Raw genomic sequence first — 57,671 nt, 5'->3', positions numbered from 1 at the left:
TCGCTTACGCGATTGAACAACCAGATGATGTGGATATTAATGAAATTGTTTTACGCCCGACCGTACAAGAATTTTGAGCGTTCAATAAATTCGTAAAATCATTAACTTAAATACTAAGCCCCGGAGCTAACAATGTCACAAGCTACAGAACAATCCCAATACACAAAAAAGTACAAGAGTATTCACGGTAAGCAAATGGCTTATATTGACGAAGGCCAAGGTGACCCGATCGTCTTTCTACATGGTAACCCAACGTCATCTTATCTATGGCGCAATATCATGCCCTTTATGAAAGATAAAGGAAGGCTCATCGCCCCTGATTTAATTGGCATGGGCGATTCTGAAAAACTCGATAACAGCAATGCAGATAGCTATACGTTTACTGAACAACGCAAGTATTTGTTTCGTTTATTAGAAGAACTTGGGGGTAAACAAAAATGTAACCTTAGTCATTCACGACTGGGGATCAGGCCTTGGTTTTCATTGGGCGCATCAACACCCAGATGCTGTTAAAGGTATTGCCTTTATGGAAGCGATCGTAGCACCTATTCCCAGCTGGGATGGATTTGCTGAAGGCGCCAGAGAATTGTTTCAGGCATTCCGTTCACCCGCCGGTGAAAAACTAATACTTGAAGGCAATGTATTCGTAGAGCAAGTACTACCAAACTCGATATTAAGGGATTTAACTGATGCTGAGATGTCTGAATACAAACGCCCTTACTTGAATGCGGGTGAAGACCGACGTCCAACCCTAACGTGGCCGCGCCAAATCCCGATAGCTGGAGAGCCTGAAGATGTGGTGAAAATTATTGGTGAATACAGCCAATGGCTAACACAAACAGAAATTCCAAAACTTTTTGTTAACGCAGAGCCCGGCGTAATGATCGCTGGTGAGGTGGAAGATTATGTTCGCTCATGGCCAAATATCACCGAAGTAACCGTGCCAGGTCTGCACTATGTTCAAGAAGACAGTCCTGAGTTGATAGGTGAAGCACTTGTTGATTGGCACTCGAAACTGGCTTAGGTGCTTATCGTTACCGCTTTTTTATCTAATAGCGAATGAGTGAATGCCGCGAGCCTGTGGTTTATGGCCTGCAACCAGCTCCAGCAATCTTTAACAAAGACAGTTCAAAATATAAAGCCTGAATATCACTATTCAGGCTTTCGTTTAAATGGTTAAAGCTGATGTAATAGATTTAAAACCTATGACATCATGTTGCCTATGCAAATATTAACTCATTGTTTTTATTAGGTTAGTAATAAGGTTATTAGTAGTAACACCCCACTTTGCTCCCTAAAAGCCAGCATGTAATCTAACTTATTGAATTTAAATGAAACCATCTTTTCATGTGTTCAAAATATAATGATCTTGCCGTGTATTTACCACGATTAAAGGTTACGTCAAATTGAAATACATAAACAGCCTATGCTACTGTCAGGTTACTACATCTAAACAAGGATTTATTTTGAGTAGCCAATCGTTATTTATTAATGCGCGACGGACTTCTGCGCAATCTATTTTCATTCTTACTTTGTTGTTGCTCGTTGGTATTCAAGCACCAGCTTACTCACAAGTGCTACATTCACAAAAATTAGTGGGTAATTGGGCACTTCCTAAAAGTAATCTGGGTATGATAGAGTTAACTTTATGGCACGATACAAGGTGGTCTCAAGATTTTCGCAGTGTAGGTGTGTTGCAGGGCGTGATATCGTTTGCTAAGCAACCGCAATGCAATACTAATGTGGCATTTCCTTTACGCCAAAACGATTTGTGGGTGGCAAGACAAGTAGGTGAAAAGAAAGACATTGATAGTCGCAATAGAGCTTTTAAGTTAATGATTCCAAAAAGTGTTGGAAGGTATAGGAAAAATGATGAGGATCATGCGCAAGCTAAAAAATGCAAAAGGATATGGGAATTTCTCCATTTAAAATCTTTTGTTGCTCCCGTTAAAATGACCGGCAATATGTCTATCATTATGGGATTTAAACTTGTAGAGCTCACTAGAGTGAAACCCAGTGATGCGCAAAATCAGATGATTAAAGAATATTCAGGCGGTAAACCCACTGCTGTTGAACTTGCCATTATACAAAAACCTCAGAATGTGACGGCCGATACTTTAACGAAAGTGCCAGCAACTTGCGCAATGTATTTTGGTGAGTTAGCCGATATCAAAGTTCAAATTAAAAAGGTATTCCCTTTTGATCTCTTGCATATAGAGTCTTCGCCGCAGCAAGATATTCTCGTAGGGACCAAAAGAGGAAGAAGTGGACGAGGGCCAACGGAATATCGTCAGCCTTTGCCATCTAATGTCAATATTAAGAATTTACAATATGACATCTATAAGTATGGCAATATCTATGAGCATCCAGACAAAACAGATTGTGAAACTATTAAAAATGCTTTTATGTTAACTAGCTTGATTAGTGATAAAAAAGTCGATTTATCGCAACTTGTTGTCAATTTACCCTCTCAAATTGATAAAGAACAAAAACTTAAGGATTTAACTCGCTTTTACTTAGTCGACTCAAGTGGCGTAGATCAAATTCCTTTCAACGGCACTGACTTTAAGCAATCAGTTGCCATTAGAGTGTATGGTAAAACTAACGCTTACAACCCTAGTGACAGAACACGATATACTATATGGGACAGCAAGCAACAAAAGTTGTTAATCAGAAATACCATGAAAAATACCGAAACCGGCAATATTACGCGTGATATTGAAGGTGGCGCGACAAATACTACTTTTAAGTTCAGTAAAAATACCAGCCAGCAACACTCTCACCCTGTATGGCAGTCTAGTCGGTACCAGGTAATTGATAAGTCGGGTAATACACAGCCTAATCAAGCCCTTTGTATTGAATGGGTCGCTGGTAAAAATGACGCCACTGAAAAGTGCTTACGTAAATCTCCCCTCGCTGCAAATAAAATGCGAATGATGTATTTAACACAAAGTGAAAAAGTCGCCATAGCGCTTTTTAACGAATTGGCGCCCCAGACAACCATAAATGCAAACCAATTAACTAAGCGCTGCGAAAACAAGGAACTATGTAATTTACCGGGTGGCGAGTATTTAGATGCAATGCTACGTACTGACACCGCCACGATAAGTAAATTAGATGCACAGTATTTAGGAAAACTTCAAACGTTCATGAATAACAACCCTCTTAAAGAGTTAGTTGAAGCTACAGGAGGAAAAATGAATATGAATATGAGTATGTCGAATGCCGCGATAAAAGAATATTTATTCAATTACCAGAATAACGATAGAGAGTGTATGGCTGGAACTTCAACTTATACTGCCCATGGAAGTTCTGACACGGTACTTGAAGTTGATAGTTTTGGAAATTCAAGAGTCATTGCAGAAGGTCGTAATTACACTGAGCACTTCAAAATTCCTAGCGATTTACTTGGTTTGTGTCAGGAAGTTTGTGAAGTCCGTGCTATGTCGCATGCCTCCTTTAATGAACATGAAGTGTTGCGCGGCGTGCGTAAAATGCAGGAAACCTTTAAATGTGATTCGGCACTCATTAAGCAATTTGAAAAAAGTATGGGGCAGCTCAGATCAATAAGGAACCAAGGACCAATACTACAAAGAAATACTGTATGATTTTGCGAATACTTACCCTGATTATAAACCTCAACATACAGCTTGATGATACATATTCAAACTGACTAAGAGGTGATTTTGTCATACAGCTTACCAATAAATTTGTAGATAGCTCACTGTTATGTCGAAAAATAAAATCTGTAAAGTGGGATACCCCACTTTACTCCTCTAAACGTTAACTAAAACTTAAACTTGTCCTTTTTCTATCAAGCATTCCACTATAGCGTGTTAAAATAAGGGCCACTAAAACAACAATAGCGCCGACCCAAGGTGTGTTCATTAAGCCATATTCAGCAACAATACTACCTCCTCCCCATGCGCCAATTGCAATACCAACATTAAAAGCAGCAATATTTAACCCTGATGCTACATCTATTGCATCTGGCGTGTGCGTTTCGGCTAACTTAACTACGTATACCTGTAAGCCGGGTACGTTTCCAAAAGCAAATGCCCCCCAAACCAAAATAGTAACCACAGCCGTAATTGGGTTGTAAGCGGTAAAGTTCAGCATAAATAATATGCCTGAAAGACCTGAAAAAATAATTGTTAAGGCTTTAATTGGACCATAATTATCAGCCATTTTACCGCCCCAGATATTGCCGACAGCAACTGACACACCATAAACTAAAAGTATCAAAGCAACAGAGCTTGAATCAAAACCACTCACTTCATTTAGAATCGAAGCTAAGTAAGTAAATGCGATGAAAGTTCCACCGTAACCAATGGCCGTAATTGCATAAACTAATAATAATCTAGGGTGAGTTAATACTTTTAACTGTGCTGTAATCTTAGTCGGCTTAGCTTGTTTTAAATTATTAGGCACTAATATCGCACTACCAATCATGGCTAATAAACCTAAAATAGCTACGGTTAAAAAAGTCGCTTCCCAACCAAACACTTGACCAATATAAGTCCCTAAAGGAACTCCTGTGACTAAAGCTACCGTTAACCCTGTAAACATAATGGCAATAGCACTTGCGCCTTTTTCTTTAGGTACTAAGCCTGTCGCAATGGTCGAACCTATTGAAAAGAAAACACCATGTGCTAACCCTGTTAGCATTCGGGCTATTATCAGCGCTTCAAAACTTGGTGCTTGCCAAGCCACTAAGTTGCCAATAACAAACAAGCCCATAACCGATAGCAACACATGTTTTCTGTTCCATCTACTGGTTAGCGCTGTTAACACAGGTGCGCCAATAGCTACACCTAAAGCATAAAGACTTACCAATAAACCCGCTGACGGTATTGATACATTAAGGTCTTGTGCCATTGTTGGCAATAATCCAACAATTACGAATTCTGTTGTTCCTATGGCAAAGGCGCTAAGCGCTAATGCTATCAATGCAAGTGCCATGATGATCTCCAAATAAGTTTATTTAATAGATATAGTGTAAGGCGTTAAATTAAAGCGCTTACTTTATTTGTTGATGCCATTATTAACTGATAAACTTTTGTGATAAATAGTACCATTTGCAAATTACTTTTGTAATAAATGAGGTTAATTTGAGTTTAAAAACAAGATCAGATGACTTAGAACTTTTATTAGCGGTTATTGAGTTTGGCGGATTTTCTGCTGCTGCCGATGCACTTAATATACAGGTTGCACGCATATCACGCTCTGTGGCTAAAATTGAAAAGGCGCTTAACACCACTATTCTAATTAGAACCACTAGGCGGGTAATGCTAACAGATGATGGTAGAAGGTTTATCGATTCGATAAGCATTGGTTTGCAACATATCAAAGATGCCGAATTAGATATTATTGCTACCGGTAAAATGCCCCAAGGAAAATTGCGTGTAGACGCCGCTAGCCCATTTATTTTTCATCAATTAGCTCCCCATATAAATGCATTTACTAAGGCTTATCCTGAAATAGAGATTGAGCTTAATTCGAACGAGGGTATTGTTGATTTAATTGAAAAACGCACTGATCTTGCAATAAGAATAGGAAAATTAGAAGATTCTACATTACACGCTAGCGCCTTAGGTAAAAGCCCTCTTTTTATTGTCGCATCACCTGAATATATCGCACAAAATGGTTTGCCAAAAACACCTAACGAGCTTAAAAATCATAGATTAATTGGTTTCTCAAATATTAAATCACTTAACCAATGGCCTATTAAAGGTTTGCATACCGTAAACCCGACGATAACAGCTAGTAACGGAGAAACTATTCGCCAGCTCGCTTTAGCTGGAAGTGGTATCACATGTTTATCTAGTTTTATGGTTAAAACAGATATGGAATCAGGACGACTCATCTCATTGCTTGAGTCTTACAGGCTAATGGGTACTGATCGTGAATTAGTAAATGCCGTTTACTATAAATCTTCTTCAGTTGCTGAAAGAGTTACTGCATTTATTGATTTTATTAGGCCAAGATTAAGATTGTAATAGTAGGTGTGTTTGTCTGGCAGTTGTCATTATTAAATGGTTGTTGAAAGGCACAATTAACTAAAAAGCCTGAATATCACTATACAGGCTTTTGTTTTACAGGTTAGAGCTAAGCTAATAGATTTAAAATCTACTACATCATGCTGCCCATTAATAAACTATCTCATTGTTTAATATTGCACTTTTTACATGGGCCAATCACTAACATCCCACATTATACTCTTAAGATTTAGCTATAACCCTAACCTCTTGAATTTTAGATAAATAGATGTGGAGATATCGAAAATCTATTGGCCAGTGCTTTAATGTGCTCAAGTGATAGTTTTCTTTTTTTGTTTAGGATCATCGACACCATGCTCTTTCCACCAATTTCATTTTTAAAGTCAGTCGTATTAAGTTTGTGTTGATCCATTAAAACTCTTAAAACAGAAAGGCCGCAATCTAAGGATTCAATTTGGGCATTAAATTCAGAAAATTCCGCTGACTCTTCCTCCCATTTTTCAATAGAAATAGAAAGAATTTCAATCAAGGGCTTTTGTTCATCATAATCTTCAATCAACTCATCCATTAATTCTAAAGCCGATTCATAATCTTGTTCATTACAAATATGTGTAATAAAGCTTGCACTTGAAAACAATGTTTTTGCCTGCTCTTTTAACATAGCTACATTCATCAATAAGTCCTCTATGAGTACTTTTTACAAATTTTATCGTAATCGGCATGAGAACATATATGTTTCACATACATCCGATTATCTTGAAATTCGATAAAAGCAATTAACCTTAAATTATTACCACCAATATCAATAACCCACCATTTATCTTTGTACTTAAAGTTATCTAATGTTCCAAAAACTTTTCTTAATTCTTCCGGCGTGTGATAAATCCCATTTTTTAAGACTTTAAACATGTCTTCAATAGCACTTGCATCGTTCGGATATTTACGCATAGCGTCATTAAATGGTTTTCTTGATATTAAGTGCATTTTCAAACCACTTCTGTTCACAATATGTAAACTATAACACCCCAATAAAAAGTTTACAAATAGTGAACCTTAAGTGTATCTCTAATTTGGAAATGACTTCTTCTATTAAACAGAAAAGCCCGAACATTGCTGTTCGGGCTTTTTAGAACTATTAGGTTCGGGTTACAAAAATAGAGTTAAAAATCTATTTTTACATCATACCGCCCATTCCACCCATACCACCCATGCCGCCCATATCAGGCATACCACCAGCAGCGCCAGCGTCTTTCACTGGTGCGTCTGTGATCATGGCTTCTGTTGTTAGCATTAAGCCAGCAACTGAGGCTGCAAATTGTAGTGCGCTACGTGTTACTTTCGTTGGGTCAAGTATACCCATTTCTAGCATATCGCCGTAAGTGCTGTTGCCAGCGTTGTATCCGTAGTTACCTGTACCGCCGTTACGTACTTCGTTTAATACAACTGAAGCTTCGTCGCCTGAGTTAGTCGCGATTTGACGTAAAGGAGCCGACATAGCACGAATTGCAACGTTAATACCATGCGTTTGATCTTCGTTGATACCTTCTAAGTCTTTAATAGCGTCTGCTGCGCGAACAAGAGCAACACCACCACCAGCAACTACACCTTCTTCAACCGCTGCACGAGTTGCATGTAATGCATCTTCTACACGGGCTTTTTTCTCTTTCATTTCAACTTCAGTAGCTGCACCAATTTTGATAACAGCAACGCCACCAGCTAATTTAGCTAAACGTTCTTGAAGTTTCTCTTTGTCGTAATCAGAAGAAGAGTCTTCAATTTGACCACGAATTTGCGCAACGCGAGACTGAATTTCAGCTTCTTCACCAATACCGTCAATAATTGTTGTGTTGTCTTTTGAGATAACAACACGTTTTGCTTGACCTAAATCTTCTAATGTTGCTTTTTCAAGCTCCATGCCAATTTCTTCAGAAATTACAGTACCAGCCGTTAATGTAGCAATGTCTTGTAACATAGCTTTACGACGGTCACCAAAACCAGGTGCTTTAACTGCAGCAACTTTCACGATACCGCGCATGTTGTTTACTACTAATGTTGCAAGCGCTTCGCCTTCAACATCTTCAGCAATAATTAATAGTGGCTTACCTGCTTTAGCAACACCTTCAAGTGTTGTTAGCAATTCGCGAATGTTTGATACTTTTTTGTCTACTAATAAAATGAATGGGTTTTCTAATTCAACCGCACCACTTTCTTGGTTGTTAATGAAGTATGGTGATAAGTAACCACGGTCAAACTGCATACCTTCAACAACGTCTAGCTCATCAGTTAATGCTTGGCCTTCTTCAACAGTAATAACACCTTCAGTGCCTACTTTTTCCATTGCTGTAGCAATGATTTTACCAACAGTTTCGTCAGAGTTAGCAGAGATAGTACCTACTTGTTCAATGGCTTTGTTGTCAGCACATTCTTGCGATAAACCTTTAAGTGCTTCAACGGCAGCAATAACAGCTTTGTCGATACCACGTTTAAGATCCATTGGGTTCATACCTGCAGCAATCGATTTTAAACCTTCGTTTACAATAGCTTGCGCTAATACAGTCGCCGTAGTTGTACCGTCACCAGCTTCATCATTGGCTTTAGAAGCAACTTCTTTCACCATTTGTGCGCCCATGTTTTCGAATTTATCTTCCAATTCGATTTCTTTCGCAACAGATACACCATCTTTAGTGATTGTTGGGCCGCCAAATGATTTATCTAACACTACGTTACGGCCTTTTGGACCTAATGTAACTTTTACTGCATCTGCTAGTACGTTAACGCCTTTAAGCATTTTTGCGCGGGCGTCGTTACCAAATAATACGTCTTTTGCTGCCATTTTCATGGTTCCTTATATTCTGTTTTGTACCGAACTTAATCCGTACAATAAAATGAGTAGAAAATTATTAATTATTCAACGATGGCTAAAATGTCAGACTCTGACAAAATTAGTACTTCTTCACCGTCAATTTTTTCAGTTTTCATGCCGTAACCTTCACTGAAGATTATTTGGTCGCCAACTTTTACATCTAATGGGCGCACATCGCCGTTTTCTAGCATACGACCTTTGCCTACAGCAACTACTTCACCACGTGTTGATTTTTCAGCCGCACTACCTGTTAATACGATACCGCCGGCAGACTTTGACTCTATTTCTTTACGTTTGATGATCACACGATCGTGTAATGGACGAATACTCATTTCTATCTCCTGAGATGTTCAATTTAATAATTAAATTTAGGGTTTTAATTTTGTTGTTTCAGAGATGGGGATTAAATAAAACTTCACAAGCCCATCGGGTTATATTTTTTAATCTTTACGCTCAAATTCACCATCTAACGTTTGTGCTTTGTGGGGTGGCTGAATATGCGCTTGAAACGGACTATCTTTCTGGTCAGCAACGTCTTCATGTTCATAAACGTTACCTTGGTCATTAAAGTGAAAACTTTGCTGTTGGGCACTGTTAGTGTTTATATGTGATTTAACACTGCCTGCAATAGTTTGTCGCACCGCGGGAATTAATAAACTCAAACCAAGAAAATCAGTAACAAAACCCGGTGTAACTAATAACACGCCGGCAACTAATAATACTAAGCCAGTAACAATTTCATCAGATGGCATTTGCCCTTGAGCCATTTTTGTTTGAACCGAATTTAAGGTTGCTATGCCTTGTTGTCGAACATACTTCGCCCCTACCCATGCAGTTAAAATAACAATGGCAATAGTTGGCCAAACACCTAGCACAGCTCCAACCTGCATTAAAACAGTGATTTCAATAATAGGAATAATAATAAAAAATATAAATAACAGGCGAAACATGAGCGCTCCTAAAAATCTTTAATGAAACTAATATGGGGGTTATCGGGTCTTTTTCAAGCAAGTAAGCTTTTTAACTGTTTTCATTGGGTTTGTATCCTTTATACTCACACCTTACTCAATGAAAAATATTAGCGTAAACTAATAAAATTAAAGTTGTTCGGTTATGCAACTTTCTTGACGTTATCACTTTGAACATCCAGCAAGGTGGTTATCTTTATGTAAACTGGATCAACGAGTTTTAAAATAACGGTTATGAAAAAAGTAGTTACTGTTCTTTGGTTAATCCTTACAAGCTTTTCTTTTGCTATGTCGCCCATTGCAAATGCTCAGGAATCTATTTTTAGCTCTCCTGCCTCACTTTTCAGCAATGATGATGAATTTTTAAAAATTGATAAGGCGTTTATTTTTGATTTTCATCAACAAAAAAACAAGCTGCAAGTTAGCTTTAATATTGCTGAAGGTTATTACTTGTATCGTCATCAGTTCAAGTTTACCACCGAAAACGCCACCATTATTCCGGTTATATTGCCTGAAGGTGAGCATCATGAAGATGAGTTTTTTGGTGTGCAACAGATATTCACCGGCCAACTAGACTTTACTATTGATATTACTGAAGCTAAAAGCGATGCAAATATTACCATTCGTTATCAGGGCTGTGCTGATAAAGGCTTATGTTATCCACCAACAAAGAAAACGCTTGATTTAAGTGAGGTTGAATTAACAACTGCTTTTACAAACTCTACCACTAGCGCAGAAAATATTTTGTCGGCACTTAACAGCCCAAACGCCGAAACGGTTAATGCGTTAGCAGGTAATTCAGTTGATAGTTCAGCTGATAGCAGCGAGCAACATCAATTAGTCGACATGTTAAAAAGTGACAGTGTTTGGCTAACACTCGTGGCATTTTTTATTGGGGGGTTACTGTTATCTTTTACCCCTTGTGTTTTCCCTATGTATCCGATTTTAACCGGCATTATTGTCGGCCAAGGTAACAAGCTTTCAACAAAACGCGCTTTCGCTTTATCTTTTGCATATGTGCAAGGCATGGCAGTTACTTATACTTTACTCGGTATTGTTGTCGCCATTGCTGGTGCGCAATTTCAAGCGATGTTTCAGCACCCGATTGTACTTATCGTGTTAAGTGTATTGTTTATATTTTTGGCACTTTCTATGTTCGGACTATTTAATTTAGCATTGCCAAGTAGTTGGCAAAATAAGTTAAACCAATTAAGCAGCAATCAAAAAGGTGGATCTTATTTTGGTGTACTTGTTATGGGGGCTATTTCAGGCTTGGTTGCCTCACCTTGCACGACAGCGCCGCTAACAGGTGCTTTGTTATATATTTCTCAATCAGGCGATATATTACTGGGCGCATCAGCGCTTTATGCGTTGAGTTTAGGTATGGGATTACCTCTGCTTGTATTAGGAAGCTCGGGCGGCAAACTGTTACCTAAAGCAGGTAATTGGATGACTGTAATTAAAAACATCTTTGGCTTACTACTACTCGCCGTACCAATATTTTTACTTGAACGTTTTTTACCTGTAATTATTATCAACGTATTGTGGACGGTACTTATTTTAGCAACCGCAGGTTATTTTTATACGGTTAATCAAGATACGAAAAAAACCTTTGGCTTTGGTCTGCGCAGTATTTTAATCTTTTTAATCTTCTTTATTGGAGCAAACAAAGCCTATCAACTAGCTTATCCAACAACAAATATAGCTATGTCACAGCAAGCTCACCTTATTGAATTTGAGCATGTTAAAAACTTAGCTGAAATGAATCAAGCAATTGCAAAAGCCAATGCACAAGGGAAAACCGTAATGGTTGACCTGTATGCAGACTGGTGTGTGGCTTGTAAAGAGTTTGAAGAATATACTTTTTTTGAAAGTAATGTGCAAAAAGCACTTTCTAACTCAGTGTTATTACAAGTTGATTTAACCGATACGGGCTCAAAAGATAGTATAGAGTTGATGTCTACCTTTGATGTTTTTGGCTTACCATCAATTTTATTCTTTGACTTAAACGCTAACGAATTACCGCAACGTAGGGTGACAGGGTTTATGGCTGCCGAAGAGTTTGCTGCTCATGTAAATAAAACCTTTGCATTTTAATTAACAAACTTAAGCGTTAAGTCTTCACTTGTAAGGTAATACTTTATAAAACCCCCAAATAAAAGCGCCAATTGGCGCTTTTATTTTAAATAGCAGAATCTGGCAAACTAGCTTAACTACTAGCTTGTACTTACATTAACTCGCCAATTACCATCAATAATTTCTCGATTAATAAATTCGATTAAGTCTGCTTCAGGTATAGGTTTTGAAAAGTAATAACCTTGAATAAGATCACAGTCATTTTCTGTTAAGGTGCGTAACTGAGCTTGTGTTTCTACGCCTTCAGCAATAACGGTTAAACCTAAGTTTTTTACCATAGCAATTGTTGACATAATAATTTGAAAATCAGCATGGTTTTCTAACATGCCAACGATAAAGCTTCTATCTATTTTAATCACGTCAACAGGCATACGTTTTAAATAAGTTAATGATGAATAGCCCGTACCGAAATCGTCAATAGCAAAACTAAAACCGATGCTTCTAAGCGCATCCATGGTCACAATAGCTTTATCAATATCTTTCACCAAGGTATGTTCAGTCAGTTCAAGTTCAAAGTTTTCTGCATTTAATTTAAATTCTTCGAGTAAATCTTCTAGGAAGCGATGTAAATTTACATCAGCGAATTGGGCTGCAGACAAATTGATAGCAATAATGATATCGCCAAGCCCTGCCGCTCGCATTTCATCATAAAGTTCAAAACAGCGTCGAATAACCCAATAACCTAGATCGATCATATGCTCTGAGTTTTCTAACAATGGAATGAAATCGTCAGGTGATACCATTCCACGCTCAGGGTGTTTCCAGCGCAACAAGGCTTCAAAACCATGTACTTTGTTAGTTTTGGCTGCTAATTGAGGCTGCAAACTTAAACTAAATTGCCCTTTCGCTAGTGCTTGTTTAACTTCCCCTTCCATCATCACGCGATGAGCGACACGTTGGAACATATCTCCATGATAAATAAAGTAACGATCTCCACCATATTCTTTGGCTTCGTACATAGCAATATCGGCATGGCTTACAAGCTCACTCGCTTTTATATCGAGCCCTTCAGTCATGGCAATCCCAATACTACAAGTTACATAAAACATTGCCGAGTTTACTTTTATTGGTGCTTGAAAGCTTTTCAAAATTGCTTTAGCTAACTCTTCTGCCACTTCATTAGAGGTGTTTTCATTTAATAAAACAACAAACTCATCACCACCAAACCGACAAGACATACCAATATTTGATACACTGAGGTTTATTCTGTTGGCCGCTTCAACCAATAACTTATCGCCTTCGCCATGACCATGACTATCGTTCACTTTCTTAAAGTCATCTAAATCAAGAAATAAAATCCCGACATTAACATTATTACTGCTTTTGTTATTTAATTGTTTGCGTAATTGAAAATTCAGCATATTTCGATTAGGTAAGCCTGTTAACAGGTCATACATAGCAATATTCTCTAATTCCTTAGTTTTTTGTGTTACTTCAATATTTAACTGTTCTAATTCATAGCTTAAATCGGTTGTGGCATTAATTAATACATCAATTTCATCAGGAAAAACTTTTGATTGAGTTATTTGAACAGCCCGAAATTGGTCAAATTTTTTGCGTGCAAGTAATGGCAGTATATCTGACAGTATTAATAGTCTTTTAGTAAAAGGCCCAGCCACAAAATTTACTAATAGCGCTAGAATAATAAAAATGGTTAGCGTAGATAATATAAACTGCATGCGATAAGTCTGATATTTATCTGTAAAAGAGCTGACATTATCAACTTGTGCCATATAGAAATCTTGCGACGGTGAAGACGCTAATTCCAACATATTAATTAAATAGCTATTTTGTTGATACTCAACTTGCAAACCTGATTCTTTTACTGTCGCTAACAAGTCAGAGGGTTCATTTAATCTAAATAGTGCGTACATGAGATTTGTAGCCGACGAGGTTATAATATTGGCTTGCGCTAAAGTTACATCTTGTGACTTATTAAAAGCAACGATGGCAACTTGGTTTTCAAGCGCTTGATTAATCGCATACACAACATCTACCAAAGATATGGCCATAGTAACAATTGCCATATCTCCTTTAGCATTCAATATAGGAATCGACACTAACTGTTGGCATTGCTCTACACAACTTAAGTAATGAACTGGCGCATAAGTTTCTTGAACGTTCTTGACGCTATGCATAACTTGTTGAGTATATGGAGCAGATTGATAGATAGGTTGTAATTCAGCTGACATTAACCATATATTTTCAACGTTGTGGTTAATTTGTAGAGCATCAAACTGCTGCTCTAGCGCTTGAGCTGCACGGTCAAAGTTATTTTGATTTTTAAGCTGAATAAGATCAGTGAAAGATTCTAACCAACTTCGTATTTGCTCTCTAACAAGTTTACTTTGTGTTTCAAACTGAACATGACCTTGGCGTAATTTATTACTTTGATATTGAGAAAACTCTTGATCTAACCTAGCAACTGATAATACAGAAATAGATAAGCTCAGTAATAATAAAGCACTAACAACGAGTGCGAATAGCTTAACACTTACACTTACAAAGCTCATTTTCATCACTAAAACCAATACATAAGTTGAATAGCCCAAACCTGCCAGTTTTTGCTATTGTTGGCGATAGGATCAGGTTGGACAATGGGCGATAACCTCGCTGTGCCTTCTACCCAATGATATTCAGCATTTACTCGAAAATTATTTGTAAAATCGTAAGACATCCCAAGCATTAAATCATTGTGAAAGGCAAAGTAAGATGGAACTAACCCGCCAGAAACTTGCGCTAACTTACTCCCATTTTTATCATCTTTATTGCTATAGTACCTTTCAGTTCTAAGCTGAACAGATAAGTCGTTATCTACTTGATACCTAGCCTGTAAGTAATAACCTTGACCTATTTGATCTCGGTGAAAACCAGGAAAATAAAACCCTTGTGTTACAAGTCTTTCTTGAATAATTTCTGCACTTAATTGCCAGAACTCCCCTTCATAAAGAGCATTGGCGGTATAAAATTGTAAAGTAAAATCACTATTAACGTATGCATCCATCTGTGCAGAGTGGTAGCTAAACGAAGCATCATTAGCAGACAGACCAAACTGCCAAGCCGAAAAACTCGGACGCCAATAAATGCTTAATTGCGCATCTAAATCATGTTTCAGTTGGCCTTGCGCTTGCTTTCCTGCAATTATGTCGACCTGCTTACCTGAAATAGGACTTTTCCCTCGACTAAAGTTAAGATCAAACTCACCTAATTCGTCATTATTATATTTCACTTTAACTGCTGCGCCATCACCACCGACAGCTAGATCACGCAAACCATCAAAATAAGTCACTTGAGAAATAATAATAGAAGGTCGCGCGAAAGGAATATCGCGAGCGCTCGAATAGAGCCAATGATTATTCTTTACTCGTCCAAAATAAAAGCTTGTTTGCCAATTTTCGTTATGTGCAGCATCCCATTCTAGAAGTAAGTAATCAATTCTTGAACCTGCTGCATATCTATTACCACCATTTAAATAAACCGCCTGTCCAGCAAGGCGAAAGTCGTCATTGAGTTGATATGAAGCGTTAATACCCACTTCTGTTAATTCTAATGAAATATTCTCACTCTCGTTAACGAAGTTACTATGATCTACATCAATAATTCCTTGTGCCACAAAGCCATGAACCTGCAAAGGTTCAACGTTAACCTCAGCAGCATTAAGGCCGACTGAAAAACATAAACTACAAGCTGAAATAAAGATGGATTGATTAAAATGAGCTGTTTTAATCCTCAACTTTAATGATGTTAACATTCTTGACCTCCGATATATTTTCCACGTAACCAATAGCACCTTTAGTGGTTTTAACAGCTTCGATAAGCGCTTGCTGTGTATCCACTTCGATAGGCGCTACACCATAGCCAGAAAAGGTTAGCTTGTGCCATATTCGATCAAGCTGGTAAGGGAATAAACGTAACTGCTCTCTACAAAATTGTTGATGAAGGGGGTTTTTACTTGCTAAAACGTAAACGACTATAGGAATACCATTATGCCAATGTGCTTGCCTCATTGAATAAATGCGACGCAACTGGGCAACCGACAATGAAGTGGTATCAGCCGTTAAGTTTGAAATAATATTTATTGCACTCACTTTGGAACTAAACAACAAAGTAATGACAATAATATAACTAAATATGGTTTTAATATTTTCTTCCTTGTGATCAACAGGAGAGAACACGACAACATTTAACTCACAGTTTCCAGAGCAGTACCGAGTTAAATCAATGAATTAATTAAATTTCCTATTGCGTTTATTTTAGTAAATTTATTACAACTTACCTAATATTTATAACTTTTTTTTAGCTCATAAGTCATTAGACCAGTATTTTGCTGCTATATTCTGCGAAAACACTATAATAATCGTCAAATGAGTTTAATTTTGGTTTTAGACCAATTTTAATACAATCTCAAGATAAAATATGACATGATGCTATCATTACTCAACAATAAAGGTGTTTTTGCCGAAGATGACTACAAAGTTTAACATTTTAGTCCTGAATGGTCCTAACTTAAATATGTTAGGTAAGCGTGAACCTGCTATTTATGGTTCGTTATCTCTTGCTGAAATTATGGCAAGCTTAACTGACATTGCAAATGAGAAAAATGTGAGCTTAAGTCATAAACAGTCAAATGCTGAACATACGTTGCTTGATGAGATACATGCCAGTTTTGAAAAAGTAGATTTTATTATTATAAACCCCGCAGCATTCACTCACACAAGTGTGGCGCTAAGAGATGCATTATTATCAGTAAACATACCGTTTATTGAAGTGCATTTATCAAATGTACATGCTCGTGAGGCTTTTAGACAACATTCATATTTGTCAGATATTGCTGTAGGCGTAATTAGCGGTTTAGGTGCTAAGGGTTATGAATATGCTTTAGCAGCAGCAACAGATTTTTTGGAAAAAAATAAATAGCAGCTATAAGTGCCTTAATGCACTTGAGTTTTCACACATAATTTTAATGACGATCAAAAAAGGTATTCAAATGGATATTCGTAAAATAAAAAAATTAATAGAACTAGTTGAAGAGTCGGGCATCAACGAGCTAGAAATCTCTGAAGGCGAAGAGTCAGTACGTATTAGTCGTGGTGGCACAGTTATGCAAGCTGCGCCTATGATGCAAGCCGCTCCGGTAGCTCAAGCTCCTGTAGCTGCAGCTGCAGCTGCAGCACCAACTGCCTCTGCAGAAGCTGCGGCTCCGGTAGTAACAGGCCACGTTGTGCGCTCTCCAATGGTTGGTACTTTTTATTCTGCAGGATCGCCTGACGCTCCAGCGTTTGTAGAAGTAGGTCAACATGTTAACGCTGGTGATACTTTATGTATTCTAGAAGCGATGAAAATGATGAACCAAATCGAAGCCGATAAATCAGGTGTTATCAAGCAAATTTTAGCAGTAAACGAAGACGCTATTGAATTTGATCAACCGCTATTCATCATTGAATAAGCCCAACCATTAAGGGTATTTTCATGTTAGATAAAGTTGTTATCGCCAATCGCGGCGAAATTGCCTTAAGAATATTACGCGCTTGTAAAGAGCTTGGTATTAAAACGGTTGCTGTGCATTCAACAGCTGATAAAGGCCTTAAACACGTGCTATTAGCTGACGAAACCATTTGTATTGGTAAGCCTTCAGCAATGGATAGTTACTTAAACATTCCTGCTATTATTACTGCTGCCGAAGTTACTGACGCTGTAGCTATTCACCCAGGCTATGGCTTCCTTGCAGAAAATGCAGATTTTGCTGAGCAAGTTGAAAAATCTGGTTTTGCATTCATTGGCCCTAAGGCAGAAAGTATTCGCTTAATGGGTGATAAAGTTTCTGCCATTAAAGCAATGAAAGCTGCAGGTGTTCCTTGTGTACCAGGTTCTGATGGTCCTTTGACTTCAGATGATGAAGCTAATTTAGCCCATGGTCGACGCATTGGTTATCCGGTTATTATCAAAGCCTCTGGTGGTGGTGGTGGTCGTGGTATGCGTGTAGTTCGCAGCGAAGAAGAGTTAATTGAAGCAATTCAGTTAACAAAATCTGAAGCTCGTTCTACTTTCAATAATGATATGGTTTACATGGAGAAATTCCTTGAAAACCCACGTCACGTTGAAATTCAAATAATGGCTGATGGCCAAGGTGGAGCAATTCACTTAGGCGAACGTGATTGTTCAATGCAACGTCGTCACCAAAAAGTAGTTGAAGAAGCACCAGCACCAGGTATTACACCTGAAATGCGTGCAAAAATTGGCGAGCGTTGTTGTAATGCTTGTATCAAAATTAACTACCGTGGTGCGGGAACGTTCGAATTTCTATACGAGAATGGCGAGTTCTACTTCATTGAAATGAATACGCGTATTCAAGTAGAGCACCCAGTTACAGAAATGGTTACCGGTGTTGACTTAATTAAAGAGCAACTGCGTGTTGCAGCTGGCCAACCTTTGTCATATACGCAAGACGATATAAAAGTATCGGGCCACTCAATTGAATGTCGAATTAACGCAGAAGATCCGCGTTCTTTTATTCCATCGCCGGGTAAAATCACGCGTTTTCATTCGCCAGGTGGTTTAGGTGTTCGTTGGGACTCGCATATTTATGCTGATTATTCAGTACCGCCACATTACGACTCTATGATCGGTAAATTGATCACTTGGGGTGATAATCGTGATGTCGCTATTGCTCGTATGCGTAACGCATTGAGCGAGTTGGTTATTGACGGCATTAGAACTAACATCGCTTTACATCAAGATATTTTAAGCGATCAAGGCTTCATCAATGGTGGTGCCAATATCCACTATCTTGAGAAGAAGCTTTCTGAATACGAATAAAAATTTAGTTTTTTATTTTACAAAAAGCTCTGCGTGCAGGGCTTTTTTTATTTATAATCATTCCAAATCTGTACTCAAACGAAAAAGTAATGACTGAATTATTCGAAAAACCTACCCCACCTGCTGACGACGATTGTTGTGGCGGCGGAGCATGTAACCCTTGTGTTTGGGACCATTATTACGCCGAGCGAAAGAAGTGGCGCTTACAACAAGTTGAATTAAAGGCGGCAGAAAAAAGCAATAATTTACACTCGAAAACCTAAATGTGAAAACTTAAATGTGAAAACTTAAGTACTAAAGCGTAAAGAAGACAGCTTAAATACCACTATTTTGAATGTTCATTTCAATTGTTATTTAACCTGAACTCTGGATAAGCAGCACTTGCTCAATGCTCCCTTTTAAGCCATTTTCTGCGTTAAAACGTCGATAAATAGCGCGCTATTCATAAACGTTTTGCCTTGGAAATGGCATAAAATGAAGCATTGATGATATCTATTCGTGATGTTCACCTGGCTATAGCATTCACTTTATTACCTAAGCTTTTGGTTCACTTGAGTTTCAAGCACTCATTATCCAGAGTTCAGGTTATTTAAGATAATCTTCGACTTAATGTCTGTATTTCTCTTAAAATATTAGCTTAAACCTTGTTATTTTTATTGTTATTCAGCAAGGCCTGTTAAGTTGTTTGAGTGTAACTTTAGACTATGGCTTTATTTCTCTTATTTTGAAGTAACTGACATATCAAGACCAAATAAACTGGCACCACCATTAATAATACAAAAGGTAAAGTGCTACCATCGTAAAACAGCGCTAAAATTGGCCCCGCTAATGCGCCAATACCAAAGCGCAAAGTACCATTTACCGCAGTAGCAGTACCAGCATGTTCGGCAAATTCTTGTAAAACCAGTGCATCAGCATTAACCGAAATCATCGATAAACTTGCCATTAACGGTAAAACAGACAAAACGTAATACATTAACGATAACGAAAAAACATAGGCGATTAATAAGCTAGTAGCAGCTAACACTGATAGAGCAACACCACTGTAAAGCATTTTCCTCGAGCCCATTCTGCTCACTAGTCGCGTATTGATAAAGTGTGCGATCATTAAACCAAAAACATTAAGCCCAAATAACCAACTAAACTCGAACTCAGACACCTCAAACACCGTTAAATATACAAAGGGAATAGCGGTTATATAACTAAAAAATGCTAATGATATTAATACGATACTTAGCAGATCAAATCGTGCAGCACGATGACTAAAAACAATTTTATAACGTTTAGCAATGCTATAATTCACGCTTGATTTAAGGCTTTTAACATCAGGTAAATAGAAATAACTGCAAATAAAAATTAACGTTGCATAAGTTGCTAAGGCATAAAAAATCATTTGCCAACTATCGATCAGCAATAAACTGCCAATACTTGGTGCAATCATAGGTGCCAACATCATGATCATACTAACATAAGACAAACCTTTGGCTGTATCTTTACCGTAAAGTTGTCGAATAATACCTGGTACAACTACAGTCGCAGCGCTACTGATAAAGGCTTGCATAAAGCGTAATGCAATAAATTGTTCAATATTTTGTGCGAAGGTTAACGCTAAGGTCGTCAAAATAAAACCAAGCAAGCCTATCATTACTAATCGCCTGCGTGAGTATTTATCTGCCATAGGGCCAAATACAAGTAAGCCAACAGCGTAACCGAGTAAATAAACGCTAAGACTGTTTTGAACTAATGGCATTTTTGTTGAAAAATATTCAGCAATTTCTGGCATACCAGGAAGATACATATCGATAGCCAAAGGAGAAACAGCAATAATAGCGGCAAGTAAGGGTAAAATTAAACCTAATGAAATTTTTGTGCTGTGTTCGGTCACGGCTGGTTTTTCCTCTTATATTTCAGTTTCAGGATATTCATGAACGAGTTTGCCAAGTGCTTGCACTGCATGTTCAATTTTATCACTCCACTGCACACCATAACTAATACGCATATAGTTATTATATTTGCCTGAGGGCGAAAAAATTTCGCCGGGTGCAAAATTAACACCTTGTGAAATGGCTTGGTTAAATAACTGGCGGGTATCAACATGAGAACGACACCTAACCCATAACACACTGCCGCCTTTAGGTTTTGAAATACACACCTGCTCTGGAAAGTGCTGAGCAATTAATGCGCGCATACGTTCGCAGTTATATCGCAAGGTTTTCCTGAGTACATGCAAGTGTCGGTCGTATTCCCCTGTCATTAAATAATCACTGATTGTCCACTGTTGTAGCATTGACGTTGAACACGATTGCGCTCGCTTTATACGCTTAGCTTTTTCTTCAAACTTACCCGGTAATAACCAACCAACTCGATAGCCCGGCGCAGCCGTTTTTGAGAAAGATGAACAGGTTAACACTAAGCCTTTTTCTGAATATAACTGTGCAGGTACAGGTCGATGCTCAGTAAAGTATAAGTCGCTATAAACTTCATCTTCTATTAACGCGATATTATTGCTTTCCAGTAGCCTTACCATGGTTTGTCGCTGGTTATTGGTCATCATTGACCCTAGTGGATTACTAATGGCCGTTGAAAATAAACAGGCTTTAATTGAGTGTTGCTTAATTACCTTAGCGAGTTCAGTTACACAAACACCTTCTTCTGTACAGGTATAAACTTCTAATGCTTTCATACCAAGACTTTCTATCAGCTCAATTAGTCCAAAAAAACAAGGTGATTCAACGGCAATAACATCTCCACGCTCAGCCACGCATTGCAAAGCGATACATAGCGCTTCTTGTGCACCATTAGTAATAATTAAATCTTCATGATTAACCGATACACCCTGTTCTTGATAACGAAAAGCTAAATTTAAACGTAATTTAGGATCACCGTTAATTGGCCCATAACTAACTGCTTTTTCAGAAACCTTACTCAGTACAGAGCGCATTAATCTCGCCAGCGTTTTATCTGGTGGGTGTGCATTAACCGGATTTGAAATACCTAAAGCGACCGAGTCTGGCATATGTACAGCATCATAAACTTGCTCGATTAAGCTTCGACATGATATTTCTGTAGGTTCACCACCTGCCCACTTAGCGCGCATAGGCATTAAAGTTCGTGCTTGCTTAGCCTGTAAATAGTATCCAGATTGCGGGCGTGCATAAATACTTCCTTGGCGTTCAAGCTCAAGGTATGCCTGTTTAACGGTAGGTACGCTTATATCAAATTGTTGGCTCAGTTTACGTAAGCTAGGTAACTTATCTCCTGGGCGAATAGCACCCGTTTTTTCCTGTTGCTCAACGAATTCGATAACCTGCTGATATAAAAAGTCGGAAGAAGATTTGTCAATTAGTCGCATAACTGTATAGGTTTCATTTTCATTTTTCTGTACATGTTATTACAACAACAAAAAGGTAAAATGTCTACGCTTTGCTAATTATTAGTTATTTATAAAACAAATAGCTATTTTCGTCTTACTTAGTTTTTTCACTAAAACTTTGCAGCTAATAATGCTGAGGAATTACAAATGAACAACACATTTTTATACCTAATCACCGTGTTGATATGGGGCTCAACTTGGATCGCTATTAATTACCAACTTGGCAATGTAGCACCCGAAGCTTCTATCGTTTATCGTTTTGCACTGGCTGCGATTATTTTGTTTTCTTACTGTAAAGTTAAAGGCCTAACTGTAAATTTTTCATTTCGTAATCATCTGCAATTTTTCTTTTTTGGATTAACGCTATTCAGCTTTAATTATTATTTGCTCTACTCAGCACAACAGCATATTAACTCAGCACTAACGTGTATCGCTTTTTCTATGATCATGTTTTTTAATGTTTTCAATGCACGTATTTGGTATGGCACTAAAATAACTCATCGAGTATACCTTGGTGGCGCGCTCGGCTTATTTGGTATAATTACGCTCTTTTGGCCACAAATAAGTGATACACAATTAGGTGCAGAAACCTTACTAGGTTTGGGGCTTTGTATAACAGGGACTGTAGTTGCCTCTACTGGCAACATGATTTCGATGCGAAATCAAAAGCAAAACTTACCACTTCTACCGGCTATGGCTTGGGGCATGGCTTACGGAGCAATTTCTATGGCAGTAATTTTTATCTTACAAGGTAAAAGTTTCAGCTTTGACTATACCTTCTCGTATATCATTTCATTACTCTACTTAGCTATTTTTGGCTCAGTAATCGCCTTTGCTAGTTATTTAACCTTACTCAATCGTATTGGCGCGCATAAAGCGTCATATGCATCAGTTATGTTCCCCGCGGTTGCCGTGATTATTTCAACAATTGTAGAAAATTTCGCTTGGACAACCTATACCATGGTTGGTTTGCTATTCATCTTAGTGGGTAACCTAGTAGTGCTAATGCGATTAAAAAAACCATTAGTAAATATTGAGCAGATCAATGATAAGCAATACAAAACTGAAGATAGCGCAGCAGATCATAAAGAAACTGAACAATTAGCTATTCACGATACGCCATTAAAGACACAACGTTTATAACGTTTGGGCTACTAAGTGTAGGCTACTTAGTTTTGGTTACTCGGCTTTAACTAAGTCTTAACTTAGCTTTAACGATTAAATTTTTGTGCGCGGTTAACTTCACAGTATTTACTATTTGCACAGCGGCACAGAATACCTTCCTATTCTGTGCCGTTTTTTTATTGCCTTAAAGTCAATCAAAGGTAGTAATTTATAAATATTTTCTGGTACGCTATTAACAAAATAATTACAATTTCAGTCTCTATGAACCGCATAATAATATTGATATCGCTGTATATCAGCTTTGCTGCTTTTGCAGAAAAAACACCACTCGAAGTCTATGGTAAATTACCTGCTGCAACTCAAATGAGACTATCTCCAGACGGTAACTTTATTGCATTTATACGCCATCATGAAGGTGCAACTTATATAGGTGTAACTGACCGACTGAGGAAAACTACAAATTTTATTACTTACACAGACAATGAAAAATTTAAAATTGATTGGTTTCGTTGGGCGAATAACGAAATGTTACTTATTAGTGCACATTATCCAGTTCATCGTATGCATCGAAAGTATACAGAAGCACGTTTATATAAAATAAAGATTGATGGCTCAGAAAAAATGCGCCAAGTCAGCATTCCTAAAAACGGAGAACGATTCGCGCAATACCAAAACGCCATAATAGATATTTTACCTAATGATCCTAATCATATTTTAATGGAAATTGATTATAAAAATGGTAATTTTCCCGATGTATATAAAATTAATTTAGAGAGAAAAAACTCAAGATCACGACTCGTGCGTGGCAGGAATGACATAACTCATTGGATGACGGATCAACAACATAGGGTCAGATTAGGTTTTGGTATTGATGAAACACGTATTTTTTACTCTCTCTTTGATCTAAAAAGTAAAAAATGGCGAAGAATATGGGATTATGAGATTTTTGATGCGCCAGACATTACCCCCCTGGGCTTTGGTTTAAACCCTGATGAACTCTATATAAGAGCAGATCATCAAGGCCGCTATGCCATATTTACCGTTGATCTTAGCCAAGTTGATTTACCCCGCACTCTAGTTTATGCGGATAAAGACTACGACATTGAAGGTGCTTTAATATACTCACGTTTGAGTAACGATGTGGTCGGTGTTTATCATGGCGAGTCTGAAGATAATAAAATTTACTTCACCCCTGATTATGAAAAATTTCAACAAGCATTAAATCAGGCATTTCCAAATTCAAGCACACACATTACTAGCTTCAGTGAAAATGAGCGCCAATATATATTGCACACATCTAGTCTGGAGTCTGCGGGTAGATACTATTTTGGTGATCGAAACTCTGGAAAGCTAAAACCACTTATCTATCAATACCCTCAGTTAAACCACACCAACCTAAGAGGAAAAACTAAAAAAACCTACCAAGCCAGCGATGGCTTAACAATAGAAGCTTATTTGACATTACCAGAGCACTTAGCCGAAAAAAATCGCCCTGCTATTATTATTCCTCACGGAGGTCCCATGAGCCGAACTTATGGAAATTTCGATTGGTTTTCTGAATTTTTTGCTAGTCGTGGCTATCTAGTATTAGAGCCTAATTTTAGGGGATCTTCTGGTTATGGATTCAAATTTGAAACTGCCGCTATACAAAGTTGGGGTGGTGCGATGCAAACTGACTTAGCTGACGCTGCACTCTGGTTAAATAAGAACTATCAAGTTGACAAAAATAATATTTGCATAGTTGGCGCTAGCTACGGTGGTTATGCTGCGCTAATGGCAGCGGCTACACAACAAAGTATTTTTAAATGTGCTGTCAGCTTTGCAGGCGTATCTGACTTAGAATATTTGGTTAGAAAATCACGAAACTTTACCAATAATAAAGTAGTAGAAAAACAAATTGGTGATGATGCTGACGTGCTCGAAAAAAATTCCCCCATTAACTTTGCCAAGAGCATAAATATTCCTGTCATGCTCATTCATGGTGATCTTGATACAGTAGTGCCGGTAGAGCACAGTCAGAAAATGTATCAAGCGTTAACGCAGCAAAATAAAGAAGTGGAGTATATTGAACTTGAGAATGGTAATCACTATTTGAGTATTGAAAAAAACAGATTAAATACCTTAAGGTCGATAGAAAGTTTTCTAGAGAAACATTTACTTAACTAATAAATGCTATTAGCAGCAAAACGTATTTAGTGTTGCTGCTAATACTAGAGATTTGAAGGTTATTTTTTTACTAAAAAGACAGCCAACTTAATATTTACAGGTGTACAGGTTTACAACAGCACTTAAGCATTAGCCTGCAGCATTTTACCTGCAACTTCTTTTACTAATTTTGCGGCTAATTGGCTGGTCATATTGTCGATATCTTTATTTGGATTAAATTCAACAATATCAGCGCCGACTAGTGGCATATTAATTTGATGGATCAAGTTAATGACTTCACGAGTTGTTAAACCGCCTGGCTCTCTGTGTGATACGCCAGGTGCGAATGCGGGGTCAATACCGTCAATATCTAAAGATAAATATACGGGGTGATCAAACACCAAAGGTTCAGCTAGTGGCCAGTTTCTCATTTCTAAAGACTCAACATTAAACTTTTTTATTTGCTCATTTTGATGCAAATTTAAGGTTCGAATACCTACTTGTACTAAACGATCGCATAAACCGTCTTCCATCACACGAGCAAAAGGGCAAGCGTTAGAGTAGCGATTACCTTTGAAAGAGTCATATAAGTCTGAATGAGCATCTATATGTAAAATCGATAATTTATCGAAAAATTTTCGATAACTTTTTAATATTGGATAACTAATACTATGATCGCCACCTAAGGTTAACAATCGAGTATTTTGAGTCAATAATTCATCACAGCGTTGTTCAATATTGTCGATAAAATCACTTGCAGTTGCAATGTTAACGTCGCCCGCATCAAGCCAAAATGCTGACTCTCGCAGGTTAACGCCTAACTCTGTCGCGCCATTAAGTGAACCATTATTAAGTACTTCACGAATTTTTTCGGGCGCGAGTGCTGGGCCGCGTTCAAAAGAAGAATTATCATCAAATGGTATACCGAGCAGCGCAACATTAAAGTTTGAATGGTTTGTCATATTTTCACCTTGGAAAAGCTTTTGAGCTAACACAAAATGTAGCTTAGGCTGAGGCATTTTCTATTTTTCATTTGAAAATGCCTCTATCGCTGTACAACGGTTAACGATTAGCCTGTATAGGTAACTAATTCATAATTAGTAAGTCAATAATTAATAGCCACCTATCGGCGAACCTGGTGGCAAGGTTATTTTTGACGCCGGCGTAAACGACTTATCATGCGCTAAACTATAATTTATTTGTTGTGTTAATAACAAAAAGTGAGCTTTGTAGCCTTTATATTTTCGCGTACTGCGTTTATCAGATAGCCACTGGCTAAGGTTTGTTAATGTTAAATACACTTCAGCTCGAACTTCTGGCACTACATTTGTATTGTGCCAAAGTGCTAATAAATGCTCAATAAACTGCTGATTTACACGTTGTTGCACTAAAAGCTCGGTTGAGGTTTTAGGTGCTGACATCACAGTACTTTTTGCTAACTTATCCAAGACAAAGCCAACAGATGGAATATCTTCATCAAGCATGGTTTGTTGTTGCAAGCGCGCTAATCGTTCAGCGTTAAGTAATAGCGAAAGCGTATGTTTGGCACTTGCTTGAGCTGCACTAATGGCATCAAACGTTAAGCCTGTTTGGCTAATAAAGCTTTCTCTATTTCGGCTATAACCGTATGCTTTTGGCGGAATTAATGCCGTTATTCTCGCGGGTAAGGTTAATGTTTTTGTTGAAATGGTAGCTATTAATGCGTCAAGAGCAGCAAGTTGCGCCTTACCCGAAACCATTTTTTGTTGATTAGTAAATTGCTCGCTACGTAATTGATAACCGTAATCGACACCCGCGATAAGCTTCGCTGCCGCTTGTACTTGAAAGCGGTGAAAATTATAAATAGGCACCAACACTTGCTCAAGTTCAGACATAGGCGTGTTTATTTTTATACTATTTAAACCAAAATTAGCAAGTGCTTGCGCTCTTATTTCGAGTACCCGTGTTAACTCTGCTGCTGCATCTTCACCGTTATCCCACAAGTGCCCTGTTGCATGAGCGCTTGATTGTGATCTTGCATCTGGGTCTGAAACATATTGCAAACCACTTTGTTGAGTTTTAGTCACCAATTCAGCCAAAAATGAAGTTTCTTTTGAGGGTGCTACGTCGGCATAACCATAAGCAACCACATATTTATCCCACTCTCCAATATCTGTTGCGTAAGCATCGTCTAAACTAATAATGCCATTATCAAGGGTGATTAACGGGTGCGGATAATCCATTACTGAGGCACGATCATTTACACTCGCGGCAAAATTATGTGCTATCCCCAAAGTATGTCCAACTTCATGGGCTGATAATTGACGAATACGTGCTAAAGCCATTTCTTTCATGGCAGAAGTATCAGTATCAATATCCTTAAACGGAGATGTTAATCCTAAGGCAATTAAGTAATCTTGGCGAACACGCAAAGACCCCAAAGTTACATGACCTTTGATAATTTCGCCGGTGCGAGGATCAATAACCGAAGCACCATAAGACCAACCGCGCGTAGCTCTGTGTACCCATTGAATAACATTGTATCGAACATCCATCGGGTCGGCGTCACTAGGTAGCATCTTCACTTGAAACGCATTTTTATAACCAATAGCAGAAAAGGCCTGATCCCACCAACGAGCACCATCTAACAAGGCACTTTTTACTGGCTCTGGTACGCCAGCATCTAAATAATAAATAATGGGCTCTACAGGTTCACTCACCTTAGCAAGCGGGTTTTTCTTGCTTAAGCGATGACGTGGAATAATGCGCTTAATCAAAGGTTCATCAATTGCGCTAGCATAATCGGCATAAGCATGTTGCCAAAAGCCGCTGTAAGGGTGAAATTCGCGGGTTTTATAATTATCGTCAGGTAGCTTAATCAACGAATGGTGCAAGTTCACGGTAACGGCAGATGCATCGGGAGTTACTGAACGCAAATACTCACCAGCTTTACTGCCCTTATAGGTTAGTGTTGCTTCTAACTCAGTGTTATTTGGAAAAGCTTTTGTGCGTTTTTTATAAACACCGCTTCGAGAAGAGTCAATCGCATAACTCCCCTGCTTAGTACGTTGTAATTGTGCTGATAAATTATGTATATCTGATAATAAAAAAGGCGTGTAATCAATTAGCGTTTTACTGTTATCTGCATTGGAGTAACTTACGTCAAAACCCCAAATAATTGAGCTTGCAAATGCTTCATCAACAGCTTGTTGTTCTAGCTGCTTGTTTGTATTGGCTCGAAAATAGGTATTGAGTTGTCGCAGAAAAACTTTATTGCCCACGCGCTCAAAACGCACTAATCTCGTTTCGCCAAGTTGTCCGCGGTCTAAGCCAATATCATTGGAGCCAATGCCATGTGGCAAGGCACTCTGAAATAAAAACTCTTGTTCAAACTGCTCAATTTCCAAGTATACCTTAGCTGTTTCATCGTCGAGATAAAAAGAAAAGTACCCTTGTTGCGCTTGTTTACCTTTAACAAATTCAGCGTAACTGGTTTTAGCTTCAGCCTGAGCATGTGCTAAAAAACCGCCAAATGTAATAATCACCAACAGCTTAATGAAAAACTTCATTTTTTATCCTTGTTTTGAGTCAAACTAAGTGCGTTAGATAAACCAAGCCCTGAGCTAAAATTAAAATGATAAGAGGTACTAAATAGCGGCCTATTATTGTTATAATTGCCAAACACCCACTTGATTAATTATCAGGTAAATTATGGTTAAGTGGATATTAAATAGCACTTTCGATGCTTTGATAATACAGCAAAATGTCGAAAATTAAATACAATATGCTCTGCCATAAGAGTATGACTCTAAAGTAATTAGGTAACCCTATGCAACGATTAGCTCCCACCTTACGTGAAGATAAAGTTCCAGCAGATTTAATTTCATTGATAGAAACCATTTTAGCGGCCACAAAAGAGATCTCTTTCCTTGTTAGTCAGTCTCACTTAAGTGATGTTATGGGCTCAACCGTTGATGAAAATATTCAAGGTGAGGTACAGAAAAAACTGGATGTCGTTGCCAACGACTTATTTAAAGATATTTTATTAGAGTCCGGCTTAGTTAAAGCGATATCGTCAGAAGAAGAAGATACCTCTGTCGCTGGCGAAACAAACGGTAAATTTATTGTTTCATTTGATCCACTAGATGGCAGTTCAAATATCGATATTAACTCTTTAATTGGCACTATCTTCTCTATTCATGAAGCGCCTGTTGATATGGCTGCAAGTGATCCTGATATGTTTAAACAATCAGGTATTAAACAAATTTGTGCAGGCTATGTACTTTATGGTCCGGCAACCATGTTGGTAATGACCACAGGTAAAGGCACGCACTTTTATGTTTTAGATAGAACGCACGGCGGATTTTCTCTGGTCGAGCGTAATGTGCAGGTGCCACAAGATACGCAAGAGTTTGCGATTAATATGTCTAACCAACGCTTTTGGCAAGCGCCTATGCAAAATTATATCAACGATTTAGTTGCAGGTGATACCGGGCCACGCGGTAAAAACTTCAACATGCGCTGGATTGCCGCTATGGTTGGCGATATTCATCGTGTATTAACACGAGGCGGTTTATTTACTTACCCTGCCGATAATAAAAATCCAGAAAAACCTTTTAAATTACGTTTAATGTATGAAGCCAACCCAATGAGCTTCTTAATTGAACAAGCCGGTGGCTTAGCTATGACCAGCCAAGGTCGCATTATGGATATACAGCCGACAGATATTCACCAACGAGTTGAAGTTATTATGGGCTCGAAAAATGAAGTGCAAGCCTGTTTAGCCTACTACCAATAAAGTTTAAGCTACCTGATAGTTATAAGCGCAAAATAAACCTTAAAACACCTGAATCCATCAGGTGTTTTTATTTATATTTATTATACCCTTACCCTAAACTAGTCAAAACAATTTGTTACAACACTAAACTACAGTTTTCTATTGTTAATTCTAAAAAAGAGTCTATTGTTATTTATAGTAGTACTTCAAAGTTATGAATAAACCTTCACAAGGACGATGGAATAATGAGTCATATCACCAATGTAGAACGTACCTTTACCGAACAAGAGCAACTAGTTTCCACAACCGATTTAAACGGTATTATTACCTATGCTAACCCTGAATTTTGTGAAGTTGCTGGTTACAGCCTTGAAGAATTAATCGGCCAACATCATAACGTTGTTCGTCATCCTGATATGCCAAAGGCTGCATTTAAAGATTTATGGGAAAAATTAAAACGGGGAGACTCATGGCGTGGCATGGTTAAAAACCGTTGTAAAAATGGTGACTATTACTGGGTAGACGCTTATGTAACTCCTTTACTCAATAAAGGAAAAATTACTGGCTATCAATCAGTTCGTGCTTTTCCAACGGTTCAGCAAAAAAAAGAAGCTCAATCACTTTACGACACGCTAAACAGTAATAATTCTATTGTAGACTTGCATGCTAACATTCCACTTAAACGGCTTGCTGCACTTATTTGTGTGGTCGCAGCAATAGCAACAAACTTGCTGATCTCTGGCAGCTTAACCTCATCGCTTATACTGCTAGCTTGTATCGCATTAATTGTCGTTATATTTTCCGAAGAATTAATAAAAATACCGGGGCATTTAAGTAAAACAAAAGCAATGTTTGATAGCCCTTCACGCCATGTCTATTTAGGCAAAGGCATTCTTAATATAATTAACTATCCTGCAGAGCTATATAAAGCCAAAATAAAGACCGTATTAGGCCGCAGTAATGACTCAGGCAGAAGATTAGCCAAGCTCGCAGATGAACTTGCTCAAACATCAAATGAAATGCTCGGCGGTATCAAAGAAGAAAATGAATATATTAACCAGTTTTCTTCAGACATAGCGCAAATGAGTAAAACCATAAACGAAGTGAGCGAAAGCACATCATTAACAAATGATAAAGTTGCACAAGTTAAAGTTGATTGCCTACAAAATATAGCCACTATTGAAAGTTCTGAAACAAAGATAGACCAACTAGCTACTGACGTTGAGAATGCTGCAAATAACGCCACAGAATTGGTGGCAGACGTTGATAAAATATCAACAGTAATGAGTGAAATTCAAGGTATTGCCGATCAAACAAACTTACTGGCATTAAATGCAGCAATAGAAGCAGCAAGAGCCGGAGAGCAAGGTAGAGGTTTCGCCGTAGTTGCTGATGAAGTAAGAACTTTAGCCAGTAGAACACAAAGTGCCACAGAACAAATTCAATTATCAGTAACTGAGTTACAACGTACGTTAAAGGCTTGGAATCAAGTCATGTTGTCAAATAAAACCAATGCTGATGAATGCTCTATTGAATCAAAAACCATAAAAAATGCCATGCAAGATATTATTGATAATATTCAGAATGTTAATGATATGACGGCACAAATTGCCATAGCATCTGAACATCAATTAACGGTTGCTGAACAAATTACTCATGGTATTCACAACATTGACAGTATATCTCAGCGCAATACCCTGCTAGCCGAAGCCGTGTCTAGCAAAAGCATAGAAGTTAATAAAAATGCCGATGCTATTGAAGAACTTAGCACTAACTTCAGTTAATATCGCCATCACTACCAAGGTACTTATTAATAAAAAATGGCTTCCTGTGTAGCCATTTTTTATTGCTCATCAAAAATATAGCATACTTGGTAATTCTTCAGCGTAGCACCCTGCTTTCAAAGATATTAAACACCTCCCTTTTAAAATAATAAAACTGATTAATATTTTTTATTTATCCTTAAAAACTTGACTTAAATCAAAAAGAGCTTACAATTTTCACAAATTACTGAAAATTCAGAAAATACAAAAAAATGAAAATTACTGCAATGACACAATCGTTAGTTTTGCATTTTGGCGAAATGGGCTCACGATGGGGATTAAACAGAACATTAGGCCAAATGTACGCTGTAATTGTACTGACAGAAGCACCACTTAATGCTGACCAAATTAGTGAAGCGTTACAAATATCACGTTCGAATGTCAGTATGGGCTTAAAAGAGCTTAAATCATGGAACCTGATCAAATTGCAGCACATTCCAGGCGACCGAAAAGAATACTTTTCAGCACCAAGCGATATTTGGGAGATAGCTCGAACATTAGTTGTTGAACGCAGAAAGCGCGAACTAGATCCAACTCTTTCAACGTTGCGTGATGCACTGATGGAGCAACCGAGTAACGAGTCTGATGAATATACTCAAATGCGTGTAAAACAAATGCATGACTTAATGGAAATGGTCACACTTTGGACAAATGAAATGCAAGGTATGTCGTCAGAGAAACTCGCCACTTTACTAAAAATGGGTGAAGGTATTAGTAAAATCTTAGATGTAAAAGACAAACTATTACTCAGGTAATTTTCAGCACAACACCTAGCGATTATTTCGCGTTTAAGAGCTTTTCTTTACTTAAAAAATTTAACTTACACTATTTATTATCACGCTAACTATATAGCTTAACCTAATGGAGTACATCAAGTGTTAGATGCATCTGTAATTGCTAATGACACAAGTTTCATGCTTTCTCGCATCCAATTTGCTGCCAATATTAGTTTTCATATTTTATTTCCTACCATCAATATTGCACTATGCTGGGTATTGTTGTTTTTCAAAATCCGTTTTAATCAAACTCAAGACGATAGTTGGTTACGTGTATATCGATTTTGGGTCAGAATATTTGCCTTAACCTTTGGTATTGGTGTGGTTAGCGGTATTACCATGTCATTCCAGTTTGGTACCAATTGGCCGGGATACATGGAAACCGTCGGCAATATCGCAGGTCCTTTGCTTGGCTATGAAGTAATGACAGCCTTCTTTTTAGAAGCGTCTTTTCTTTCCATTATGCTTTTTGGTATGGACCGAGTGTCTAATCGTGTTCACACCATAGCTACGGTATTAGTTTCTTTTGGTACTACGTTATCAGCATTTTGGATTTTATCGCTAAACTCTTGGATGCATACCCCCGCAGGATTCGAGATGATTGATGGCGTGGCGCATGTAACAAGCTGGCTTGAAGTAATATTTAACCCTTCTATGCCTTATCGTTTTATGCATATGCTGCTCGCTTCAGGGCTAACAACAGCATTTCTAATTTCTGGTATTTCAGCTTACAGGCTGATTAAAGGCGATAATAAAAAGTCGGTTAAACAAGCGCTAAATTTTTCCGTGGTTTTGGCCGCTGTTTTAATTCCAATACAAATTTTTGTTGGTGATTTACACGGCTTAAATACTTTTAAAAATCAACCGGCAAAAATTGCCGCGATGGAAGGTGTTTGGGATACAGAAACCCATGTTCCCTTATTATTGTTTGCTTTGCCAGATGAAGAAACTCGAGAGAATCACTTTGAAGTTAAAGTGCCTAATATGGCGAGTATTATTCTAACTCATGATTCTGCAGGCGAAATACAGGGCTTGAATAGCTTTGTAGATAAACATCCTCCTGTTGCGCCGGTATTTTTCAGCTTCAGAATAATGATAGGTGTTGGCGTATTAATGCTGCTATTTTCTTGGTTCGCTACTTACCAATATGTTATTAAAAAACGCTACCCCACTTGGCTATTAAAGGCAGGTGTTGCCATGACATTTTCTGGCTGGTTCGCCACACTTGCCGGCTGGTATGTCACTGAAATTGGTCGACAACCTTATTTAGTTACTGGGGTATTAAGCACAAAAGACGCGGTAACCACTACGCCACCCGAAAATATCGTGATGTCTTTAACTTTATATTTGGTGATCTATAGCTTTTTATTGATTGCCTATATTCGCACTTTATTTGTTATGGCAAACCGAGCTGTAATATTAGAGCAATCAAATGCAACATTAACCGAGTCAGGTTCTTCTATTGAGCCGCAAGTTCCCTTAACTGAAGAAGGAGCGAAATAATGACAGCTACACCAATAGATTGGCTACCCATCGTTTTTGTCGGCTTAATGGGCCTTTCGTTTTTAATTTACGCGATACTTGACGGTTATGATTTGGGCGTGGGGGTTTTATTACCCTTAGATAACCAAGAACAACGCGATACCATGATCTATTCAATTGGGCCATTTTGGGATGCTAACGAAACTTGGTTAGTTATGGCTATTGGCTTATTGCTAATTGCTTTCCCAAAAGCACACTCTATTATTTTTCAGGCCTTGTATTTACCTACAGCTTTAATGTTAGCGGGATTAATTTTACGTGGGGTTTCATTTGATTTTCGTACTAAAGCACCAAGTCACGATAAGAAAAAGTGGGACCTAGCGTTTAAATTTGGCTCTTTACTAGCCACATTGTCTCAAGGTTATATGCTAGGGCGATATATTACATCATTTGAAGATACCTGGTTATCATTCGGTTTTTCTGCCTTATCAGCTATTTGTGTTACCGCAGGTTATTGTTTTATTGGCGCAGCATGGTTGGTTATGAAAACTGAAGGTGAATTACAACGTAAAGCCGCAAAGTGGGCAAAATATACCAACGTATTAATGGCCTTTGGAATTATTGCTGTATGTATAACCAATTTATTAATTGATCAACAAATTATGGACAAATGGTTAGGTGGTATTCAAGCTATATTAATTGTGCCATTAACATTTTTACTTGGCTTTACCTTTATTACCGTACATCGATACCTAGGTAAAGTGCCTATGGAGAATGATCTAGGTTGTTGGTTGCCATTTTTAGCCGCTATTTTGTTATTTATTCTGTGCTTCTGTGGTTTGGGTTATAGTTTTTACCCTTATATAGTGCCTTTTCATTTAACAATATTTGAAGCAGCAAGCTCAAGAGAGTCGTTATGGTTTATCTTCGTTGGCGCTGCGGTGGTATTACCTATGATCGTTGGCTACACAATATTTTCTTATAAAGTGTTTTGGGGTAAAACTACCAAGCTCAACTATTAAGCCTAGCGACTAAACTTAACGTGCAAACTTAACGAGTAAAAAACTACCAGGCCTGGTTACAAACCTTAAACACTAAGCCTGGTAGTGAAAATTTTTAGCTAATCTTAACCTTTAAACGTAGTCACTAAGTTAAAAGGTAAAGCAAAGCATATAAAACTGTATGAAAAGAGTGCAAATAGTCACTAGGCTATCACTGATAATTTTTGCTAGAATACGCGCCATATTCTAGACAGAACTCATTTATTCGCTCCGTTATTAACTTAGCAGAGCTTGGAGATAGCAATTTATGCCAGCTTATGCCGTAGGTCACAAAGTACCTGATTCAGATTCAATTTGTTCAGCCATTGCGCTTTCATATTTAAAAACCACTATTGGTGAAGATGTGAGACCAGCACGTTTAGGTGAACTTTCACCTGAAACTGCATTCATTTTAGAAAAGTTTGGCCTAGATCAGCCTGAACTTAAATTGAGCTATGCTGACACCGACGGTATTTACGTTGTTGATCACTCAGACCGCATTCAAGGCCCTGATGACATTGACGATTCAACTGTTCTCGGCATTATTGATCACCACAAATTGGGTGATATTACAACGTCTACGCCTTTAGAAATTTGGGTTCGCCCTGTTGGTTGTACTAATACCATTATTAAAATGATGTATGACTTTCATGGTGTTGAAATTCCTAAAAATATCGCTGGCGCTATGATGTGTGCAATTTTATCTGACACCGTAATTTTTAAATCGCCAACTTGTACTACGGCTGACATTAAGTGTGTTGAAGCTTTGGCTGAAATTGCCGGTATTCAAGATTACAAAGCCATGGGTATGGAGATGTTCACGGTTAAGTCATCGGTTGCTGGCACGCCAGTACGTGAACTTGTATTACGTGACTTTAAAGATTTCAATATGAGCGATAACATTGTTGGCATTGGCCAACTTGAAGTTATTGACTTAGCTTTGTTTGACGAAATGAAAGCAGATTTGTACGCTGACTTACAAGCAGTTAAAGAAGAAGGTAATCGTCATACTGTGATGTTATTACTTACTGACATTATGCAAGAAGGCTCTGAGTTACTCGTTGTGAGTGACGATACTAACATTATTGAAAAAGCTTATGATATAACGCTTGTTGACGGCAAAGCTTGGTTACCAGGTGTAATGAGTCGTAAAAAGCAAGTTGTACCACCACTGCAAAACACTTTTGCTAAGTAAACAGCAATAATATCCTAAGCAGTTATACAATTATCAAGCCTGACAATCGTCAGGCTTTTTTAATTACACAGACTCTGAGAACGTTTCGCTTATTATTTCTAACTGAGATTAATTACCGGTAGAACTTTCCTGAATGAACAACGTAATAAAGCATTTTTAATCACTCGTTTAAGTAAGCTAAAAATAAACCAACTTGCTCTCAAAAAAATATATTTTTGTTTTAATTTATGCTTTTAGTTATGTGTTTAATTACCCCATTGCCTCTTTGCTGAACCACCTTTTATAGGGCTGATACCTGTCGTATAACCAATTAAAAACAAACGTATAAAGTAATATAAAGATTAAAAATCCGGCCTCTAAAGTAATCGCTGCTAACCAAGATATTTTTAAATACCAAGCTAAAACCGGCAACGTAATGATCACCATACCGAACTCAAAACCGCTGGCGTGTATACCTCTTACAACGACGCTTCTGTCAATGCGGTTTCCGCCCATTAACTTATCAAAAATTATGTTGTAAATATAATTCCACAACATAGCAAAAATAGATAACGCAATGCTCACCGTGATCATTTTACCGGCGCTAAAACCGGTAATTATGGCTGACAAAGGTACCATAATTGCCAACATGCAAACTTCAAAAAATACAGCCTGAAATACCCGCTCAATTGTTTTCATAATTTAACTCTTTAATTCGTGACGACAAGGCTATTTTCATTCAAAATAAGGATACATTACAGTCAGGTAGTATCGGAAAAAACGATATGTTTAATATTGATCAACTCCAAGCTTTTGTAACAACGGTAGAAACGGGGTCATTTTCAGCTGCCGCACGGCAATTAAATAAAGCGCAGTCGGTTATTAGTCAACATATTATAAATCTCGAAATAGACTGCAATACCGCCTTGTTCGATCGCTCAGGCCGCTACCCATTATTAACGCACGCGGGGCAAAAATTATTATCGCATGCTCAGGCATTACTAAATCAGCATCAACGCCTGCAAAACTCTGCGCTTGCATTAAACGACAATACGCCTAGCGAAATTACCATTGCACTTGATGAAGGTATACCATTTAACAGTATCACAGCCGCCATTGACCAACTTCAAAGCCAATACCCGAATGTAACTTTGGAATTTTTAAGTGCCTCAAGCTTCGATATTATTGACATGCTAAAAACTGAGCAGCCGCTAACAGGAATTATTTTTAGCGAGCTCAACATGCCAACCTATTTAGACTTTGAATGTATTGGTACGGTAACGTTTGATTTATATGTCGCGAAAAAACACCCATTAACGCAGTTAAAATGCAAAAATATTGATGAATTAAGGCTGCACCGTCAGTTACTTATTCGCTCTCGTAATACCCAAACCAGTAGTTTCCAATTAAAAATTAGTCCTGATGTTTGGTTTGCAGACAATTATTTTTTACTGCTAGAGTTAGTTATACAAGGGCATGGTTGGTGTTTGTTGCCAAATCATGTCGCCGCCGACTCAATAAAATCAGCAGAGATAGTAAAATTGCCTTTAGAGTTTGAAGAAATGGGTTGGCAGGCGAATGTTGACGTATTACAGCATCAAAGACATAGTGACTTAGCCATTTTTAAAACCCTGAGAAGTTTATTACGTAATCGCTTGTAGTCTTGTTATTGTATGTTTATAGCATTAACAAGCGTAAAAAAGCCCAGCATTGCTGGGCTTGGTATAAAGGGTATAGGCACCAAAAACTAAATATCTTTCACGCCCATATTAAATAAAGTGAAACCGTAAATATCGGCATATTGATCAATGGTTTTACTGATTGGTGTACCTGCTCCATGTCCGGCATCGGTTTCAATACGAATTAATGTCGGATTAACGCCAGCTTGTTTCGCTTGTAATTCAGCAGCAAATTTAAATGAATGCGCCGGCACTACGCGATCATCATGATCACCCGTTGTTACCATAGTTGCTGGATAATGCGTACCCGCTTTAACATTATGTACTGGCGAGTAGCCTAGTAAGTAGTTAAACATTTCAGCATTATCATCTGACTTACCATAGTCGTAAGCCCAACCAGCACCTGAGGTAAACGTGTGGTAGCGTAGCATATCAAGCACACCAACGGCTGGCAGTGCTACTTTAAATAGTTCAGGACGTTGCGTCATTACCGCACCAACTAATAAACCACCATTAGAGCCGCCCATTACCGCAAGCTTATCTGAAGACGTTACTTTTTCGGCAATTAAGTATTCTGCAGCGGCAATAAAGTCATCAAAAACATTTTGTTTTTTCAGCTGTGTGCCTGCGTCATGCCATTTTTTACCGTATTCACCACCACCACGTAAGTTAGCAACAGCGTAAACACCACCTAACTCTAACCATGCAGCACGTGTTGAACTAAATTGTGGCTGTAAGCTAATATTAAAACCGCCGTAACCATAAAGAATGGTTGGGTTAGTACCATCAAGCACTAAACCCTTCTTGTGGGTAATAATCATCGGTACTTTAGTGCCGTCTTTAGACGTATAGAAAACTTGCTTTGATTCGAAGTTATCGCTATCAAATTTAACTTTCGACTTCATGTGCACGCTAGATTCGCCAGATTTAAGATCTAAGCTAAAAGTAGTTGAAGGCGTTTTTTGGTTACTAAATGCATAGTAAAGTTTAGTTTGAGATTTTTTACCGCTAAAACCACCAGCTGTTCCTACTTCTGGTAAAGCAATATCACGCACTTTTTTGCCGTTAAGTTCGTACTGTTGAATAAACGACGTGGCATCTTTCATATATTGAGCAAATAAGTAGCCGCCGCCGGTAGAAACTGACAACACATTTTCAGTTTCAGGAATAACATCTAGCCAGTTTTCAGCTGTAGGTTGCTGAGCATTTACCTTCACTACGCGTTTATTAGGCGCGTCCATGTTAGTAATAAACAGCAAGTCATCACCTTTACTGCTCACTAAGATAGTATCTGAGTTGGTATTGCCGACAACCGTCACCAATGGCGAATCAGCTTTTGTTAAGTCTTTAATAAATAATTTATTACCCGATGTTGAAACCGCGGCAGAGACCAATAAATATTTACCATCTTGAGTCACTTCACCACCAACATAACGATGTTTTTCAGCATCCGTTCCACCAAAAACTAATACATCTTCTAATTGTGGAGTGCCTAGCTTGTGGTAATAAAGCTTGTGTTGATCTGTTTTAGCCGATAGTTCACTACCTTTAGGTTTATCATAGCTTGAATAATAAAAGCCTTCATTACCGACCCAAGACAAACCACTGAATTTAATATCGACTAATTCAGCTTCTATCACTTCTTTGGTTTTAGTATCAATTACTCGCGCTTTGCGCCAGTCACTACCACCTTCTGAGATCAAGTACACGGCGAGTGAACCGTCTTCACTAAACTCAATTTGCGATAACGATACCGTACCGTCTTCGCTAAACTCATTAGGGTTTAAGAAAACCTCTGTAGGGGCATCTCCTTTTTGGCGATATAAAACATATTGGTTTTGTAAGCCGTCATTTTTATAAAAATAGTTATAGTCACCTTCAATAAAAGGCATGCCTACTTTTTCATAATCTAACAATGTTGCAAGGCGGGATTTAATTTTATCGCGGTAAGGAATTTGCTTTAAGTAGCCTTGAGTAGCTTTATTCTGCGCCTTAACCCAAGCGGCAGTTTCAGCACTCATGTCATCTTCTAACCAACGATAATTATCGGTTACTTTAGTCCCAAAGTACTCATCAACAACCGGTTTTTTTTGCGTTATTGGATACGTTAAACCCGTACTTTCGACGGCACTAGACACTTTATCAGCCGCTGCACTGCTCACTGTATTTTGACTACAACCTAGCAGGCCGAACATGGCGATCAACACTGCAGAGCTTAAAACTAATTTTTTAGAATTCATAATTTACCAAGGAAAATTAAATTGTTAATATTTTGTTAGCAATCATATGACAGGCGATAATTTATGTCCACCACATCGACTTGCTTACACCAGAAAAGTAATGAAACTTTAACACGTAAGCACTATGATTAAGTTATTAAAAATCCTAAATAAAATAATTTAAATATGCATATTGAAAATTCAGCCAGACTTGCTTATCAACTTATTGATGTAAGCGATAGCGTGTTTCTTTTCCAGTTAGATCAAGATCCAGAAGTTATGCGCTATATTAATGGCGGTAAAATGACACCCCAGGAAGATATCAACACATTATTTATTCCAAGAATTAACGCCTATAAAAATATTGCTAAAGGCTGGGGTTTATGGAAAGTAAAAGTCATAGAAACGCAGCAAGATATTGGCTGGATTTTAGTGCGCCCAATGAATTTTTTCTCAGACCAACCTGTTTGGCATGATATAGAACTAGGATGGCGATTTATGCAATCGGCTTGGGGAAAAGGTTATGCTTCTGAGGCTGCAATTCATATTCAACAAGCACTTGCCAAGCAACCAGAAAATGAATGCTTTAGTGCTATTGCTGTAAAAGATAATCTAGCTTCAATTGCAGTAATGAAAAAAATGGGGATGCAATATATAAAATCCTATACACATTCTGATTCACAACTTGGCGATTTAGCTGTTGTGTTATACAGCATGCAAAACACCTAAAAATGATAACAAAGTAGTGTAATGAAGCACTACTTTATATTTTAAAGCTTATAAAACGTAGCCAACTCTCCATTTGGTATTGTGGAACCGCCTCTTGTGATGAAACTCCACCTAAGTCGCAATATAATGAATTGTGCTTTAGCGACCTGCTGCTTTTGGCTTATACCTGTTGGTATTAGTTAAAGCAACAACCATGATAGGCAAGTTAATTAAATAATGTCATTATTTTTAAATAACCGATTGACACATTAAATGATAATCATTATCATTTACTTATCTTCTTGGTCAACGTGGGCGCACTACTACTTAGACTAATGTTGATAAAAGTGTGGAGCTTAGTTGTTATGAATTAGGACGTGTTTCAACTAAGCGACATACTTAACCAAATAAATAACTTGATAGCGTTATTTAAATTAAAAAGCCAACTATTCTCCAGTAGTTGGCTTTTTTGCCTCTTAACGCCTCATGTAACACTGTATATAGACATTTCAAGACAAAATCACGAGAGAAACAAAAAAGCCCAACAAACGTTGGGCTTTAAATAATTCAACTAGAAAAGTTAATTAAATTTTCTCATCAAAAGTGATAAGTAATAATTACACTCTTTCAAATACAGTAGCGATACCTTGGCCTAAACCAATACACATAGTGGCTAAACCAATGTTAACGTCTTGCGCTTCCATTAAGTTTATCAAGGTACCTGAAATACGTGTACCCGAACAACCTAGCGGATGACCTAGTGCAATAGCACCACCGTTAAGGTTAATCATGTCATCCATTTTGTCTTCTAAACCTAATGAACGTACACATGACAACGCTTGTGCAGCAAATGCTTCGTTAAATTCAGCTAATTCGATATCAGCTAACGTTAAACCGGCACGTTGTAGTGCTTTCTTGGTTGCTGGCACTGGACCAAAGCCCATAGTTGATGGATCGCAACCTGCGATAGCCATACCACGAATTTTAACACGCGGTGTTAAGCCCATCGCTTTAGCACGTTCAGCTGACATCACTAACATTGCTGAAGCGCCATCAGAAAGTGCAGAAGAAGTACCGGCTGTTACCGTACCATTTACCGGATCGAATACTGGGCGTAAACCTGACAAGCTTTCAACCGTAGTTTCAGGACGAATAACTTCGTCATGCTCGATAAGTGTTAACGCGCCCATCGCATCGTGTCCAAGTGTTGGTACAATTTCGTTAGCCCAACGGCCTTCAAGCGTGGCTTGATGAGCTCGTTGATGAGAACGCGCGCCAAAAGCGTCTTGTTCAGCACGAGTAATACCGTGTTGCATACCTAATAACTCAGCGGTTAAGCCCATGTTACCAGCAGCACGTGAAATATGTTTACTCAATGCAGGGTCAAAATCTACATCGTACATCATAGGTACATGACCCATGTGTTCAACACCACCCACCATAAACACATCACCTTGACCAGCCATGATATTAGTTGTGGCGTCGTGTAGTGCTTGCATTGATGAACCACATAAGCGGTTTACGGTTACAGCACCAGTAGACTTTGGAATATCTGTTAATAGCTGCGCATTACGAGCAATGTTGAAACCTTGCTCTTTAGTTTGCTTAACGTTGCCCCAGATAATATCTTCAATTAATGCTGGATCTAAGTTAGGGTTTCTAACTAATAATTGTTGCATTAAATGTGCTGATAATGTTTCAGCACGAACATTACGAAATACACCGGCTTTTGAGCGCCCCATTGGGGTACGGATGCAATCGACAATAACGACTTCTTTCATGATTTTCTCCTTCGCCTAAGCTGTTTTTACGTCTGTAGTGAAATATGATTGGCCTGCTTTAGCCATTGCGCGCATACCATCAGTAACTTGGTATATCTCGCCTAAGTGTGCGTATTTATCTGCCATTGCTATAAAGTTATCTAAACCTAAGGTTTCTAAATAACGAATTGGACCTCCTCTAAATGGCGGAAAACCTAAACCGTAAATTAAGCCCATGTCAGCTTCAGCTGCAGTATCAACTACACCTTCTTCTAAACAACGCACCACTTCATTAACCATAGGGATCATCAAGCGAGCGATAGTTTCGTCTTGAGTGAAGTCTTTTTTATCTACGCCTGCAAATAAGTCATAAGCCGCTTGTGCTGCAACTTTCGTTGGACGACCGCGCTTATCTTTACCGTAATCGTAGAAGCCTTTACCGTTTTTCTGGCCTAAACGTTTTTCGTTATATAAAGCACTTACTGGGTCATTATCAATTTTAGTCATACGTGTTGGGAAACCAGCAGACATAACGCCCGTACAGTGATCAGCCGTATCAATACCCACAACATCAAGTAAGTATGCAGGGCCCATTGGCCAACCAAATTGTTTTTCCATTACTTTATCAACAGCAACAAAATCAGCACCTTCAAGTACTAATTGGCTAAAGCCGGCAAAGTAAGGGAATAAAACACGGTTGATATAAAAACCAGGACAGTCGTTAACTACGATAGGTGATTTACCCATTTTAGCTGCGTAAGCAACTACAGCCGCAACGGTTTCATCTGAAGTTTCTTTACCACGTATAACTTCAACTAGTGGCATTTTGTTTACTGGGTTGAAGAAATGCATGCCACAAAATTTGTCTTTGCGTTTTACACTTGTCGCGAGTAAATCAATTGAAATAGTTGAAGTGTTTGAAGTCACAATAGCGTCTTCGCCGACATAACCTTCAACTTCAGCTAAAACCATGGCTTTCACTTTTGGATTTTCTACTACGGCTTCAACAACAATATCAACATCTTTCACGCTGTCATAGCTTAATGAAGGTGTAATATTATTTAGCACGCCTGCCATTTTTTTAGCATTCATACGGCCGCGTTCAACTTGCTTACTTAAAATGCCGGCAGCTGTTGTTAAACCTAAATCAAGCGCTTGGTCATTAATATCTTTCATGATAATTGGTGTGCCTTTATAGGCTGACTGGTAAGCAATACCACCGCCCATAATACCGGCACCCAACACAGCTGCTTTATTAACTGCTTTTGTTGCTTGTTTGCTGGCTTTTTTCGCCTTACCTTTTACTACTTGGTCTGCCATAAACAGGCCAATTTGTGCTGTAGCTGCGTCAGTTTTTGCTAATTTAGCAAAACCTGCATTTTCTAATGCCATTGCGCCAGCACGGTCTAAACCAGCAGCTGCTTCAATGGTTTTAACCATCACCATAGGCGCTGGGTAATGTTTACCGGCTTTTGCGGCGATCATACCTTTACAGGTGTTGAAGGTCATAATAGCTTCTACTGGAGAAAGCTTTAATGCTTCTAGCTTAGGCTGACGTTTAGCACGCCAATCTAATTTGCCTGCAATCGCTTGATTTAACATTTTTAATGCCGCTTCACGTAAATGCTCTGGCGCTACTACTGCATCAATTAAGCCTACAGCCATTGCTTGCTCAGCTTTAAAAGCTTTACCTGTCGACATCCACTCAACAGCATTATCAGCACCAATAACACGTGGTAAACGCACGGTGCCACCAAAACCAGGTATTAAACCCAATTTTACTTCGGGTAAACCGATTGAACATGTTGTATCAGCAATACGGTAGTCACAAGCTAAGCTCATTTCACAACCACCACCTAACGCAAAGCCATTAATAGCAACAATAGTAGGTAAATTTATATCTTCAAATGAGTCAAAAACGTCAGAACCTTGTTTTATCCAAGGCATTAATTCAGCTTCTGGCTTTTTAAATATTTCTAAAAACTCGGTGATATCAGCACCAACGATGAAAGAAGACTTACCAGAAGTAACAAGTACTCCTTTTGCTTCACTGCAATTATTAATCGCATCAACTACAGCGATATATTCTTTAAACGTTGCCTGATCAAACTTGTTAACTGAGCCTTGTGCATCGAATTTAAATTCGACAATGCCATCATCTAACAACTTGGCAGAAAGGCTTTTGCCTTGAAATAACATGCCTACTCTCCTGACTTTTGTGGGTCTATCAATGGTAATACGTAATCATAGACTACTACCGAGCGTGTGAATATTTAGCTTACACCTTAAATTTAATTAAGGAGTAAAAGAAATAAAGTGCCCTGAGTTTGCCTTGAAAAATGCTTGAAAGCAAACTTTTTTAAACAAGCGTTTTAATTAAGTGTATTAATATTGATTTCAGCTTAAAATAATAAAAATGATAATTACCTTAATAAATTTTTATGCCCTCGATTTGTTTGTATCTCCTGTTTTTAATGAGTCCAAGGTATGTTCTGAATCGAACTAACCTCCCCTGTAGTTAACTTATTAATAAGCTTATTGATTTAAGATAAATTCAACGTACTATATAGTCATAATAATAATATTTAGTAAGGGATGTTATGAAAGCGATGTTTGTACGATTAAAATCAAGTTTTATGTTATTTATTTTTAGCATGGGCCTAATTATAGGAGGGCAAACTCTGGCACAAGCTGAAACGATAGAAGATGAAAAAGCTATTTTAATTAGTAAGTTAGCAAAGTACGTTGGTTGGCCTGCTAAAGCTGAACAACGTAATTTTGTTATCGGTGTCTACAAAGATGAAGAGAAATATGAATATTTCACTAACTTTTTTGAAAATAAAGGCGTTAAAGGTAAAGACATTTCCGTACGTGCAGTAAGCACGCTTAGTGATGCCAAAAACGTGCATATTTTATATGTATCATCACCGAATCAAAAAAGATCATTAAACTTAATAGAGAGACTTATTGGTGATTCCCCCGTTCTACTTATCACCGAAGACTCTATCAATCTGCCTTTGACTATGGTTGATATTTCACTTGACAAAGAAGAGTCTAAAATTGATTTTAAAGTTGTTGAAGCCAATATTCTTGATGCTAAATTAACAATGCCTGATTTATCATATTTGGCAGATAACAAAGAGAGTGGTGAAGTACTTTCAGTCAGTCCTACTTTTGCACTAAAAAGTCAAAGAGCAAAAGAATTATCATCACTTAAAAGTAAAATAGAGCGCCAAGAATCGACATTAAGCGAACTTAATAAAACTTTAACTTTAAGTAAAGAAAGCTCCCAAAAATATTACATTGCTTTACAACAGAAGGAAGAACGCTTAGAAGCAGTCCAACAAGACAACGCTAAAAAAAGTGAAAAAATTAAGTCTATAGATGAAAAATTAAAGCGTTTAGAAACTCAATTTAATGAGCAAAAAGAACTATTAGAACAAAATCAGCAAGTTTCAGCGACTGAAGTTGATGGCAATAATGAAGAAACCGATACGCCACCCATTGAACTATCCACTGAGCTAAATGATGAGCTTCAAGTACAAAATGAAGCGCTTGAAAAGCAAAATCAAGCACTTAAAAAACAAAATAAAATACAAAACAGTAGCGTTATAGCCTTAACTAAAGCAGTTGAGGAAAGTAAAGGCCAAACAAGCTTTAAAATGCTGTTTTATGTTTTCCTTATCATTGCCATTATTGCTTTAATCGCGGCATATATGATGTGGAAAAAAGCTAAAGATTCAGCGTCGCAAGCTACTGTACCTTCAAAAAATGAAGACAGTCAATTGTTAGTAGCAAGAGAAGAACAGTTAATCAAATCAGAAAATTTTGCCGCAATAGGATATATCGCTTCTGATATTACCTACGCTGTAGGTTTATCTTTAGATGATTTACAAGCTAAACTTGAGACTGCAGGCGATACTAACAATACAGAAACGCTTAAACCCATTGTGACCTTACTAACGAATTTTAATTTAATTGCAGCAGACCAAGATGACACTAGCCCTCAAAGCTTTGATGTTATCGCTTACATCCAAAAAATGATGATGCTTTATGAATTTGAATTTAGCCAAAGTGACATTGTTTATAATTATTCGGGTGAGAAAGCGCTAAACATCAAATCAGTACCGAGTTATATCGCACTGATATTGTTGAATATAGTTAATAACTCTTTAAAGCACGGTTTTAATAACAATGGTAATGGCAAAATAGCGCTAAAAGTTGAAAAAGGGCTTAAAGGCGGCGCTAGAATAACTTATTCTGATGATGGTAAAGGAATGAATAAAGCAACATTAGAGCAAGTATTTACCCCTTTCTTTACCACTCAAAGTAGCCGTGGATACGTCGGTATTGGTATGAGTACAACATATAACTTAGTTAAGAATAAATTAGCTGCTGATATTAAAATAGATAGCCAAGAGGGTAAAGGAACAACCGTTACTATTACCTTACCTTAAGCCCTCTAAACTAAGCTTCGCTATTGAGTTTAGTATGACAAAGTCGAGTAATTGGTGCGCTAACATACCTTTACTCGATTTATGGTAGGACGTTTTAATTGCTGTGTCAGCTTAAATGCCCTTGTAACAATATCTACGTAAGTCCCACTGTGAAATATAGCCCGAAATGAGGCCTTAGAATTTATTCATAACTCGAAAACGTGTGAGCCTGCAACAGACTCCTTGCACGTTTTTATTTTAAATTTGATATAACCTAAGCAGTTACATAAATCGGTTACAATCACCTGCCAGCGAGTAATTACTTAATACGTCCGCGGGTCCCTCTTTGCTCATTTTTTTTCATTTTATTCAATAATTCTTGCTCTATATTTATGCCGTGCCAATGTGCAATATCTAACACGCGTAAGACAATATCGGCAAGCTCTTCAGCAAAGTCGTGAGTTGGTTCTTCACCACGACATTCATTAATTGCCTCTCCTACTTCAGAAGCCACCAAAGCTAGTGCTTCTAGGGTAGTTTTATTATGCCACCCCATACGTTCGACCCATTCATAGTTGAGTTCTGCTATCTTGTTAATGTTCATTAATGCCTCAATAGTAACTTTGTTCCAATTGGTTTTATGTGGATTTTAAAAACAGAATTAACATGCTTTTATATGCAGCTTTCATTATGTATTTCCTACGTAATTAACTTACAATAACCTGCCCATCAACACTATAAAACTGAAATTAACATGCCGACAAGTACAAAATTACGCTCGCCAGAGAATTTACTATTAGCGATGGCATTTATTATGCCTCTAGTCTTTTCTGTTTGGATGGCAATGTTAAATAATTTTGTTATTGAGCGGGCGAACTTTACCGGTATAGAAATAGGTATACTGCAAAGTTTAAGGGAAATACCTGGGTTTCTTGCCTTTACTGCTATTTATGTTTTATTACTAATTAAAGAGCAAAGATTAGCTTTACTTTCACTCGGCCTAACGAGCCTAGGCGTTGCAGCTACAGGCTTTTTCCCATCGATTGTCGGTTTATACCTTACTACAATTATTATGTCAGTTGGCTTTCATTATTTTGAAACGGTTAATCAATCACTTACGTTACAGTGGATCAAAAAAGAGAATACCGCACACTTTTTAGGCCGAGCTTTATCTGTAAAATCTATAGCTTCCTTACTTGCTTTTGGCAGCATATGGATATTAATGGAGCAGTTTTCATGGGGTTATAAAGCAACTTATTTATTGTTCGGTGGTATTGCTTTAGTTTTTACTATCGCGTTGGCCATATCATTTCCATCTTTTGCTGCGCCTGTTGAGCAATCGCGTCGTTTAATTTTGCGAAAACGATACCTTCTCTATTATGCATTAACTTTCTTTAGTGGTGCTCGCAGACAAATTTTTGTCGTATTTGCAGGTTTTCTAATGGTAGAAAAATTTAATTATAGCGTGGCAGATGTTAGTGCACTGTTTATGATTAATTATGTCTTTAATTGGTTGTTTGCTGCAAAAATTGGCAAGTTTATTGGTCAAGTTAGTGAGCGCTATGTTCTCAGGTTTGAATATATTGGATTAACAATTTTATTTGTGCTTTATGGTGTGGTTGATAACGCAGACCTTGCGGCCATTTTATACGTAGTTGACCACTTATTTTTCGCACTCGCCATTGCCATAAAAACTTACTTTCAAAAAATAGCGTTACCAGAAGATATAGCTGCAAGTGCCGGTGTTAGTTTTACCATTAACCATATTGCAGCAGTTGTTATTCCTGCGTTATTGGGCATGGTTTGGTTGGTAAACGCGTCATGGGTATTTTATATTGGAGCAGGTTTTGCTTGTTGCTCGTTATTGTTGACCTTTTTTATGCCTTTAGTGCCAAAGCTAAATGTTGAGTTTCGTAGAAAAGAAAAAGCACTTGTCTAGCAAGTGCTTTAAAAATAGAGTTTAAGAACAGTATAACGCAGACAATTAAACCTACTCTCTATTTACTTTCTCTAAAAAGCTGAAGAACTCATCTGCTGGCATAGGTTTCGCATAATGGAAGCCTTGAACTTCATCACAGCCTAGCCTTTTCAATTCTACTTCTTGCTCTAACGTTTCTATGCCTTCAGCGACTACGTTTAAACTCATTTGCTTACCAAGATTAATAATAGTATCGGCAATTATTGAGCCTCCTGGCATCACAATATCACTAACGAAAGCTCTATCGACCTTTAAACGATCTAGAGGGAGCTTTTGTAAGTAGCTCAAAGAAGAAAAACCTGTACCAAAGTCATCAAGCGCAATACTAATACCTTGTGCCTTTAATTTAATTAAAGCATCAATTATAACTTGAGGTTCATCCATCAATACATTTTCAGTAATTTCTAACTCTAGTTTACTGGTATCTACTTGATTAAGTTTTGCTATTTCTATTACTGTATCAACAAAATTATCACGCTTAAATTGCGGGATAGAAACATTAACCGAAATGCTGACATCATTAAACTTGCTGGCTGCTAGTTTTTTAAGTTGTTGGCACGCTTGCTCAACAACCCAATTACCAATTTCAATAATTAAACCTGAATATTCGGCTAATGGAATAAATACAGCAGGTGAAATAAACTTACCTTCTGCTGTTTTCCAGCGTAAAAGTGCTTCTGCCCCAATAACTTTTCCAGAAGCCAAACTTAATTGTGGCTGATAATAAAGCTCTAAACGATTATCCGCAAAATCAGTACGTAATTGCCTGATCATCCCTAAGCGCCACAGTGTTTTATCTTCCATCTCTTGGTGATAATAAACATAAGGTTCATGTAATGATTTTTTGGCTAAATTAAGCGCAATATTTATTTGATTAAGTACTTTAACACCGCGAGAGCCCGCTGAATTTTTTGCACAAAATCCAAAACAAGCATTAATCAATAAGTTTTGCTCACCAACTGAAAAAGGTTGGCTAAACAGCGCAGTCAATGCTTCTGGGTTCACCCATTCTTTAGGGCCAATAATACCAAAAACATCGGCTCCAATTCTGGCCAAATGATTTTTTTCGCTCAAAGTACGAATGCGAGCTGATACCGCCATTAATAGCTGGTTACCAATATCTTGCCCTAGACCGTCATTAATATCGCTAAAGTGATTAATATCTATGAGTGCAGTGACGAGTTCATCGTTATCACTTTGACAAAAATCATCAAGCAAATTTACAAAGTCTAAACGATTAGGTAAGTCTGTTAACCAATCTTTATAAGCCGCGTTACGCAGTTTTTGAAAAAGATGAACATTTTCATAACCTGTAGCTATATTAGTTAAAAAGACTTCAATAAGTTGAACTTCTATTGTTGTTAAGGCTTTATTTAACGCCAAGTGAATAACGGCTCTAAAGCCTCCACTTGAGAAGTAAAATGTTGCAGACTCAGAGTCGAAAAAATGCTTTTTCTGTTGAAAACAACGGGAAATTTGGCGATTAGCATCTTTATCTTCTAAAGTAGATAATTTTGTGTTTATAGCTGCTTCAGACAAGCCAGATTGCCCTAAAATGTACAAACTTAAATCGTCAGCACCATTAATGATACCTTGCCCTCGCGAGCAAAAAACACTGCTGTTACTATCAACTAACATGTTAAATTCAGCTAAAACACCACTAGCGTAACCATGAACAGTATGTTGCCCAAGTAAAGTACCAGCAGCACCAATAATTCTTTCCAAACCTTGTCTATTTTTAGTAACCGACTCGATTTGCTGGTATGAACGAATAGCAGCATAAATTGTAGTTACCAATTTGCGGCGGGTTAATTCTGTTTTAGTTTTGTAGTCATTTATATCGTAGTCTTTTATAACACTTTCTTCAGGTGCATAACCTGGTTGTCCGGTGCGTAATACAATACGAATATCATCACGTTTTAATTGCTCACGTATATGCTTAACAACAACAAGACCTGCATCGTCGCTTTCCATAACAACATCGAGTAAAACCAAGACAATATCGTTGTGTTCTTCAATTAGTTTACAAGCGTCTTGGCCTGAGTAAGCGTGTATATATTCTAAGTGGCGACCTAAAACGACAAGATCTGATAAGGCAAGCTGAGTTACTGAATGGATTTCAGGATCATCATCTACAATTAACACTTTCCATGTATCTGTTATAGCGGGATCAAATATTTCATCTTCATCGCTATCATCGATAAACAAAAAATCGTCGTTGGTATTTTCGGAAACTTGCATATCATCCTCAATGCACTAGTAAACAACAACTAGCTGAATTTTTGAACATCGGTCTCATTATAAATTGTCACCGTATAATAAGTATATAATAAATTTAGGGTTAAGATTATTCAATAATTCATTTTAGTTTTAATAATATTATCATTTACATGCAGTATAGATACTAAATCATTCAAAAACACATCAATTAACATACAATAAAACTTAAATGCTTATAAATTAAAGATAATATTTTAGCGTTTGTAAAGTATTATGAAAATTTAAATCTAGTAGGAATCATTAATTTTTACACTATGATTAATTTGTCGGCGATGTTATGTTGGTTCGATAACAAATTTTTAGTTTTCAAGGGGCCATTTAGTGTCTAATTCAGCAGATGAAAATAAAATAATTGAGCATGCTAGCGAGCAAAATAACTCCGTTATTTTAGAGCACGATGGTAAGGCTACCGCGCATAAAAATTCTACTTCAACCGCAAATGCTTCTTCACAAAAACAAATTTTACTTTTAGCTAAAAAATTCTCACTTAATGCTGCATTTCTGCCTGAAATTAAACAAGCTCCGATAGAAGATAGAGCTTTAAAACGTAAAAAAATTGATGAATTACGTAAACAACAAAACATGGAAGCTATAGTTTTGCGCGCTATTCAATATTGTTCTGATGAAAATATTACAGATAGAGCCGACCAAGATTGGTTTAGTTCTTTTATTACATTAGCCGAAGGCATTAGCAATAAAAGTATGCAAGAATTATGGGCGAAAATTTTAGCAGGTGAAGTATCCCAACCTGGCTCTTTTTCCCTCAAAACATTACAAACATTTCGAACGATGAGCATAACAGAAGCTAAATTACTGGCAAAAGCTTGCAGTTTAGCTATGTCGGATACGCGTAAAAAAAATATCCGTGTTATTAGTGGCGCATATCAAATTCCTAAGCTGTTTAACTTTTTTAATAAACAGCGACAACAACAAGTAGATCTGAATCAGGTTGGACTCAGTTACGCAGATATTTTAACCTTAGCCGACAACCATTTAATGTTTGAACAAGAAACAGAAAGCCACCCTTTAGCTAATGGTGAAAAAATTCAGTTCAACTTTAATGGTAAAACGGTAAGCTTTGTTGCGAAGAAAGCCGATTGCATTTTAACATTTTACAAATTCACGCCAATTGGTACTGAACTCGCACATTTGATTAACGACAATATAAATGAAACTTATCTGTCGAACTTAAAAACAGGACTTTCAGAAAATTTTTCTATTAGCAGCTAAATTGATGTGAATATTAATGGCGAAATATGATCTACAAGAATTTTTAAACAAAAAAATGCGACTAGCGCATTTTTTATTATCTAAACTAAATACCATCACCATCAGTATGTAAACCACATTCTCTTTGCATACCTGAAAAGCGTGTATCACTTTCATCCATACCTGCCGATAATGGGCGCGTACTATGTACATCGCCAACAGATACATAGCCTTCATCCCATAATGGGTGATAAGGCAAATTATGTTTAGTTAAATATTGGTGAACATCTTTATTTGTCCAATCAATAATCGGGTGTACTTTAAATCGCCCACGTAAAATACTAACGACTGACAAACCTTCACGGTGGCTTGATTGCTGCCTGCGTACACCTGAGAACCATGTACCCGCTTGTAGTTCACTTAAACCACGCTCTAATGGCTCAACTTTATTACGACGGTTATAAGCTTTTAAAGAAGTCTCGTCTTTCGACCACTCTTCACCATATTTTGCTTGTTGCCATGCCGCACTTTCTTTAGCGCTATAAACTTGTAAATTTAGGTCCAATCGCTCAGTCATTTGTTCAATAAACTGATAAGTTTCAGGAAACAAATGTCCTGTATCAGTTATCAATACCGGAATATTAGGATCAATTTGCGTTAGCATATGTAGCATCACCGCAGATTGAATACCAAAACTAGACGATAGTACAAATTGCGATGGTAAATTTTCCATCGCCCATTCTGCACGTTGAGTAGCCGACTGTTTTTCTAACAATTCATTCCACTGCTTTAACCAAGGCTCTGGTAACGATGCAGGGAATTTATTGTTTATTACGGGCGGTTTACTCGCTTGAATAATATTAGTCATGAAAATCTCGCTTGCTGACTATTACCTCTTTAATAATACCAGCTCTAATAACAAAATCGCCAAACGCTTCAGCTGTGTTTCTTTCTGCAACCCAGCGGGCAACTAAACTGTCGATTTCATCTAAAATATCTTCCTCGTTGAGGTTCTCTTTATACATTTTAGGAATACGCGTACCTGCGATATTGCCACCTAAATGCATGTTGTATTTGCTTGGACCTTTACCAACTAAGCCAATTTCAGCCAACATTGCGCGACCACAACCATTTGGACAACCTGTAACACGCAAAATAATACTTTCGTCTGCTACATTGTGCTTAGCTAATATCGTTTCTACATTGCTAACTAATCCAGGTAAATAACGCTCGGCTTCAGCCATTGCAAGTGGACAGGTAGGAAATGCTACACAAGCCATTGAGTTTTTACGTTGAACAGATACATCATCAGCCATTAAGCCATGAGCGCGCGCTAATCTTTCAATCTCAACTTTATCTTCTTTAGCAACACCCGCAATAATTAAATTCTGGTTTGCCGTCATACGAAAGTCACCTTTATGTATTTTAGCAATTTCAGCAACACCAGTTTTTAACGGCAAGTTTGGCTTATCAAGTAAGCGACCATTTTCAATAAATAATGCTAAGTGGTGCTTACCATCAAACCCTTCAGTCCAACCGATACGATCACCACGACTGGTAAACTCATAAGGGCGACTTTCGGCAAAAGTAATACCTGCACGTTGTTCAACTTCAGCTTTAAACGTGTCGACACCTACACGATCTAAGGTATATTTTGTTTTCGCATTTTTACGATTAACACGATTACCCCAGTCACGTTGGGTCGTAACAACAGCAGCAGCAACATCAAGTGTTTTATCTAACGCAACAAAGCCAAAATCATCCGCTTTACGCGGATAAGTAGATTTATCGCCATGGGTCATGGCTAAGCCACCACCTACTAATACATTAAAGCCAACCAGCTTTCCTGCTTCGGCAATCGCGATAAAGTTTAAGTCGTTTGCATGTACGTCAACATCATTTTGCGGTGGAATAACAACGGTTGTTTTAAATTTACGTGGTAAATAATTTGATCCTAAAATTGGCTCAACTTCACCAGTTTCTGTACCACCTTCAACTTTCTCACCATCTAACCAAATTTCTGCATAAGCACGTGTTTTAGGTAATAAGTGTTCACTAATTTTTTTAGCCCACTCATACGCTTCTTGATGCAACTCTGATTCAACGGGGTTAGTTGTACAAAGCACATTACGGTTTACATCACCGGCTGTTGCAATAGAGTCGATACCATATTCATTTAATGTTTGATGCATTAATTTAATATTAGGCTTTAGTACGCCATGAAACTGAAAAGTTTGACGCGTAGTGATACGGATACTGCCGTAACTAGTTTTATCACGAGAAAACTTATCGATTGCTAACCACTGCGTTGGTGTAATAATACCGCCAGGCATACGAGCACGAAGCATTACATTATGTAATGGCTCAAGCTTTTGTTTAGCACGTTCGTTACGAATATCACGATCATCTTGCTGATACATACCATGCGTTCTGATTAGCTGAAAGTTATCAGCGGTAAAACCACCGGTAACGTCATCTTTCAGATCTTCTGCAATAGTGCCACGTAAGTAGTTACTTTCTGCTTTTAATCTTTCATTATCAGCATGCTTACCTTCGACAATTAAAGGGCCATTTGCCTGATCTTTATTGGTTAAGTCAGTCATTAGTATACATCCTTCTGGTAACGCTTAGCGTTACGTAAATCTTTTAAGTATTCAGTTGCTTGTTCTTCAGATAATTGGCCTTTGGTCGCTATAATCGATAACAACGCTGCTTCAACATCTTTCGCCATACGGCTCATATCGCCACACACATAAATATGTGCGCCACGCTCTAGCCAAGCAAATATTTCATCCGCATTTTCTAACAATCTATCTTGAACATAAATTTTTTCAGCTTGATCACGAGAAAAAGCTAAATCAATCTTGGTCAGTAATCCCGACTTCAAATATCCTTGCCACTCAACTTGATAAAGAAAATCTTGTGTGAATGTTTGATCACCAAAAAACAACCAATTATCACCGCTAGCTTCAGTCGCTTCACGCTCCTGCATAAAGGCTCTAAAAGGTGCAACACCAGTACCAGGCCCGATCATAATTACTGGCGTTTCACTGTTTGCAGGTAAACGGAAATTATCATTATGTTCAACAAACACTTTAACTTCACCACCTTCATCTATTCCGTTGGCTAAGAATCCAGATGCACCGCCTTGACGGTTAGCATCACCAGCTTGATACTGGACAAGGCCGACAGTTAAATGTACCTCTTCCTCCACCTCACTTTGAGATGAAGCAATAGAGTAAAGTCTAGGCGTTATTTTTCTTAGCGCTTCAATAAAGTCTTGTGCACTTACTTTCGTTTCATTTGCTAACGGTGCAGACTTAACTACATCTACAACTTGATGATTTGCTGCATAATCACGTAGCGCCGCTTTATCTTTAAGTAAAGCTAATAAATTAGCTGCTTGTGATTTATTTGCCCAAAATTCAATAAATTGAATTGACGTTTGTGTGATCTCAAACTTGGTTTTTAATGCCTCAACAAGAGTTATACTGTCATCTGCTACTTTAATCTGTTCTTGATCATCGAATCCAAGCTCTGTAATAAGTTCACCTACAAGAGCAGTAGAGTTTTCAAACCAAACACCTAATGCATCACCAGCCTGATACGTTAAACCTGATTCACCTAAATCAATTTCAATGTGTCGAACGTCTTTAGCTGAATCTCTACCGGTAATTTTCTGGCTAACTAGCAACTCTGCAGAGTAAGGGCTTTGTTTGGTATATAAGTCTTCAGCCGTTGAAGCATTAGATAACGCGACAACATTGTTAGTAGTAGTCTCGCTAGCCAACAGATCTTTAGCTTGTTTAATCACAGTATCAGACCAAGCCTTTGCATCAGCTTCGTAATCAACATCGCAATCAACACGTGCTGTAATTCTTTTCGCGCCTAGCTTTTCAAGATTAAGATCAAAATCTTTACCAGTTTGGCAGTAGAATTCATAGCTAGTGTCGCCTAAAGCCAGAACACTGTATTGCAAGTGCTCTAATTTCGGTGCTTTTTTAGAAGCTAAAAACTCATGCAATGCAATAGCATCGTCAGGCGCTTCGCCTTCACCATTTGTACTTGCAACAATAAGCAAGTGCGTAATATTTTTAATTGCTTTAGGTTTTATTTCACCCATGCTTTTTAATTCTACGGTTAAGCCTTCAGCTGTTGCTTGGGCTGCTAAATTTTTAGCAACACCCTTAGCATTACCCGTTTGCGAACCGTACAAGATGGTTAACGTAGGTGCCGGTTCGCTGGAAACAGCTACTTGAGCAACACCACTTTCAGGGTTTTCAGCTTTTGCAGCTAAATAACCACTAGCCCACGCTAACTGAAGCGGAGACAGATCATTAATGCTTTGCTTTAAAGAAGCCAATTGATTGGTATCTAGCATGGTTTGGTTTAATTTTTTTTGTTCCGGCAACATTCGAATATACGCCCATTACTAATTTATAGAGATAGAATAAGCTTATTTTAGCGGAAAGAAAAAGAATAGAAACGGCTTTTTTATACAAAAATAGAATATAGGGATTTTAGCGGATCCATAAAAGATTTTTAAAGCTAAGTTTACAGCTTATTTTCTTAACTAAGTTGAATTTACGAGAAGCTATCAGGTAGAAGGGAAGCTGTAAGTTTTAAGCTGTCAGCTTTCAGTAAAAATCTTTTAGTAACTGCAGTCAAAGCTGTAAGTTCTAAACTGTCAGCTTTCAGTAAAAATCTTTTAGTAACTTTAGTCTTGAAACTGACAGCTGACAGCTCAAAACTGATAGCTATCTTTTGCGGATTTTAGACAGCAAAAAGCCCGTCACTTACGTAACGGGCTCTTCTCAATAGAAGCCTAGCAATGTCCTACTCTCACATAAAAGAGAAGAACACCCACACGCTCTTTACCACCGGCGCTAACACGTTTCACTTCTAAGTTCGGAATGGGATCAGATG

The 57,671-nt window shown here is 37.8% G+C and carries 45 protein-coding genes and 1 rRNA gene (1 of these 46 running past the window's edge); 23 read left to right on the top strand and 23 right to left on the bottom strand.

The annotated features are described in order from the left end of the window. The 4 genes from B6A32_RS15865 to B6A32_RS15855 form a co-directional block, all read left to right on the top strand. A protein-coding gene (locus B6A32_RS15865; protein WP_085305841.1) for an SDR family oxidoreductase crosses the window boundary here: on the top strand, window positions 1-77 show its end. 664 nt of this gene lie to the left of the window's left edge; the window shows 77 of its 741 coding nt (coding positions 665-741); its start codon lies beyond the left edge, outside the window; the stop codon is at window positions 75-77. 55 nt (window positions 78-132) lie between these two features. Beyond that, window positions 133-513, top strand: coding sequence for an alpha/beta fold hydrolase (locus tag B6A32_RS19485; protein WP_233131446.1), 381 nt, complete (start codon window positions 133-135; stop codon window positions 511-513). After that, complete coding sequence (locus B6A32_RS15860; RefSeq protein ID WP_233131445.1) at window positions 422-1,024, top strand: haloalkane dehalogenase; 603 nt, start codon at window positions 422-424, stop codon at window positions 1,022-1,024. The genes B6A32_RS19485 and B6A32_RS15860 overlap by 92 nt, the downstream gene beginning before the upstream one ends. Before the next feature lie 442 nt (window positions 1,025-1,466). Continuing rightward, window positions 1,467-3,608, top strand: a complete 2,142-nt coding sequence (locus B6A32_RS15855; RefSeq protein WP_085305839.1) for a hypothetical protein — start codon at window positions 1,467-1,469, stop codon at window positions 3,606-3,608. A gap of 175 nt (window positions 3,609-3,783) precedes the next feature. On the opposite strand, the gene B6A32_RS15850 is transcribed toward B6A32_RS15855, so the two are convergent. Then, window positions 3,784-4,962, bottom strand: a complete 1,179-nt coding sequence (locus B6A32_RS15850) for an MFS transporter (RefSeq protein WP_085305838.1) — start codon at window positions 4,960-4,962, stop codon at window positions 3,784-3,786. Between the two features lie 149 nt (window positions 4,963-5,111). On the opposite strand from B6A32_RS15850, the gene B6A32_RS15845 reads away from it, so the two are divergent. Continuing rightward, the gene (locus B6A32_RS15845; RefSeq protein WP_198946937.1) at window positions 5,112-5,999 is read left to right on the top strand and encodes a LysR family transcriptional regulator; all 888 of its coding nucleotides are present in this window, start codon (window positions 5,112-5,114) and stop codon (window positions 5,997-5,999) included. A gap of 256 nt (window positions 6,000-6,255) precedes the next feature. Here the strand turns inward: B6A32_RS15845 and B6A32_RS15840 are convergent, their stop codons facing one another. The 5 genes from B6A32_RS15840 to B6A32_RS15820 form a co-directional block, all read right to left on the bottom strand. Further along, a complete protein-coding gene (locus tag B6A32_RS15840) occupies window positions 6,256-6,672 on the bottom strand; it encodes a helix-turn-helix domain-containing protein (protein WP_085305836.1) in 417 nt (138 codons plus the stop codon). Window positions 6,673-6,683: 11 nt separating this feature from the next. Further along, entirely contained in the window at window positions 6,684-6,983 is a 300-nt protein-coding gene (locus tag B6A32_RS15835; protein ID WP_085305834.1) for a type II toxin-antitoxin system HigB family toxin, read from the bottom strand. Between the two features lie 190 nt (window positions 6,984-7,173). Then, on the bottom strand, window positions 7,174-8,832 hold the full coding sequence (gene groL, locus B6A32_RS15830; protein WP_085305832.1) for a chaperonin GroEL: 1,659 nt from the start codon (window positions 8,830-8,832) through the stop codon (window positions 7,174-7,176). A 71-nt stretch (window positions 8,833-8,903) separates the two neighbouring features. Beyond that, window positions 8,904-9,194: a co-chaperone GroES gene (locus B6A32_RS15825; protein WP_085305830.1), complete on the bottom strand. Its 291-nt coding sequence runs from the start codon at window positions 9,192-9,194 to the stop codon at window positions 8,904-8,906. Between the two features lie 108 nt (window positions 9,195-9,302). Further along, window positions 9,303-9,812, bottom strand: a complete 510-nt coding sequence (locus B6A32_RS15820; RefSeq protein WP_085305828.1) for an FxsA family protein — start codon at window positions 9,810-9,812, stop codon at window positions 9,303-9,305. 252 nt (window positions 9,813-10,064) lie between these two features. Between B6A32_RS15820 and B6A32_RS15815 the strand changes: the two genes are divergently transcribed. After that, window positions 10,065-11,927 (top strand): protein-disulfide reductase DsbD, encoded by a 1,863-nt coding sequence (locus tag B6A32_RS15815; protein WP_085305826.1) that lies wholly within the window; start codon window positions 10,065-10,067, stop codon window positions 11,925-11,927. Between the two features lie 119 nt (window positions 11,928-12,046). Here the strand turns inward: B6A32_RS15815 and B6A32_RS15810 are convergent, their stop codons facing one another. From B6A32_RS15810 to B6A32_RS15800, 3 genes are read right to left on the bottom strand one after another with little or no spacing between them, the layout of a single operon-like run. Continuing rightward, window positions 12,047-14,479, bottom strand: a complete 2,433-nt coding sequence (locus B6A32_RS15810; protein ID WP_158088501.1) for a bifunctional diguanylate cyclase/phosphodiesterase — start codon at window positions 14,477-14,479, stop codon at window positions 12,047-12,049. Window positions 14,480-14,487: 8 nt separating this feature from the next. Beyond that, complete coding sequence (locus B6A32_RS15805; RefSeq protein WP_085305823.1) at window positions 14,488-15,717, bottom strand: hypothetical protein; 1,230 nt, start codon at window positions 15,715-15,717, stop codon at window positions 14,488-14,490. Beyond that, window positions 15,689-16,141 (bottom strand): type 2 periplasmic-binding domain-containing protein, encoded by a 453-nt coding sequence (locus tag B6A32_RS15800; protein WP_085305821.1) that lies wholly within the window; start codon window positions 16,139-16,141, stop codon window positions 15,689-15,691. Before B6A32_RS15800 ends, B6A32_RS15805 begins: the two co-directional genes overlap by 29 nt. Before the next feature lie 289 nt (window positions 16,142-16,430). Here B6A32_RS15800 and aroQ point away from each other — a divergent pair, with 289 nt between their 5' ends. The 4 genes from aroQ (at window position 16,431) to B6A32_RS15780 (ending at window position 19,045) form a co-directional block, all read left to right on the top strand. Next, complete coding sequence (aroQ, locus tag B6A32_RS15795) at window positions 16,431-16,883, top strand: type II 3-dehydroquinate dehydratase (protein WP_085305819.1); 453 nt, start codon at window positions 16,431-16,433, stop codon at window positions 16,881-16,883. A gap of 70 nt (window positions 16,884-16,953) precedes the next feature. Then, complete coding sequence (gene accB / locus B6A32_RS15790) at window positions 16,954-17,412, top strand: acetyl-CoA carboxylase biotin carboxyl carrier protein (protein WP_085305817.1); 459 nt, start codon at window positions 16,954-16,956, stop codon at window positions 17,410-17,412. Window positions 17,413-17,435: 23 nt separating this feature from the next. Then, complete coding sequence (gene accC / locus B6A32_RS15785) at window positions 17,436-18,782, top strand: acetyl-CoA carboxylase biotin carboxylase subunit (protein ID WP_085305815.1); 1,347 nt, start codon at window positions 17,436-17,438, stop codon at window positions 18,780-18,782. An 89-nt stretch (window positions 18,783-18,871) separates the two neighbouring features. Next, window positions 18,872-19,045, top strand: a complete 174-nt coding sequence (locus B6A32_RS15780; protein WP_085305813.1) for an oxidoreductase-like domain-containing protein — start codon at window positions 18,872-18,874, stop codon at window positions 19,043-19,045. A 434-nt stretch (window positions 19,046-19,479) separates the two neighbouring features. Here the strand turns inward: B6A32_RS15780 and B6A32_RS15775 are convergent, their stop codons facing one another. Both B6A32_RS15775 and B6A32_RS15770 read right to left on the bottom strand, forming a co-directional pair. Further along, window positions 19,480-20,667 (bottom strand): multidrug effflux MFS transporter, encoded by a 1,188-nt coding sequence (locus B6A32_RS15775; protein WP_085305811.1) that lies wholly within the window; start codon window positions 20,665-20,667, stop codon window positions 19,480-19,482. A 15-nt stretch (window positions 20,668-20,682) separates the two neighbouring features. Beyond that, window positions 20,683-22,134, bottom strand: coding sequence for an aminotransferase-like domain-containing protein (locus tag B6A32_RS15770; RefSeq protein WP_085305809.1), 1,452 nt, complete (start codon window positions 22,132-22,134; stop codon window positions 20,683-20,685). Between the two features lie 168 nt (window positions 22,135-22,302). Between B6A32_RS15770 and B6A32_RS15765 the strand changes: the two genes are divergently transcribed. Both B6A32_RS15765 and B6A32_RS15760 read left to right on the top strand, forming a co-directional pair. Further along, complete coding sequence (locus B6A32_RS15765; RefSeq protein ID WP_085305807.1) at window positions 22,303-23,298, top strand: DMT family transporter; 996 nt, start codon at window positions 22,303-22,305, stop codon at window positions 23,296-23,298. A gap of 243 nt (window positions 23,299-23,541) precedes the next feature. Further along, window positions 23,542-25,446, top strand: coding sequence for an alpha/beta hydrolase family protein (locus B6A32_RS15760; RefSeq protein ID WP_085305805.1), 1,905 nt, complete (start codon window positions 23,542-23,544; stop codon window positions 25,444-25,446). A 122-nt stretch (window positions 25,447-25,568) separates the two neighbouring features. Here B6A32_RS15760 and speB read toward each other — a convergent pair whose 3' ends face one another. Continuing rightward, window positions 25,569-26,387, bottom strand: coding sequence for an agmatinase (speB, locus tag B6A32_RS15755; RefSeq protein ID WP_085305970.1), 819 nt, complete (start codon window positions 26,385-26,387; stop codon window positions 25,569-25,571). Window positions 26,388-26,537: 150 nt separating this feature from the next. After that, on the bottom strand, window positions 26,538-28,973 hold the full coding sequence (locus tag B6A32_RS15750) for a zinc-dependent metalloprotease (protein ID WP_085305803.1): 2,436 nt from the start codon (window positions 28,971-28,973) through the stop codon (window positions 26,538-26,540). A gap of 260 nt (window positions 28,974-29,233) precedes the next feature. On the opposite strand from B6A32_RS15750, the gene B6A32_RS15745 reads away from it, so the two are divergent. The 6 genes from B6A32_RS15745 (at window position 29,234) to B6A32_RS15720 (ending at window position 36,497) form a co-directional block, all read left to right on the top strand. Next, complete coding sequence (locus tag B6A32_RS15745; RefSeq protein ID WP_085305801.1) at window positions 29,234-30,202, top strand: class 1 fructose-bisphosphatase; 969 nt, start codon at window positions 29,234-29,236, stop codon at window positions 30,200-30,202. A gap of 224 nt (window positions 30,203-30,426) precedes the next feature. Beyond that, window positions 30,427-31,965: a methyl-accepting chemotaxis protein gene (locus B6A32_RS15740; protein ID WP_085305799.1), complete on the top strand. Its 1,539-nt coding sequence runs from the start codon at window positions 30,427-30,429 to the stop codon at window positions 31,963-31,965. Between the two features lie 251 nt (window positions 31,966-32,216). After that, window positions 32,217-32,759 (top strand): GbsR/MarR family transcriptional regulator, encoded by a 543-nt coding sequence (locus tag B6A32_RS15735; RefSeq protein WP_085305797.1) that lies wholly within the window; start codon window positions 32,217-32,219, stop codon window positions 32,757-32,759. 159 nt (window positions 32,760-32,918) lie between these two features. After that, window positions 32,919-34,283: a cytochrome ubiquinol oxidase subunit I gene (locus B6A32_RS15730; RefSeq protein WP_085305969.1), complete on the top strand. Its 1,365-nt coding sequence runs from the start codon at window positions 32,919-32,921 to the stop codon at window positions 34,281-34,283. Further along, window positions 34,283-35,284 carry a cytochrome d ubiquinol oxidase subunit II gene (locus tag B6A32_RS15725; protein ID WP_085305795.1) on the top strand — a complete coding sequence of 334 codons (1,002 nt, stop codon included), beginning with the start codon at window positions 34,283-34,285 and terminating at the stop codon, window positions 35,282-35,284. The genes B6A32_RS15730 and B6A32_RS15725 overlap by 1 nt, the downstream gene beginning before the upstream one ends. A 286-nt stretch (window positions 35,285-35,570) precedes the next feature. Beyond that, on the top strand, window positions 35,571-36,497 hold the full coding sequence (locus tag B6A32_RS15720; protein WP_085305793.1) for a manganese-dependent inorganic pyrophosphatase: 927 nt from the start codon (window positions 35,571-35,573) through the stop codon (window positions 36,495-36,497). Between the two features lie 249 nt (window positions 36,498-36,746). Here the strand turns inward: B6A32_RS15720 and B6A32_RS15715 are convergent, their stop codons facing one another. Next, window positions 36,747-37,175, bottom strand: a complete 429-nt coding sequence (locus tag B6A32_RS15715) for a PACE efflux transporter (RefSeq protein ID WP_085305791.1) — start codon at window positions 37,173-37,175, stop codon at window positions 36,747-36,749. An 86-nt stretch (window positions 37,176-37,261) separates the two neighbouring features. Here B6A32_RS15715 and B6A32_RS15710 point away from each other — a divergent pair, with 86 nt between their 5' ends. Beyond that, complete coding sequence (locus B6A32_RS15710) at window positions 37,262-38,137, top strand: LysR family transcriptional regulator (RefSeq protein WP_085305789.1); 876 nt, start codon at window positions 37,262-37,264, stop codon at window positions 38,135-38,137. Window positions 38,138-38,223: 86 nt separating this feature from the next. On the opposite strand, the gene B6A32_RS15705 is transcribed toward B6A32_RS15710, so the two are convergent. Then, complete coding sequence (locus B6A32_RS15705) at window positions 38,224-40,395, bottom strand: prolyl oligopeptidase family serine peptidase (RefSeq protein WP_085305787.1); 2,172 nt, start codon at window positions 40,393-40,395, stop codon at window positions 38,224-38,226. Window positions 40,396-40,560: 165 nt separating this feature from the next. Between B6A32_RS15705 and B6A32_RS15700 the strand changes: the two genes are divergently transcribed. Next, window positions 40,561-41,103, top strand: coding sequence for a GNAT family N-acetyltransferase (locus tag B6A32_RS15700; RefSeq protein WP_085305785.1), 543 nt, complete (start codon window positions 40,561-40,563; stop codon window positions 41,101-41,103). A 596-nt stretch (window positions 41,104-41,699) separates the two neighbouring features. Here B6A32_RS15700 and fadA read toward each other — a convergent pair. Both fadA and fadB read right to left on the bottom strand, forming a co-directional pair. Then, on the bottom strand, window positions 41,700-42,863 hold the full coding sequence (gene fadA / locus B6A32_RS15695) for an acetyl-CoA C-acyltransferase FadA (RefSeq protein ID WP_085305783.1): 1,164 nt from the start codon (window positions 42,861-42,863) through the stop codon (window positions 41,700-41,702). Window positions 42,864-42,878: 15 nt separating this feature from the next. Next, window positions 42,879-45,041 (bottom strand): fatty acid oxidation complex subunit alpha FadB, encoded by a 2,163-nt coding sequence (gene fadB, locus B6A32_RS15690; protein WP_085305781.1) that lies wholly within the window; start codon window positions 45,039-45,041, stop codon window positions 42,879-42,881. A 401-nt stretch (window positions 45,042-45,442) separates the two neighbouring features. Between fadB and B6A32_RS15685 the strand changes: the two genes are divergently transcribed. Continuing rightward, the gene (locus tag B6A32_RS15685) at window positions 45,443-47,299 is read left to right on the top strand and encodes a YfiR/HmsC family protein (RefSeq protein ID WP_085305779.1); all 1,857 of its coding nucleotides are present in this window, start codon (window positions 45,443-45,445) and stop codon (window positions 47,297-47,299) included. A 298-nt stretch (window positions 47,300-47,597) separates the two neighbouring features. Here B6A32_RS15685 and B6A32_RS15680 read toward each other — a convergent pair whose 3' ends face one another. Then, window positions 47,598-47,882, bottom strand: a complete 285-nt coding sequence (locus tag B6A32_RS15680) for a MazG nucleotide pyrophosphohydrolase domain-containing protein (protein WP_085305777.1) — start codon at window positions 47,880-47,882, stop codon at window positions 47,598-47,600. 150 nt (window positions 47,883-48,032) lie between these two features. Here B6A32_RS15680 and B6A32_RS15675 point away from each other — a divergent pair, with 150 nt between their 5' ends. Continuing rightward, the gene (locus tag B6A32_RS15675) at window positions 48,033-49,217 is read left to right on the top strand and encodes an MFS transporter (protein WP_085305775.1); all 1,185 of its coding nucleotides are present in this window, start codon (window positions 48,033-48,035) and stop codon (window positions 49,215-49,217) included. A gap of 51 nt (window positions 49,218-49,268) precedes the next feature. Here the strand turns inward: B6A32_RS15675 and B6A32_RS15670 are convergent, their stop codons facing one another. Further along, window positions 49,269-51,497 (bottom strand): bifunctional diguanylate cyclase/phosphodiesterase, encoded by a 2,229-nt coding sequence (locus tag B6A32_RS15670; protein ID WP_085305773.1) that lies wholly within the window; start codon window positions 51,495-51,497, stop codon window positions 49,269-49,271. Window positions 51,498-51,857: 360 nt separating this feature from the next. On the opposite strand from B6A32_RS15670, the gene B6A32_RS15665 reads away from it, so the two are divergent. Further along, window positions 51,858-52,766 (top strand): TIGR03899 family protein, encoded by a 909-nt coding sequence (locus tag B6A32_RS15665; protein WP_085305771.1) that lies wholly within the window; start codon window positions 51,858-51,860, stop codon window positions 52,764-52,766. 85 nt (window positions 52,767-52,851) lie between these two features. On the opposite strand, the gene B6A32_RS15660 is transcribed toward B6A32_RS15665, so the two are convergent. The 4 genes from B6A32_RS15660 to rrf all read right to left on the bottom strand — a co-directional run. Beyond that, the gene (locus B6A32_RS15660; protein WP_085305769.1) at window positions 52,852-53,613 is read right to left on the bottom strand and encodes a phosphoadenylyl-sulfate reductase; all 762 of its coding nucleotides are present in this window, start codon (window positions 53,611-53,613) and stop codon (window positions 52,852-52,854) included. After that, window positions 53,606-55,348 carry an assimilatory sulfite reductase (NADPH) hemoprotein subunit gene (gene cysI / locus B6A32_RS15655; RefSeq protein WP_085305768.1) on the bottom strand — a complete coding sequence of 581 codons (1,743 nt, stop codon included), beginning with the start codon at window positions 55,346-55,348 and terminating at the stop codon, window positions 53,606-53,608. The genes B6A32_RS15660 and cysI overlap by 8 nt, the downstream gene beginning before the upstream one ends. Further along, window positions 55,348-57,159, bottom strand: a complete 1,812-nt coding sequence (locus B6A32_RS15650) for an assimilatory sulfite reductase (NADPH) flavoprotein subunit (RefSeq protein ID WP_085305767.1) — start codon at window positions 57,157-57,159, stop codon at window positions 55,348-55,350. The genes cysI and B6A32_RS15650 overlap by 1 nt, the downstream gene beginning before the upstream one ends. A gap of 409 nt (window positions 57,160-57,568) precedes the next feature. Then, window positions 57,569-57,671, bottom strand: a 5S ribosomal RNA gene (gene rrf, locus B6A32_RS19660); the annotation flags it as partial.

The organism is Colwellia polaris, assembly GCF_002104515.1.
Taxonomy (GTDB): domain Bacteria; phylum Pseudomonadota; class Gammaproteobacteria; order Enterobacterales; family Alteromonadaceae; genus Cognaticolwellia; species Cognaticolwellia polaris.
Note: the sequence above shows the minus strand (reverse complement) of the source record. Positions and strands in the feature narration are given on the sequence as shown.

Bases quoted from the DNA above. Each gene is read 5' to 3' on its own strand.
- B6A32_RS15815 (WP_085305826.1), top strand. From the start codon at position 10,065: ATGAAAAAAGTAGTTACTGTTCTTTGGTTAATCCTTACAAGCTTTTCT.
- B6A32_RS15770 (WP_085305809.1), bottom strand. From the start codon at position 22,134: ATGCGACTAATTGACAAATCTTCTTCCGACTTTTTATATCAGCAGGTT.
- B6A32_RS15710 (WP_085305789.1), top strand. From the start codon at position 37,262: ATGTTTAATATTGATCAACTCCAAGCTTTTGTAACAACGGTAGAAACG.
- B6A32_RS15810 (WP_158088501.1), bottom strand. From the start codon at position 14,479: ATGAGCTTTGTAAGTGTAAGTGTTAAGCTATTCGCACTCGTTGTTAGT.
- B6A32_RS15720 (WP_085305793.1), top strand. From the start codon at position 35,571: ATGCCAGCTTATGCCGTAGGTCACAAAGTACCTGATTCAGATTCAATT.
- B6A32_RS15745 (WP_085305801.1), top strand. From the start codon at position 29,234: ATGCAACGATTAGCTCCCACCTTACGTGAAGATAAAGTTCCAGCAGAT.
- fadA (WP_085305783.1), bottom strand. From the start codon at position 42,863: ATGAAAGAAGTCGTTATTGTCGATTGCATCCGTACCCCAATGGGGCGC.
- B6A32_RS15750 (WP_085305803.1), bottom strand. From the start codon at position 28,973: ATGAAGTTTTTCATTAAGCTGTTGGTGATTATTACATTTGGCGGTTTT.
- B6A32_RS15685 (WP_085305779.1), top strand. From the start codon at position 45,443: ATGAAAGCGATGTTTGTACGATTAAAATCAAGTTTTATGTTATTTATT.
- B6A32_RS15760 (WP_085305805.1), top strand. From the start codon at position 23,542: ATGAACCGCATAATAATATTGATATCGCTGTATATCAGCTTTGCTGCT.
- B6A32_RS15680 (WP_085305777.1), bottom strand. From the start codon at position 47,882: ATGAACATTAACAAGATAGCAGAACTCAACTATGAATGGGTCGAACGT.
- B6A32_RS15650 (WP_085305767.1), bottom strand. From the start codon at position 57,159: ATGTTGCCGGAACAAAAAAAATTAAACCAAACCATGCTAGATACCAAT.
- fadB (WP_085305781.1), bottom strand. From the start codon at position 45,041: ATGTTATTTCAAGGCAAAAGCCTTTCTGCCAAGTTGTTAGATGATGGC.
- B6A32_RS15740 (WP_085305799.1), top strand. From the start codon at position 30,427: ATGAGTCATATCACCAATGTAGAACGTACCTTTACCGAACAAGAGCAA.
- B6A32_RS15825 (WP_085305830.1), bottom strand. From the start codon at position 9,194: ATGAGTATTCGTCCATTACACGATCGTGTGATCATCAAACGTAAAGAA.
- B6A32_RS15850 (WP_085305838.1), bottom strand. From the start codon at position 4,962: ATGGCACTTGCATTGATAGCATTAGCGCTTAGCGCCTTTGCCATAGGA.
- B6A32_RS15820 (WP_085305828.1), bottom strand. From the start codon at position 9,812: ATGTTTCGCCTGTTATTTATATTTTTTATTATTATTCCTATTATTGAA.
- cysI (WP_085305768.1), bottom strand. From the start codon at position 55,348: ATGACTGACTTAACCAATAAAGATCAGGCAAATGGCCCTTTAATTGTC.
- accB (WP_085305817.1), top strand. From the start codon at position 16,954: ATGGATATTCGTAAAATAAAAAAATTAATAGAACTAGTTGAAGAGTCG.
- B6A32_RS19485 (WP_233131446.1), top strand. From the start codon at position 133: ATGTCACAAGCTACAGAACAATCCCAATACACAAAAAAGTACAAGAGT.
- B6A32_RS15660 (WP_085305769.1), bottom strand. From the start codon at position 53,613: ATGACTAATATTATTCAAGCGAGTAAACCGCCCGTAATAAACAATAAA.
- B6A32_RS15725 (WP_085305795.1), top strand. From the start codon at position 34,283: ATGACAGCTACACCAATAGATTGGCTACCCATCGTTTTTGTCGGCTTA.
- speB (WP_085305970.1), bottom strand. From the start codon at position 26,387: ATGACAAACCATTCAAACTTTAATGTTGCGCTGCTCGGTATACCATTT.
- B6A32_RS15700 (WP_085305785.1), top strand. From the start codon at position 40,561: ATGCATATTGAAAATTCAGCCAGACTTGCTTATCAACTTATTGATGTA.
- B6A32_RS15835 (WP_085305834.1), bottom strand. From the start codon at position 6,983: ATGCACTTAATATCAAGAAAACCATTTAATGACGCTATGCGTAAATAT.
- B6A32_RS15715 (WP_085305791.1), bottom strand. From the start codon at position 37,175: ATGAAAACAATTGAGCGGGTATTTCAGGCTGTATTTTTTGAAGTTTGC.
- B6A32_RS15735 (WP_085305797.1), top strand. From the start codon at position 32,217: ATGAAAATTACTGCAATGACACAATCGTTAGTTTTGCATTTTGGCGAA.
- groL (WP_085305832.1), bottom strand. From the start codon at position 8,832: ATGGCAGCAAAAGACGTATTATTTGGTAACGACGCCCGCGCAAAAATG.
- B6A32_RS15730 (WP_085305969.1), top strand. From the start codon at position 32,919: ATGCTTTCTCGCATCCAATTTGCTGCCAATATTAGTTTTCATATTTTA.
- B6A32_RS15670 (WP_085305773.1), bottom strand. From the start codon at position 51,497: ATGCAAGTTTCCGAAAATACCAACGACGATTTTTTGTTTATCGATGAT.
- B6A32_RS15675 (WP_085305775.1), top strand. From the start codon at position 48,033: ATGCCGACAAGTACAAAATTACGCTCGCCAGAGAATTTACTATTAGCG.
- B6A32_RS15805 (WP_085305823.1), bottom strand. From the start codon at position 15,717: ATGTTAACATCATTAAAGTTGAGGATTAAAACAGCTCATTTTAATCAA.
- B6A32_RS15840 (WP_085305836.1), bottom strand. From the start codon at position 6,672: ATGAATGTAGCTATGTTAAAAGAGCAGGCAAAAACATTGTTTTCAAGT.
- B6A32_RS15705 (WP_085305787.1), bottom strand. From the start codon at position 40,395: ATGAATTCTAAAAAATTAGTTTTAAGCTCTGCAGTGTTGATCGCCATG.
- aroQ (WP_085305819.1), top strand. From the start codon at position 16,431: ATGACTACAAAGTTTAACATTTTAGTCCTGAATGGTCCTAACTTAAAT.
- B6A32_RS15780 (WP_085305813.1), top strand. From the start codon at position 18,872: ATGACTGAATTATTCGAAAAACCTACCCCACCTGCTGACGACGATTGT.
- B6A32_RS15765 (WP_085305807.1), top strand. From the start codon at position 22,303: ATGAACAACACATTTTTATACCTAATCACCGTGTTGATATGGGGCTCA.
- accC (WP_085305815.1), top strand. From the start codon at position 17,436: ATGTTAGATAAAGTTGTTATCGCCAATCGCGGCGAAATTGCCTTAAGA.